Below are 56411 nucleotides of genomic sequence, written 5' to 3' on the forward strand. Positions count from 1 at the left end.
TTCGCCGCGAATCGCATGCCGCGGCACGGCTCGGGGAGCCCCACGTCATCCCGATTCACGACTGGGGTGAGATCGACGGGGTGCTGTTCATCGACATGCGCCTGGTCGCGGGCGAGGATCTGCGCGCGCTTCTGACGCAGAACACCCGGCTCGCCCCTGAACGCGCGGTGTCGATCGTCGAGCAGGTGGCCGCAGCGCTCGACGCCGCGCATTCCGAGGGGCTCGTGCACCGCGACATCAAGCCGGAGAACATCCTGGTCGGCGCCAACGACTTCGCCTACCTCGTCGATTTCGGTATCGCGCACGCTGCCGAGGACACCCACCTCACCCAGACCGGTACGGCGGTCGGGTCGATCGCCTACATGGCGCCGGAGCTCTTCGACGCCGCGCAGGTCAGCGCTGCCAGCGACATCTACGCCCTGGCATGTGTCCTCTTCGAGTGTCTGACCGGCCGCGTGCCGCACCCGGCGAAGACGGTGAGCGCGGCCATCAAGGCGGCGGTGCTGTCACCGCCGCCATCACCCAGTGCGGTCAACGCCGACGTACCGCCCGCGATGGACGAGGTGATCCGCACGGCCCTGGCCGCCGACCCCGCGGTGCGCCACGGCTCCGCGCTCGCGCTCGCCCGGGCGGCCCGCGCCGCTCTCGCCGGGGGCGTGGACGATGTCCGGTCGGGGCCGATCCTCGTCAAGCCGGCGCCCGCAGCGCCGGAGGCGCCGACCGGTGTCGTGCGTGCGCCGGACACGGTCATCGCGCCCACCGACCCGGTGTACGAACCGACCCTCGTACGGCACACGACGGGTCCTGAGGCGGGAGCCGGGACCACGCAGCTCTCCGGCCCGCAGCAGCTCTCCGGCCCGCAGCAGTTCTCGGGCCCGCACGGTTACGCGCCGCCGCAGCACTATTCGGATGCCCAGTACCTCGGGGGTCGGGATCAGGGGTATCCGCCAGGCTTCTCGGGTCCGCACGAGGGGGCCTCGGCGTACGGACCACCCGGGTATCCGCCCGCATACCCGCCGGCCCAGCGCCGCTCGGTCGCGATTCCGGTGCTGATCGCCTTGATCGCGGTGGCGCTCGTCGGGCTCGCCGTCCTCGGCGGCGTCCTGATCGCGGGCTCGGGCGACGACACCACCACGCGGGCCGACGACGAACCGACCACGCCGACGGTGACCGAGACGGTCGCACCTCCGCCGACCGTCCAGAACGCCCCGCCGGCACCCCCGGCCCCGGCAGCGCCGCCTCCTGGCTCGAGCCCGTGCGATGCGACGGTCGGGATCGGTACCTCGGTGACCAGTTGCCCGTTCGCGTTCGCAGTCCGCGACGCCTACGCGGTGTCGGGGGCTGCGCGGTCCCCGCGCGTCGTGGTTGCGATCAGCCCGGTCACCGGCCAGGCCTATGCGATGAACTGCGTGCCCGAGGGCGCGATCGTCGCCTGCCGCGGAGGCAACGACGCCGTGGTGCACATCTACTGATGGGGATCACCGAACAGCAGTCCCGGCGTACGTCGAGTCCGAAGCCCCGGATGACAGGTGCGATCGCACTGGGCATGGCCGCGCTCCTCGCGGGATGCGCGGGCGGACCCGAGCCGGAGCCCGTCGAACCGGTCACGGTCACGGTGACCGCGGACCCGTCCGCATCGACACCCGCGCCCGGTCCAAACGCGCCGACCGCGTCGTCGACCGTTCCTCCTGCCGCGTTCGGGGGCCTGGCAGCCAGTTTCCGCAAGGTCGCGGCGTCGACCGGCCTGACGGTCGGCATGGCGATCGCGCCCGTCGGCGGGTCGGCCGTCCCGGCGCTGACCCTCGGTGACGACGCGCCGAGGGTGGCGTGGTCGACGATCAAGGTGCCGCTGGCGGTCGCCGCGGAACGCGCCAACGGCCCGAGTCCTTCGGCGCGCGCCGCGATCGTCGATTCCGACAACGCCGCCGCGGAGAGTCTCTGGTCCTCGCTCGGCGGTGGACAATCGGCGGCCGGTGCGGTGACCGCGGTGCTGCGCGACGGTGGCGACACCACGACGGTCGTCCCGGCGACACAGCGTCGCGCCGGCTTCACGGTCTTCGGACAGACGGTGTGGTCGTTGCCCGACGCGGCGACGTTCACTGCCGGTTTGCCCTGCCTGGAAGGTGCGCGAAATGTGGTCGCGCTCATGGGGCAGGTGGGCGGCAACCAACAGTGGGGCATCGAGATCATGCCGGCACCGCGTGCCACCGCCGTCAAGGGTGGCTGGGGCCCGGGTGTCACGGATGGATACCTGGTCCGGCAGATCGGAATCCTCACCTTCCGCGACGGTCAACGGGCTGCGGTGGCGATGAGCGCGGTCGGGGGCTCGATGTCGGGTGGTGTCGCGGCATTGAACTCGGTGGCGAACTGGCTCAACAGCAACCTGGCCCGCTTGCCGCGTGGACGCTGTTCCGCCTGATCACTTCTCGGGCAGGTGTGACACCGGTCCCAGCTAGGTCCCGATTGGGTATACAGCCTGGTTCGAGAACTCGAACCGCCATAGTCTCATGTGTCTGGAGTGACTCAGGAGACAATTGTGAAAGTTGTGACAAGGATCGGCGTGGTGTTCTGCGCGGTCGTGATGTCGGTGGTGATCGGCACGGGCTCGGCGACGGCGATACCGCTCCCCGTGCTGCCGCCGCTGCCGGAGCCCTTCGCGACGTGGTTCAAACCACCCGAGCCGCTCGACAAGAAACTGGCGAAAAGCTATGCCGCACTGACGAAGTCGATGCGAAAGTCGTTGCCCGGCCAGCTCGGCATCGCGATCGTGCCGGTCGGCGGAGACGAGGTCATCTCACTCGGATCGCTCAAGTCCGGGCGTGCGTGGTCCACGATGAAGGTCCCGGTGTCACTTGCCGCGCAACGCGAGCGTGGGCCGGCGGTCGCCGCGATGGAGGACAAGGCGATCACGTTCTCCGACAACGACGCGGCCGGCGAACTGTGGGGAGTCCTCGGCGGTGGGCACGCCTCCGTCGATGCCGTCAGCGCGGTCTTGCGTGAGGGGCACGATGTCCGGACGCACGTGTCCTCCGAGGTCGACAACCCGCCGTCGTATCCCGGGTACACCGCGTGGGCGTTGCGCGATCAGGCGATCTTCGGCGCCCATCTGCCGTGTCTCCCCGACAGCGAGCACATCGTCCGGCTGATGAGTGCCGTTGCCCCGAACCAGCAGTGGGGAATCGCGAAGGTGGGACGCAATCAGGGTGCGGTGACCGCGGTCAAGGGCGGTTGGGGGCCGGCGACGTCGAGATCCTCGGCGCATCTCGTCCGGCAACTGGGCATCATCAGCACCACCGGTGGTCAGGTCGCGGTGTCGATGGCCGCCATACCGCGTAGCGGGTCGTTCACCGATGGCACCAAGATGCTGACGCGACTGGGCAACTGGCTCGGCAAGAACCTGGCCGATCTGCCGAAGGGACGGTGCTGAGCGCCGTCAGGCCGCGGAGTGCGCGGCGACCGTCTTCCCGGCGCCGGCCGGGGTGGTGAGCGCGGCGGCTATCGCCGTCGTGAGCGGAACCGAGAGCGCGATCGCGATACCGCCGACGAACGAGCGGGCCAGCTCAACCGCCACGACATCGGTCGTGAGCAGTCCGCCCAGCGGTTGCTGGGCCACCGAGAACAGCAACATCAGCGGCAGAGCGCTGCCCGCGTAGGCGAAGACGAGTGTGTAGACGGTGCTCGCGATGTGGTCGCGGCCGACACGCATCGCGGCGCGGAACGTGGCCAGCCGTGAGGGTTCGCCGGCCGCGGCGAGCTCGAAGGCCGCCGAGGCCTGGGTGATCGTGACGTCGTTCAGAACGCCGAGGGTGCCGATGATGAACCCGGCGAGCAGGAGACCACTGACCGAGATGTTGCCCTGGTATACCTGCAGATTGGTGGTCTGATCACCCGAGAGCCCGGTGAGGTTCATCGTCCGGATCGCGAGCCAGCTGAGGAATCCCGCGAGCAGCAGAGAGGTCAATGTCCCGAGGAGAGCCGAACTGGTCCGCAGGCTCACCCCGTGGGCGAGGTAGAGGACGACGAACAGGATCGCCGCCGACGAGACCACCGCCACCGCGACCGGGGACGCGCCGTCGAGGATGGCGGGAAGGGTGAACACGGTGAGAATCCCGAAGGCGATCGCCAGCCCGATGATCGAGCGGAAGCCGCGCCAGGCGGCGACCAGCACGATCGCGGCGATGAACAACACTGCCCAGAAGATGATCGCCGGCCCACGCTGGAAGTCGAAGAAGGTGTAGCGGTTGCCGTCGGGGCCGGGCACGGTCGAGAGGCGGATGCCATCCCCGACGTTCAACGTCGGCTGGCCTGCCTGCGGGTCGTCGAGGGTGCCGGCCGCCGGCGCCACGGTGTCGGGCCCCGACCCGGCCTGCGCCCGGTTGGTGGGGATCTCCAGGACGGTGTACTGGCCGGCCACGTCGCCGGACGAGAACCGGACCGCGTTGAGGATGCACGGGCCGCCGGGGACCGGGTTCACCGGGATGTCCGCGGTCTCGAGCACCGATCCCGCCACCGAGTTGAGGCAGTTCGCATGGAACTGGTCAACGATCTCGCCGTCGACCGTGGTGATCGGCCCGCCGTCGGCGGAACGGAACTGGGTGGGGATCGGGTGCTCGGAATCCGACGGCCACAGGACGACCATCCCGACGGCGACCGCGACCGCGGTGACGGCGAGCGTGCCGATGACGAACCATCGGGCGAACGGCGAGAGCGTGTGGCTGATGTCGGACAGCGAGTGCGCGTGACCGTGCCCGTGATGTGTGCGGCTCACGCGGTGAGCCTATGCGCCCCGCACCCGGGACGCGATGGGCGACCCGGGTGCGGTGACGAGGCGTGCGCCGGCGCTCCCGCTGCTCACAGCGGCAGCAGGATCCCCTTCACCCGAGGATCGGTACGCAGGAACTCCTGCACGGCAGGATCCTTGAACGCGGCAACCAGGTTCGTGATGTTCTCGGTGTCCTTCCACTGCGTCCCGATGGTCAGCTGCCCGGCGAACTCGTCGGGAGCGGGCGGGGCGTAGATCTGCTTGGCGATGTCGATGTTCGCGGCGAGGTAGTACTCGGTGTAGCCGACGGTCGCGTCGAGGTCGGCGAGTGAGCGCGACTGGGCGGCGAAATCGAGCAGCACGAACTGCAGATTGCGCGGGTTCGTGGCGATGTCCTTCTGCGTCGCCTTCCACTTGTCCACGCCCGGCTTGAGCGTGATGAGTCCGGCGCGTTCGAGCAGCCAGAGTCCCTGCGCCTCGTTCGCGGGATCGGAATACAGGGAGACGCGAGCGTTCTGCGGCAGGTCGGCGACGTCGCGATACTTGTCCGACCAGATGCCGAAGCCCCAGCGGAAGACCGGGGTCGCGGCTTCCTCCTGGAAGTCCGGGTTCGCCTCGAGGACCTGCGACAGCCACAGCTTGTGCTGATAGACGGTGCCGGCGACCTCACCGTCGCTGACCGCGCGGTTGAGCGTCGTGGAGTCGGACAGGCCCTTGAACGCGACCTTGATGTCGTACCGGGGTGCGACCTCGTCGGCGATGAACTCGACGAGTGCCTGCTCGGAGGCATTGCCCTCGGCGGTCACGACGGTCAGCGTCGCACCGGCGGTCTCATTGGGTGACGTCGAGTCGGAGCCGAGGAATCGCCAGCCGATCACCGCGGCGATGACGGCGACCACGACCAGCGCACCGACGATCAGCGGCCAGCGTCGCCGGGCCGAGATCTCGATGTCGGAATGTCCCGGCGGCGAGGGGGAATCGGGTGAGGTCTCGGTGGTCGAACCGGTGTCCTGTGTCATGAGTGGCCTTTCGGGGGTGGGTTGGTGGCTGCCGGGGACAGGGCGGCAGTGGGTCGGCGACTCCCCGAACGGGGAGCAGCAGACTTCGGGCTTGTGAGGTTCAGCGGTTGACCCGGCGGGACGTGACCGGGTTGAGACTGCGGGCGAGAGCGTCGCCGGCTACCTGGATGATCGCGACCGTCACGATGAGCACGATGATGGTCGCGACCATGACTCCCTGGTCGAATCGCTGATATCCGTAGGTGACCGCGACGTAGCCGAGTCCGCCGGCTCCGATGGTGCCGGCGATGGTGGAGTACTCGATCATCGCGATCGTGTTGATCGTCAGACCGCCGACGATGCTCGGCAGTGCCTCGGGAACCTGTGCTTTCCAGATGATCTGCCCGTTGGAACCCCCGGAGGCGCGTGCGACGTCGATGGTCGACGCCGGGACCGACCGCAGGGAGTTCTCGACGATCCGTGTGAAAAAGGCGATTCCGGCGATCGACATCGGGACCACCGCCGCGGCTATGCCGATGTTGGTGCCGGTGATCAGGCGGGTGAACGGGATGATCGCCGTCATCAGCACCAGGAAGGGCAGCGAACGACCGATACTGATCACCCACGACAGGGGAGTGTGCAGCGATCGTCTCGCGAAAAGACCACCGGGAGCGAGGTTGTGGATGAGCGCGCCCAGCGGGACACCCACCACCAGGACGACGACCATCACGATGCTCACCATCAGGACCGTGTCGATCGCCGCCGGGATGAGCAGGTCGGGGATCTCGTCGAGCGGCACCGTGATGTTCGCCGAATACGTGGTACTCACGCGGCCACCCCCGGGCTCTTGGTGGCGGAGCCATTGGTTGTGGTGGTGGCGGAGCCATTGGTTGTGGTGGTGGCGGAGTCACCTGGTGCCGTGGCGTCGGTGAGAAGGCGTGCGGCCAGCCCGAGTTCGCCTGCGGCCCCGATGAATGCCGACGCGTGCCCGGTCGGCACCGACACGGTGAGGTCGCCGAAGACGGTCCCGTCGATGGTCTGGACGTTGGCGCCGAGCACCGAGATGGGGAGATCGAGCCGTTTGCCCAGACGCGTCAGCCAGTCCGCGGGGACGGTCGAGGAGTTGTAGACGACGGAGACCGGAGTCTCGGCGGACGCCGCTTCGGCGCTCGGACCACGCGGTCGAAGTGCGCGCCCCAGAACCGAATCCGGGTCGAGGACGAGCCGATCCAGGCGGCCGTGTTCGACGATGCGGCCATGGTCGAGTCGGCCGACCGTGTCGGCGACCCGCACGATGGTGTCCATCTCGTGGGTGATGAACACCACCGCGAGACCCAGTTCGTCCCGCACGTCGGTGAGGAGTCGGAGAAATGTGTCCGTGGCAGCTGGATCCAGGCCCGACGTCGCCTCGTCGGACAGGAGGACCGACGGTTTGAGCGCCAGGGCCCGTGCGATCCCGACGCGCTGTCGCTGACCCCCGGACAGCTGATGCGGGTACCGGTCGGCCTTGTCGGCGAGACCGACCAGGTCGAGCAGTTCACCGACGCGCGACGCGGTCGATCGCTGTGTGGCACCGAGATATTCGAGTGGGAGAGCGACATTCTGCGCCGCGGTGCGGCGGGACAGCAGACTTGCCGACTGGAACACGGTCCCGATCCGGCGCCGGGCATCGCGCAGGCCCGAGGTGCCCAGCGCGGTGAGGTCCTCGCCGTTCACGACGACCTTCCCGGAGGTCGGACGTTCCAACAGGTTCAGACACCGGGCGAGCGTGCTCTTGCCGGCACCCGACGGCCCGACGACGGCGAAGATCTCACCGGCATCGACGGTGAAATCGACGTCGTCGAGGACCGTCGTCGGATTCGGTGACCCGACCCCGAAGACCTTGGTCAGCCCCGCCACCTCGATCATCGGAGGTCGCCTTTCACGCCGGCGAGCTGTGAGGTCTTCCTGATCGAATCGTCGATGGTCGAGTTGGCCCCACCGACCCGATACGTCGACCCCCGGTGGTTCTCGGGCAACTGGTCACCGCGGCCGAAGAGCTTGTGGCGCAGGGTACCCGGGACGTAGGCGCGGTCGTAGAGTCCGCGCCGTTCCAGGGCGGGCACCACGTGGGTGATGATGTCCTCGAAAGATCCGGGTGTCACCGCGTACGCGACGTTGAAACCGTCGACGTCGGTGTCGGTCACCCAGTCCTGCAGGGCTTCTGCCACCTCGTCGCCGGAGCCGATCAGGACCGGGCCCATTCCGCCGATGCCGCCCCACGCGGCGATGTCCCGCACACGCCATTCCTCGCCGGTGTCGCCGGCCTGCTGGAATGCCGCCACCGCGGACTGGATCGCGTTGCTGTGCACGTTGCCGATCGGTTCGTCGATCTCGTAGCTCGCGAGGTCGATGCCCATCCAGCCCGACATGAAGACCAGCGCGCCTTCGCTGCTGGCATAGGACTGGTACTCCGCGGCCTTCGCGCGGGCAGCCTCCGGAGTCGAATCGGTGATGATCGTCAGCAGCGTGTAGATCTTCGCGTCGTATGGGTCGCGCCCGGCGAGGACGAGCTCATCGCGCACCTTGCTCACGACATCGCGCAGAATGGCCTTGGTCGGTGCGGCGACGAAGATGGCCTCCGCGTTCTCCGCGGCGAAGCGGCGTCCCCGGGGCGAGGCGCCGGCCTGATAGATGACCGGCGATCCCTGCGGCGACGGCTCGGCCAGGTGGATTCCCGGCACGGTGAAGTGGGTGCCGTGATGGCCGATGTGATGGACCCGGGCCGGGTCGGCGAAGATGCCCGCCTCGCGATCACGAAGGACCGCGTCGCGTTCCCAGGAACCCTCCCACAGCTTGTACAGCACGGTCAGGTACTCGTCGGCCTGGTTGTAGCGCTCGTCGTGCTCGAGCTGGTCGTCGGCGCCCATGTTGCGGGCCGCGGCCGGGAGGTAGCCCGTGACCACGTTCCAGCCGATGCGGCCGCGGGTGAGGTGGTCGAGTGTCGACAGTCGCCGCGCAAACGGGTAGGGATGCTCGAAGCCGGTACCGGTGGTGACGCCGAAGCCGAGGTGCTCGGTGGCGTGCGCCATCGCGGAGACGAGTAGCAGGGGGTCGTTCACGGGGATCTGTGCACCCTGGCGGATGGCGGCTTCGTCGTTGCCGGCGAACACGTCATAGGTACCGAGGACATCGGCGATGAACAGGCCGTCGAATCCGCCGGTCTCCAGTAATCGTGCGAGGTCGACCCAGTAGTCGATGGTGTTGTAGTTCCACGACCGGTCGTCGGGGTGACGCCACAGTCCGGGCGATTGGTGTGCAACGCAATTCATGTCGAAGGCGTTGAAGCGGATCTTCCGCGGGGTGTTCGGTTCTGACACCGGAGGAATGATGCTGTCGGATCGGTGGAGTCGCCATCGTTGTGCCCACGGCGAACCTAAACTTGCACCATGCGATCTTCAGAGGTGTTGCTCGACGGTCTGGGGCGAGTGGCCGAGAACGTTCACGCTGTACTCGACGGGGCCACGCCGGAGCTCCTGAACACCGCGCCCGCGCCCGGTACCAACACCATCGCATGGCTCGTCTGGCATCTGACCCGCGTGCAGGATTCCCACATCGCCGATGTCGCCGGCATCGAGGAGGTCTGGGCGGCCGGTGGTTGGGCGGACCGCTTCGATCTCCCGTTCTCCCCGGGCGAGATCGGGTACGGGCAATCGGCCGACGAGGCCGCACGCGCGATCGTGGATGACGCCGGACTGCTTCGGGACTACTACGACGCCACTCACGCCGTCAGCGCCGACTACATCGGCGGGCTGACGGATTCAGATCTCGACCGTATCGTCGACCACAACTGGGATCCGCCGGTCACGCTGGGCGTGCGGCTGATCAGCGTGATCGACGACGACACCCAGCACATCGGCCAGGCGGCGTACGTGCGGGGTCTGTTGTCCTGACGCGCTGGTCCCCCCACCGGGATGTCGTAGCGAAAGGCGCTGTATCGGTGCGCATTTCGCCACCGGATCCCGGTGGGGTGCGGGGCGGTCAGGACAGGCAACCCTTGAAGGTCTGGAAGTCGCCCGCGAAAGCCGGTCCCTTGCAGGTCGGCCCGTTCTTGCCGTCGACGACGACCTCACCACCGGGCCCCGCGATGCCGATGGCCAGACCGGGGCGTACTCCGTCCATGGTGACCGTCGCGCCGGGGCCGAGTGCGATCGCCGCGGGCCCGGCGAAGTTGTCGGCGGTCGAGGTGGCGACACCGCCGTTGTCGGTGATGGCCAGCGCCAGTCCGGAGGGTCCGGATTCCGCACTGCACGAGGCCTGGGATGAGGACTGGCCGGGGAGTGCCGGGCATACTGCGGGGGCGGCGCCGGCGGACGGTGCGGCGGCGAGGGATACCGCGGTCGCACCTGCGGCCGCGACGACGAATCCGAGGGCTGTGCGCGTGACCGTCTTCATGGTGAACTCCTTTGTCGAGGAACGGTGTCGTGCGTGGAGCGATTCGGAATGGCCGTCGGGCCGGATGGGGTCCGATCGCACGCCGCCTCGCCGTCGGTGGGGTGCCCAGCGGGCGTAGGTTGAAAACGTGCAGCTGCGAATTTTCACCGAGCCCCAGCAGGGTGCGACCTACGATGACCTGCTCACCGTCGCCAAGGCGACCGAGGAACTGGGCTACGACGCCTTCTTCCGTTCCGATCACTTCACCGGCATGGGTGGCGACGGTCTGCCCGGACCCACCGATGCGTGGATCACGCTGGCCGGGCTGGCCCGCGAGACCTCACGCATCCGGTTGGGGACCCTGGTGTCATCGGCGACTTTCCGCCTTCCCGGGCCGTTCTCGATCGCAGTCGCCCAGGTCGACCAGATGAGCGGTGGCCGTGTCGAATTGGGTATCGGTACGGGCTGGCACGAGCGCGAGCACGAGGCGTACGGAATTCCCTTCCCGCCGCTGAAGGAGCGCTTCGAACGCCTCGAGGAGAACCTCGAGATCATCACCGGGCTGTGGCAGACCCCGCTCGGTGATGAATTCGACCACGAGGGCAAGCACTTTCGCCTCTCGAAGTCGCCGGCCCTGCCCAAACCCGTGCAGAGCCCGCGCCCGCCGATCATCATCGGCGGCAGTGGCAAGAGGCGGACGCCCGCGCTCGCGGCGCGTTTCGCCGACGAGTTCAACGTCGTCTTCCAACCGCTCGACGTCGCCGGCGATCTCATCGGACGCGTTCGCACGGCGTGCGTCGACGCCGGTCGCGATCCGGAGTCCCTCACCTACTCGGCCGCGCTCGTATTGTGTTGCGGCCGCGACGAAGCCGAGTTCCGGCGCCGGGCCGAGGCCATCGGCCGAGAGCCGGCGGAGTTGCGTGAGAACGGCGCGGCGGGAACGCCCGACGAGGTGGCCGCGAAGATCGCGACCTACGGTGAGCTGGGCGTCACGCGCATGTATCTGCAGACCCTGGACCTGTCGGATCTCGACCACCTCGAACTCGTCGCCTCGAAGGTCGCCCCGCAGCTGGCGTGAGCGGTGCGGGCGCCTGCGCTCCCCGAGCCTCGAAGGGTTCGCCCGACCCCGCACCCGGCCCGCCGGAATGGGTCATAATCCACCTCATGGCCGACAGGGGCGAGCACACATCATCGAGACCGCCGGAACGTCAGCGCATCAAGAAGCTGGCACAAGCCGCACTGAACGCCGACGTGACCGTCGAACAACTCGAGGGCATCCTCGCCGACATGGGGGAGACCCTCGACGGGCTCGGGCCCACGATGGACGGGCTGAACTCGACCATCGCGAAGCTCGACTCGACGCTCGTGCGCCTGTCGGGGACCCTGGACCAGGTCGACGCCACCGTCGACCGGATGTCCGACGTCGTGGGACGGCTCGAGCGGGTCGTCGGACGGGTCGAGACGCTCGTCGGCATCGGCGAGGCCGCGCTCCGGCCGCTGGGCGCCCTGGAGTCGGCGGGCAGGTCCGTGGTCGCGCGACTGGGCTGGCACTGAACACCGAAACGAGATCAGGGAATGACACCGGAAGAGCACAGTTTTCGCGGTCGGCACGGGCACACCATCGTCTATGACGTCTACCGTCCCCGAGAGAGTCCGCGCGGCGTCGTCGTGGTGGTGCACGGCCTCGCCGAGCACGGACGCCGGTACCTGCATGTGGCCGATCGTCTCGTCGCCGAGGGCTACCTCGTGGCGATCCCCGACCATGTCGGTCACGGCCGATCGGGCGGCAAGCGCCTCCGGTTGCGCCGGTTCGCCGACTTCACCGACGACCTCGACACCGTCCTCGCCCACGTCGCCGACGGGAGCATCCCGACGTTCCTCATCGGGCACAGCATGGGCGGGTGCATCGCCCTCGACTACGCGCTCGACCACCAGGACAGGCTCGACGGGCTGATCCTCTCGGGGGCGGCCGTGCTGCCCGGTGACGACCTGCCCGACCTGGCCGTCCGATTCGCGCCGCTGATCGGCCGGATCGCACCGGGGCTGCCCACCACCGAGCTGAGTTCGTCGAGCATCTCCCGGGACCCGGCCGTCGTCGCCGCCTACGACGCCGACCCGCTGGTGACACGCGGCAAGATTCCGGCCGGACTCGGCGGGGCGATGATCGGCACCATGCGGTCGTTCCCCGAACGCCTGCCGTCGCTGCAGTTGCCCATCCTGGTGATGCACGGCAGCGAGGACGCGCTCACCGACCCGCGCGGCAGCGAACTCGTGGAGAGGCTGGCCGGGTCCGCGGACAAGACGCTCGTCATCTACGACGACCTGTTTCACGAGATCTTCAACGAGCCCGAGCAAGGGGTGGTGCTCGACGCCGTCACGACCTGGCTGCGCGGTCACACCGGGGATCGGTGAGATTCCCGGTCGGCTCTCAGACCAACCGCACCAGCACCCCGGCCACCAGTACCAGTACGCCGCCGATCTCGCCCACGATGAGCGCGAGCATGAACAGGTACGTGCCGGGAGTCGGGTCGACGAACTGATTCGTGGTGTCCCGCAGGGCCCCGTGGATGCAGTACGCGGCGATCGCGGCGAGGAAGAAGACGATCGGGACCGCCGCTGCGATCACGTTGACGGTCGTCGGGAAGGCGCTCAGTTCGACCAGCGCCGCCAGCACGAGAGTGGCGAACGAGTACATCAGCGCCGCTCGGTGGGCGATGTCCACGTAGATGTGAGCCGTCCGGTCCGGCGAGGTGCGGATGCCGTGGTATTTCCAGACGCCCAGGGCGAGTCCCCAGACGAGGATCACTCCGGAGGCGACGACCACGAGGGTGGTGTCGAGGCCGACGAGATCGGCGAGATCAGGGTCGGCGGTCATGGCTGAACGCTAGCAGCAGGCGCGGCCGGCGGATTCGTTCGCTCGCGTGCTCCGCTCCCGCTCACACGATTCTGGGGAGCGGGAACGGAAACCGTGAGCGGGCGGGCCGTTCAGCGGGACGGAACCGGGGTGCTGCTCGAGGTCGCGGGCGTGGACGAGGCCGGACCCTTCGGGGCGAGCCGGGGCGCGCTCGGCGCGCTCGACTCCGCGCTGGTGGCCGACTCCGGGACGGAGGCATCCACCGATTCCGACCCCGACACCGCGGACGGTGCGAGTCCGGCCGAGGGGGATTCGGATGCCGACGACTCGGATGCCGACGACTCGGATGCCGACGATTCGGATGCCGACGATTCGGATGCCGAGGACGCCGACTCCGAAGCGGATTCGCTCGCCGACGAGCCGCGCGCCGACAGGCCCGAGAGGTCGAGGGCCGGCGATTCCTCGGCCGCTTTCTTGGCCGCGAGGGTCACCTTCGCGGGCCCCTCCGGATCAGGACTGCCCGAGGCGGAGACGACGGTGGTCTTGTCGGTCACCGGCGGGTTGTTGCGCAGCGTGGTCAGCACGTGCTCCTTGCCGTCGCCGAGGGCGCGTCCCCAGTTCTCCCAGGTGTGGCCGCCGTAGTTCGGCAGGGAGATCACCGAGACGCCGGCCTGCTTCGCCTGCAGCTGCATGAGCACGGTCGACACCGCGGACAAGATCTCCAGTGCCATCGCGCTGAGCTGATCCTGCGGCGACAGCTTGGCCATCTCCGACGGGGTCAGGAAGCCGTTGCCCGAGGAGATGATGAGAACCTGGCCGTTGTCCGCCAACTGCGTGAGGTTCTTCGACGGGTCGTTGTCGGTCCAGCGGGTGCTCCCCGGCGCACCCCACATGTTCACGACACCGTTGACGTAGTTCGACACCATCGTCTGAGTGGCCATGACGCCGAGGGCGCCGACCGGGTTGTCGGTCTGGTAGTAACCGGACATCGCCTGGACCACCTTGAACTGCTCCGGGTGGCGCTCGGCGAGGGTGACCGCCGGACCACCGGACATCGACAGTCCGATGATCGCGTTGTTGTTGCGCGCCACGCCGAACTCGCTCTCGAGATAGCCCGGCAGCTCCGAGGTCAGGAACGTCTCCTGCTTGATGACCGTGTTCTTGTCACCGGCGCCGCCATCCCAGTCGGTGTAGAACGACGACGCGCCGCCCACCGGCATGACCAGGGTGGTGTCGGCCTTGGCGTCGTAGACCTTGGCGGCCTGGACGTCGGTGGTCCACGCCGAGCGGGCCTCGCTGGCCCGCATGCCGTCGAGCAGGTAGACGCCACTGTCGCTGCCGCTGGACGCGCGGATCTGGACGATCACCTCGCGTTGCTGCGACTCCGACCACACCTTGCAGTTCTGGACGTAGTTGCCCGAGGAGTCCCAGGTACAGCCTTTGCGCAGGACCTCGGGATGTCCGCGCAGAGCGTTGGCGGTGTTCGACGTGTTGAGCAGGGTGCTCGCCCCGAACAGGCCGAGCGTGAGGATCGCGACCACCGAGATCCCGGTGAGGATGCGGCGTCGGGGTGAGAATCTGCGTGGCGACTCGGGCGTCTGGCCGGCGGGGGTGGAGGGGACGGGCGGTTCGCTGTGCGAGTGCGACATGGAGCTCCTGACATACGCGGCCACCCGATCACACGGTGCCGATGTCAGGGATGTCGTTCGGAGAGGGGACCGGCGTTACCGCCCGAGCGCATTTTTTCGGATGACCTCGGCGGTCTCCTCGGGACGTTCCCACCAGAACATGTGCCCGACGCCGGTCCATCGTTCCAGGGTCGCCTGCGGGATCAGGTCGGCGAGGCGCTCACCCTCGGCGACCGCGATCACCTCGTCGACGTCTCCGTGGATGACCGCGGTGGGCATGGTGAGTGTCCCTATCCGGTCGCGGGTGTCGTGTCCCGCGCAGGCACCCGCCTGCCACGCGACGACCGCCGAGGGCACGCGCCGCTGCGTCGACATCGACACGAAGTGGTCGAACGCGCCGGCGCCGGCGGTGTACGCGGCTGACAGGTTGACCTCGAATGCCGTGCGCGCGACGCGCGCCGCGTCGCGGGAGGAGATCGCCTCGACGAGGCGGACCGCGCCGGGTGCACCGATCGCCCCGGGGCCGCCCGCGGTCGTGCACCCGAGGACGAGACTGCGCACGCGGTCCGGTGCGGCGAGAGCGAGTTCCTGCGCGATCATGCCGCCCATGGAGGTGCCCAGAACATGGGCGGCGTCCCAGCCGAGGCCGTCCAGGATGCCGCGGGCGTCGGCGGCCAGGTCGGCGATGGTGAACGGACCGTCGGCGCGACTGCTCGTCCCGATGCCTCGGTGGTCGTAGACGGCCACCGAGAAATACGGCGTCAGCGCGTCGAGGAGTTCGTCGGTCCACATCCCGCGGTGTGCGGACATGCCGCCGATGAGCAGGAGCGGTTCGCCCTCGCCGACGACCTCGGCGTCGAGGACCGGGCCGGCGTCGGACGCGACGGGGATCTGCATGCGCCAGATCCTAACGGCGACCCGGTCGGAAGAAGTGAGGGATGCGTATCGGAGTCCGATACGCATCCCTCACCCGGGAAACCCGGTCGGTCAGGCGCCGAAGCCGAGCAGCGACTTCACCTCGAGGAACTCATCGAAGGCGTAGTCGCTCCACTCACGGCCGTTGCCACTCTTCTTGTAACCGCCGAACGGTGCGCTCGGGTCGAGCTGCGCGCCGTTGAGCGAGATCGAGCCGGCGCGGATCTGCGAGCCGATGCGGCGCACCTCGTCGACGTCCTGGCCCGACACGTAGCCGGCGAGGCCGTACTCGGTGTCGTTGGCGACCTTGATCGCTTCGTCGATCGAGTCGTAGCCGATCACGACGAGGACCGGGCCGAACACCTCGGTGCGGGCGATCTCCATGTCGTTGGTGACGTTGGTGAACACGGTCGGCTTCACGTAGTAACCGGTCTCGAGGCCCTCGGGACGGCCTGCGCCGCCGACGGCCGCGGTGGCACCGTCGGCGAGGGCGCGCTCGATGAGGCCCTGGATCTTGTCGAACTGCGCCTCGGAGACCACCGGGCCCAGCTTCACGTCGGTGGTCGGGTCGCCGACGGTGAGCTCGACGGCGACGCCCTTGGCGATCTCGGCGACCTCGTCGACGCGCGCCGCCGGGACGAGCATCCGGCTCGGGGCGTTGCAGGACTGGCCCGAGTTCATCATCATCGTCGCGATGCCGCCGGCGACGTTCTTCGCGAAGTCCTCGTCGTCGAGGATGATGTTCGGGCTCTTGCCGCCCAGTTCCTGTGCGACGCGCTTGACGGTCGGCGCCGCACTCTTGGCGACCTCGATGCCGGCCCGGGTGGAACCGGTGAACGAGATCATGTCGATGCCCTCATGGCTCGACAGCGCAGCACCGACGCCGGGGCCGTCACCGTTGACGAGGTTGAAGACACCGGCGGGAACGCCCGCGGCGTCGAAGATCTCGGCGACGATCGCGGCCGAGAACGGTGCGACCTCCGACGGCTTGAGGACCATGGTGCAGCCGGTGGCCAGAGCCGGGGCGACCTTGCACATCACCTGGTTGAGCGGCCAGTTCCACGGAGTGATGAAGCCGCACACGCCGATCGGCTCCTTGGCGATGCGCGAGCTGCCCCGGTCCTCGACGAACTTGAAGTCGGGGAGTTGCGCGGCGGCGGTCATCAGGTGGCCGAGTCCGATGGGCACCTGGGCGGCGTTGGTGAGACCGACGGGCGAACCCATCTCCTCGGTGACCGCGGCGGCGAGATCGCCCATGCGGTTCTGGTACTCGGCGATGATCCGGTTGAGGACCTCGAGGCGTTCTTCGACGGTGGTCTGACCCCAGGTGACGAATGCGCGACGAGCGGCGTCGACCGCTGCGTCGACGTCGGCGGCACTGCCGATCGCGACCTGACCGGCCGACTTCTCGGTGGCCGGGTTGATGACGTCGATGAGGTTGAGCTCGGCGGGCTCGACCCACTGGCCGTCGATGTAGAACTTGGTGATGTCCGGCATGGTGCCTCCATTGCAGCCTGAAGTGAGGACAATTGTTGTCTGTTTCACACTCTATGCCCTGCCGCGATCGTGGTCTCGTGAATCCCCGCCTTCCGGGTGGAACACTTCGTGACACATTCTGGGACAGCCGTCCCAGTCGCATTCTGCGACTCTTCGTCCTCACGCGGAGTACTAGGGTCGAGTCATGATCCTCATCGTCGTGAAGTTCCCGATCAAGCCCGAGTACGCCGACGAGTGGCCCGAGCTGTCACGCGAGTTCACCGAGGCGACGCGTGCGGAACCCGGCAACAAGTGGTTCGACTGGTCGCGGTCGCTGGCGGACCCGAACACCTACGTGCTGGTCGAGGCCTTCGACGACGACGCCGCCGAGGCGCACGTCACCGCTCCGCACTTCAAGCAGGCCCAGCAGGAACTCCCGAAGTACCTGCAGCGCACCCCCGATGTCATCAACACGACGATCGACGGGGACAGCTGGTCCGAACTCGGGGAGTTCGGGGTCGACTGATCTGCCTCAGCGGCCGGCGGGGACCTCGGCGTCCGCGTCGGCTCCCGTCGACGAGCCGGCGGGGGCGTTGCCGAGTCCCAGCTTCTCGCCCTCGATGTCAACCTTGGGCAGGATGTGATCCAGCCAGCGCGGCAACCACCAGGCCTTGTCACCCAGGACGGTGAGCACCGCGGGCATCAGCGTCATCCGGACGACGAAGGCGTCGAAGAACACCGCGGCCGCGAGCGCGAAGCCCATCACCATGATGAACGCCATGTCCTGCAGCATGAACGCGGCGAACACCGAGATCATGATGGCCGCGGCGGCCGCCACCACGCGGGCGCTGTGCCGGTACCCCTCGACCACCGCCGTCTTGGCGTCGGCGCCGTGCACGTACGCCTCCCGCATCCGGGTCACCAGGAACACCTGGTAGTCCATCGCGAGCCCGAACACGATGCCCACCAACATGATCGGCAGGAACGACACCAGCGGTTGCGGGTTGTCGACGATTCCCAGATCACCGTCGGTGAACAGGGCCACCGTCACACCGAAGGTCGCGGCGACGCTCAACAGGAAGCCGAGGGCCGCGGTCAGCGGGACGAGGATCGAGCGGAACACGATGATCAGCAGGATGAACGCGAGACCCACCACGACCAGGAGGTAGGGGATCAGTGAACTCGACAGGCGGTCGGAGATGTCGAGTTCGATCGCGGTCTGGCCGGTCACGCCGTACGAGATGCCCGTCGCGCCCTGCACCTGGGACTCCATCTCACGGAGCGCTTCGACCAGTGCGGGAGTCGCCTCGTCCGACGGCGCGGTCGACGGGATGATCGTGATCTTCGCGGTGTCCTGGGCCTCGTTGAGACCACCCGCGCCGATCTGGGCAACCGCGACGTCGTCGATACGACCGAGGTCGTCGACGAGGGTGTCGAAGGCGCGTAGACGCTCGCCGGTGTCCTCGATGGCCCGACCGTCCGCGACGACGACAAGCGGTCCGTTGAAGCCGGGGCCGTAGCCCTCGGCGACCATGTCGTAGGCGCGGCGCTGTGTTTCAGACGGATCCGCGGTCCCGTCGTTGGGCAGCGCGAGCTTGAGCCCGGCCATCGGGATCGCGAGGACGATCATGATGCCCACGATCGCGACCGTCACGGTGCGCGGCCGGGCCACGACGCGCTGGACCCAACGTTGGCCGTTGTGGACGCGGTCGGCGTCATGCGGTCCGACATCGGGTGCGTTGAGGCGCGGCACCCGTCCGGCGAAGGCCTTGCCGCCGAAGAGGCCGAGGATCGCCGGCAGGAGTGTGAGGGCGACCAGCACGGCTGCGACGACGGTGCCCGCGGCGGCGATACCCATTGCGGTCAGGAACGGGATGTTCACGATCGCGAGTGCGGCCAGCGCGATGACCACGGTGCTGCCGGCGAAGACGACCGCGGAACCGGCGGTGCCGACCGCTCTGCCCGCCGCGTCGGCCCGGCTCGTCGATCGATGGATCTCGTGGCGATAGCGGGAGACGATGAACAGTGCGTAGTCGATGCCGACCGCGAGGCCGATCATCGTCGCGAGGATGGGGGTCTCGTTGCTGAGATCGAAGAAGTGGGTGCCCATCTGGACGCCGAGCATCCCGATCGCGACGCCGACGATCGCGGTGATGATCGGCATGCCCCACGCGACGAGGGAGGCGAACGTGAGGATGAGGATCAGCGCGCCCACGCCGATGCCGATCAGCTCAGAGGTGATCCCGAGCTCGAATTGCTGGGTGGCCGAGCCCTTCATCTCGACGGTGAGCCCCGCAGCGCGCGCGTCGTCGGCGATCTTGTCCATCTGTTCGCGCATCGTCTCGGTGACGTCCGACGACGCCTCGACATTCAAGGAGGCGCCGAGCTGCGCGACGGTGCCCGCCGCGTTGATCGGTGACGTGGCCTGCGCGTCGGCGGCCGCCTCCTCGGCGTTCTTGCCGAAGGTCTTCTCCTGGAAGGCCGCCGACAGTTCGCGGAGCTGACCCGGTGACTGCTCGGTGCCGTAGGAGACGAACGGATTGGTGATCGAGTCGGGGTTCTTGACGTCCTCGACCGACTTCAGTCCGGCGACCATCGAGTCGATGGCCTCGGAGTATCGGGGCTCGGTCAGCGTCGAACCCTCTGGTGCGCGAACGACATACGTGACGCCGATGTCGGAACCGAAAGTCGCCTCACCGGGGAAGCGCTCGACCATCAGGTCCTGCGCCTTCTCCGACGGGATGCCCGGGATCGAGAACGATTCCGAGGTCGGTTTGGCGAGAAGGCTCGCGCCGATGCCCAGTCCGATGAGGACCAGAACCCAGATCGCGATGGTCTTGAGGCGGTTCTCGAACGCCCATCGCCCTAGTCGGTACAGGTGTGTTGCCACGTCAAAGCTCCTCGGGGGATGGGACGGCGAGATCGTTCATGGGTGGGATCGGTTGCGACAGGCCGGATGCCAGCTGATCGAAGGCGGACTCCAGGACCGAGGCCAGGTCAGCCGGCTCGTCTGCGGTGTCGTCGTGATGCGTCACCCAGAATTCGAGGGCGACACGGATGGTGGTGATCGCGTTGTGCAGGACGAGCCGCGGGTACAGGGTGTGTGCCGGCTGGCCGCGCTGTGCGCACAACTCGGCGAGTCGGGCCTCGACGGTGTCGCCCAACTCCATGTCCCGGGACCTGGCCGTCAACCCGGGATCGGTGTCGAGAAGGCGTAGCAGCGCGACGATCTCGGCGGGGTCGCCGACATCGGGCGAGGTGGCGGCATCGATGAGAGCCGTGCGGACCGAGCAGAAGAAACTCTCGTCCGTCGGCCGGGCCTCGATTCGTTCCACGATCGTGTCGAACAGCGACGACACGAAATACAGCAGCGCGTCCTCTTTGCCGCTGAAGTAGTTGTGGAACGTCCGGACCGAGACATTGGCCTCGGCCGCGACGGCGTCGATCGTCACATGGTCGATGCCGGCCCGGGTGGACAACCGGAGCACGGCGCGGGCGAGCGCCGAGCGGGTGGCCGCTTTCTTCGCTTCGCGGAGGCCGGTGGAGTGCACGACGTCCACCGTACGGAACTTGCAGAAGTCTGCAATGTTGCAGAGTCATGCACTATTTAGGAGAGTCCTCACACCGCGTCCCGGCGATGACGCGCATCACACCGGCGATCACCCCAGGGTCGACGCCCGAGCGACGAGTTCGGGCTGGAACACCAGGTTCGACGGCTCGCGGTGTTCCGCGGGATCGTTTGCCGCGCTGATCAGCAGGTCGACCGCGGTGACGCCGATCCGGGTGGTCGGCTGCCGGATCGACGACAACGGCACGACCGCCGATCTGGCGAAATCGATGTCGTCGTAGCCGACGATCGCGATGTCGTCCGGAACCGCGACGGCGCCACCCAGCATCGTGAAGGCCTGGAGCACGCCGATGGCAAGGAGGTCGTTGGCGCAGAAGACGGCGTCCGGACGCTCGCCGGGCGCCCTGCCCAGCAGCGCCGTGCCCGCCTCACGCCCGGCGAGCACGCTGAGAGTGGACGTGTGCACGACCTCCAGCGACGCACCGTCGACGCCGTCGACCGCGGCCTGGGCGCCGCGCCGGCGGTCGGCGACCTGCCGCAGTCCCGGTGGGCCGCCGACGAAGGCGATCCGGCGTCGCCCTGTCTCACACAGGTGCGACACCGCGAGCAGGCCGCCCGCGATGTCGTCCACGGCAACCGAATCGAACGGGGATCCCCCGGCATCCCGGTCGACCAGGATCACCGGGGTGCCGCGACGGCGCAGCGAGTCGAATCGCCGAAGGTCGTCGCCGATCGGCGAGACGAGAAGGCCGAAGACCCGCTGTTCGTCGAAGGTGTCGAGGTAGGCCTGTTCGCGCGATTCGTCGTCGTCGGACGTACCGAGCAGCACCGTCAGGTCATGGTCGGCGGCCCGCTGCTCGGCGGCGCGGGCGATGTCGGTGAAGAAGGGGTTGCCCACGTCGAGGACCACCATGCCGACACAGCGTGAGCGCCCGGCCCGCAGTTGCCGCGCGGCGTCGTTGCGAACGAAGCCCAGCTGATCGATCGCCGCCTGCACCCGCGCGACGGTCGAGGGGGAGACCTTGCCGGGCGCGTTGAGGACGTTCGAGACCGTTCCCACCGACACCGAGGCCGCTGCCGCGACGTCCCGCATGCTCACACCCATGTGTTCATCTCACCAGACGCCGTACCGCAACACGCGTCACGCAGAGTCGGGAGGGTCGCCCATCTCCCGGGCTGATTGACTACGAACAGCGCGGTACCCCCCGAATGAAAGGCGGCTCGATGTCGACTCCGGCCAGCCCGTTCTCCGCGGACTATCAACCAGACCCGCGACGCTGGAAGGCGCTCGCCGTGTGCCTGGTCGTCGGCTTCATGACGCTCCTCGACGTCTCGATCGTCAATGTCGCGCTGCCGTCGATCGAATCCGGTCTCGGGGCCGACTCGGCCGATCTCTCGTGGGTCGTCTCCGGCTACGCACTCGCCTTCGGACTCGTGCTGGTGCCGGCCGGTCGCGTCGGTGACGCCCGCGGCCGCAAGGTGACCTTCCTCGTCGGCTTGTCCCTGTTCGTGCTCTCCTCCGCGGCATGTGGTTTCGCGCAGGGGCCCACGCAGCTCGTCGTGTTCCGGCTGATCCAGGGAGTCGCGGGCGGCATTCTCGCGCCGCAGGTCTCCGGCCTCATTCAGCTGCTGTTCCGCGGGGCCGAGCGCGGCAAGGCCTTTGGCATGTTCGCCGCGACCATCGGCATCTCGACCGCGGTGGGGCCGCTCCTCGGCGGCGTCCTCATCCAGCTGGGTGGGTCTGCCGAGGGGTGGCGCTGGATCTTCTTCGTCAACGTGCCGATCGGCATCGCCGCCTTCGTCGCCGCCATCCGGCTCATCCCGGCCCGGCCGTCGGAGACCAAGCAGCCGCTGCGAGGGAGTTTCGACCCGCTGGGTGTGCTGCTGCTGGGTGCCGCTGTGTTCGCACTGATGTTGCCGATGGTGCAGGAGCAGGAGTGGCCCGGCGCGCAGAAGTGGCTGCTGCTGATCGTGGCCGCGGTGCTGCTGGGTGCCTTCGTGCTGTGGGAGCGGCGTCAGGGCCGGGTCGGGCATCAGCAACTCGTCGACCTCTCGCTCTTCTCGATGCGGTCGTACTCGCTCGGGTGCATCATCGCCATGGTCTACTTCGCCGGATTCACCACGGTCTTCTTCATCTACACCCTGTTCGTCCAGCAGGGTCTGGGCTACTCGGCGCTGCAGGCGGGGCTGGCGGTCACGCCGTTCGCCCTGGGGTCCGCGGTGTCGGCAGCCGTCGGCGGCAACATCGTCAACCGGGTGGGTCGGTCGCTGGTGCTGCTCGGCCTGGGGCTCGTCGTCGTCGGGATGATCACGACGATCCTCGCCGTCCAGTTCGTGCCGGGCCACAACGTCGGGTACGCCGCGGCGTTGCCGCTGCTCGTCGCCGGTGTCGGCTCGGGTCTGGTGATCTCGCCGAACCTCACGCTGAGTCTCGACCAGGTCCCGGTCACCAAGGCCGGCATCGCCGGAGGCGTCCTGCAGACCGGCCAGCGCATCGGGGCCGCAGCCGGTATCGCGCTCGTCGGTGCGGTGTTCTTCGCCCAGGTCGCCAACAGCGGCGGCGATTGGGCCCGTGCCTTCCAGATCGGGCTCGCCACTGCCGCCGGCCTGGTCCTCATCGCGCTGCTGGTGGGATTGGTGGACCACTTCGCGCATCGCCGGGAACAGTCTCCGGACGTCGGGGCGCGATCCGCCTGAGCAGACGCGGAAGGGCCCGATCGCACGAATCGGGCCCTTCCGCGACAGCGTGCGCGTCAGGAACGTGCCCGGGGCACCAGACGCTCGAGCTGGGTCACATGCGCGGGGGTCAGCTCCTCCAGGGATGCGACCCCGAGCAGGCGCATGGTGCGCGCGATCTGCTCGCCCAGGATCTCGATCATCCGGTCGACTCCGGCCTCGCCCCCGGCCATGAGGCCGTACAGGTAAGCGCGTCCGACGAGCGTGAACCGGGCGCCGAGTGCGACCGATGCCACGATGTCGGCGCCGCTCATGATGCCGGTGTCCAGCATGACCTCGGTGTCCGCCCCGACCTCCCGGGCGACGTCGGGCAGGAGGTGGAACGGGATGGGTGCCCGATCCAGCTGTCGGCCACCGTGATTCGACAGGACGATGCCATCGGCGCCGAGTCCGGTGACGGCCTTGGCGTCGTCGACGGTCTGGATACCCTTGACCACCAGCTTGCCCGGCCACTGCGACTTGATCCAGGCCAGGTCGTCGAAGGTGACGGTCGGGTCGAACATGGTGTCCAGCAGCTCGGCCACGGTTCCCGACCATCGGTCGAGGGAGGCGAAGGCGAGGGGTTCGGTGGTCAGGAAGTCGATCCACCACTGCGGCCGCGGGATCGCGTTGACCACCGTCTTGACGGTGAGGGCGGGCGGGATCGACATGCCGTTGCGCTTGTCACGCAGGCGTGCCCCGGCGACCGGGACGTCGACCGTCACGAGGAGCGTGTCGTAACCGGCCTTCGCGGCGCGGTCGACCAGGGCCATCGACCGCTCGCGGTCCTTCCACATGTACAGCTGGAACCAATTGCGCCCGTGGGGGTTCGCGTCCTTGACGTCTTCGATCGACGCGGTGCCCATCGTCGACAGCGAGAACGGGATGCCTGCGCGTCCGGCGGCACGCGCACCCGCGTACTCGCCCTCGGTCTGCATCATCCGGGTGAACCCGGTCGGCGCGATGCCGAACGGCAGTTCCGAGCGTCCGCCCAGGATGGTCGACGAGGTGTCGACCTTCGAGACGTCGCGCAGGATCGCCGGATGGAACTCGATGTCGGAGAACGCCTGACGAGCACGTTCGATGGACAGCTCCGCCTCGGCGGACCCGTCGGTGTAGTCGAAGGCCGCCTTGGGGGTGCGCCGCTTGGCGATCTTGCGGAGATCCTCGATGGTCAGCGCGGCGTCGAGGCGGCGCTTCTTGGCATCGAACTGCGGCTTCTTGAACTGCATCAGCGGCGCGAGGTCGCGCGGCTTGGGTACTCGGCGCTTCATAGCGGAACCGGTGTCCATGGTCATGCCTTTCCGGCCCCGACCGCGGCGCGCGCACGCGTGCCGCGACTGCGTCGGGGTGCATAGTGTTGCGGCGGGAACCTGTCGGCGACGATAGTCCGCATCGCCTCGAGATCGCCATCGATCAATTCATGGGCGCGTGCCGTCAGGAGGACGTTGCCGAGTGCGGTCGCCTCCACGGGCCCGGCCTGGACGGGCAGGCCCACGCGGTCGGCGGTGAGCTGGCACAGCAGCCGGTTCTGCGACCCGCCGCCGACGAGGTGCACGGTCTCCACCGGGATCCCCGACAGCGCGGCGGCCTTCTCGACGCCGTCGGCGAATGCGGATGCGAGACTCTCGACGATCGCGCGCACCATCTCGGCGCGGGTCATCGGCGGTCGCATGCCGCGCTCGTCGTACCACCCGCGGATGCGTGCCGGCATGTCACCCGGCGGGAGGAAGCGCGCGTCGTCGGTGTCGAAGACATCGACGGTCGGCGTCACCTCCGCGGCCTGGGCCAGCAGCTCGCCGAGGTCGGCCCGGTAGCCCTCGCGCTGGTACTGACGCACCGTCTCGCTGAGCAGCCATAGTCCCATCACGTTGTGCAGGTAGCGGATTCGGCCGTCGGCGCCGACCTCGTTGGTGAAGTTGGCCTTCCATCCGTCGCGGGACAGGACCGGTTCGGTCAGTTCCACACCGACGAGACCCCACGTGCCGCAGGAGATGTAGGCCGCCCGCGCGGGGTCCATCGGGATCGCCGCCACGGCCGAGGCCGTGTCGTGCGAGGCGACGGCGGTGACGCGGGTGGACGACGACAGGCCGAGTCGCTCGGCGACCTCGGCGAGGAGTGGTCCCTGGTCGGACCCGGTCTCGACGATCTCGGGGAAGAGTCCGACGGGCAGCCCGAGGCGTTCCATCATCGCGGTGTCCCACTGGCCGTTGACGGCGAGCAGGCCGGTGGTCGAGGCATTGGTCCGCTCGGTGCCCCGCCTGCCGGTCAGCCAGTAGGTGATCAGGTCGGGGATCAGCAGGGCGTTGTCGGCCTGATCGAGCAGACCGTCGGCCTTCTCCGCGGCCAGCTGGTACACCGTGGTGAACGGCAGGAACTGCAGGCCGTTGCGCAGGTACAGGTCCACCGGCCCGAGTTCGGCGTGCACGGCGTCGACGCCCGCGGCCGTGCGGTCGTCCCGGTAGTGGTGCGGCAGACCCAGCATCCGGCCGTCGCGGAGCAACGCGTAGTCCACCGCCCACGAGTCGACGCCGATGCCGACGAGGTCGTCGGACTGCCGGGCAGCCTCGGCCAGGCCCGCCGAGGCCGCCCGGAACAGGCCGGGCACGTCCCAGTGCAGCGCCGACCGTCGACCGTTCCACACGTGCACGGGATCGTTGGCGAACCGGGCGACCTGCTCGAGCTCGAGTCGTCCCTGCGACACGTCGGCGAGCATCACCCGGCCGCTGGTCGCGCCCAGGTCGATGGCGGCGACCTGGGCGGACCGAGTGGAGCGACTCATCGCAGGAACGCGGCGGCGACGCCGGCGTCCACCGGCACGTGCAGACCGGTGGTGTGCGAGAAGTCCGAGGTGCACAGGGCGAACGCGGCGTTGGCGATGTTCTCCGGCAGCACCTCGCGCTTGAGCAGGGTGCGCTGGGCGTAGAACTTGCCCAGGTCCTTCTCCTCGACGCCGTAGACCGCGGCGCGCTTGGCGCCCCAGCCGCCGGCGAAGATCCCCGAACCCCGCACCACACCATCGGGATTGATGCCGTTGACCTTGACCCCGTGCTCGCCGAGTTCGGCCGCGAGCAACCGGACCTGATGGGCCTGGTCGGCCTTGGTGGCGGAGTAGGCGATGTTGTTGGGGCCGGCGACGACCGAGTTCTTGGAAGAGATGTAGAGGATGTCGCCGCCCAGCTTCTGGTCGATCAGGGCCCGCGCCGCTGCCTTGCTGACGAGGAACGAGCCGCGGGCCATCACGTTGTGCTGCAGGTCCCAGTCGGCAGCGGTGGTGTCCAGCAACGACTTCGACAACGACAGGCCGGCATTGTTGACGACGAGGTCGATGCCGCCGAAGGCGAGCACGGTCGCGTCGATCGCCGCCTGCACGGCTGCCTCGTCGGTGACGTCGGCGGCCACGCCGATGGCGACGTCGGTCGAACCGATCTCCTCAGCCGCTGCCTGGGCCTTCTCGGCGTCGAGGTCGGCGATCACCACGCACGCACCTTCGGCGGCGAGGCGGGCCGCGATGGCCTTGCCGATGCCCGACGCCGCGCCGGTGACGAGTGCGATGCGGGTGGCGAGGGGCTTTGGCTTCGGCATCCGCGCGAGCTTGGCCTCCTCGAGCAGCCAGTACTCGATCCGGAACTTCTCCGATTCGTCGATCGGTGCGTAGGTGGAGATGGCCTCGGCACCCCGCATCACGTTGATCGCGTTCAGGTAGAACTCGCCGGCGACGCGTGCGGTCTGCTTGTCCTTGCCGAAGCTGAACATGCCGACGCCCGGGACGAGCACGATGGCCGGGTCCGCGCCGCGCATCGCCGGGCTGTCCGCGGTCGCGTGGCGGTCGTAGTAGGCGCGGTAGTCCTCGCGGTACGCCTCGTGCAGGGCGGACAGGCGTTCCTTGCACTCGTCGACCGATGCCGATGCCGGGAGATCGAGGACGAGCGGCTTGACCTTGGTGCGCAGGAAGTGGTCCGGGCAGCTGGTTCCGAGAGCGGCCAGTCGCGGGTGCTCCTGTGCGGCAAGGAAGTCGAGAACCGGATCGACGTCGGTGAAGTGGCCGACCTGCGGCTTGTCCATCGAGGCGAGGCCGCGGATGAACGGTGCGAGGGCCGCGGCCTTGGCACGACGTTCGGCGGCCGGGAGTGCGCCGTACCCGTCCAGCGGTGCGCCGAACGGCTGCGAGCGGCCGTTGGCGGCGATGTACTTCTCGGCGGTGTCGATGATCTCGAGCGAGTGGGCCTCGGCCTCGTCGGACGTGTCACCCCAGGCGGTGATTCCGTGTCCGCCCAAGATGCAACCGATCGCCTGCGGGTTGTTCTTCTTGATCTCGGAGATGTCCAGACCGAGCTGGAAGCCCGGGCGGCGCCAGGGCACCCACACGACGCGGTCGCCGAAGATCTTCTGGGTCAGCACCTCTCCGTCGGCGGAGGTCGCGATCGCGATGCCCGAGTCGGGGTGGAGATGATCGACATGCGCGGCGTCGACGAGGCCGTGCATGGCGGTGTCGATCGACGGCGCCGCCCCGCCCTTGCCGTGCAGGCAGTAGTCGAAGGCGGCGACCATCTCGTCTTCGCGGTCGAGGCCGGGGTAGACATCGACGAGCGCGCGCATGCGGTCGAGACGAAGGACGGCGAGGCCCTTCTCGGTCAGGGTGCCCAGGTCGCCGCCGGAACCCTTGACCCACAGCAGTTCGACGTCCTCGCCGGTGACGGGGTCGGTGTCGGTGCCCTTCGCGGAGGTGTTGCCGCCGGCGTAGTTGGTGTTCTTCGGATCGGAGCCGAGCCGGTTGGAGCGCGCGATGAGCGCGGCGACTGCGGGATTGGTCATGGCGAGAGATCTCCTGAAGATCGGGAAAGCGGGCAGTTCGAGAAAGCAGGGAGCAGGTGTGGGGAGCGCTCAGGCGCCCCAGGACGACTGGGTGCCACCGACGCGCTCGGCGACGATGCGCTCGCGGTGGCCGGAGTCGGCGTAGGCGGCCATCGGGTCGGCGGGGAGTCCGCGCCGGGTACGACGCTCGGCCAACATCGGACGCACGTCGGTGTAGAAGGCGTCCATCAGAATTCCGTTCGCGCCCAACACGTCTCCGGATTCCTGCGCCGCGGTCAACGCGTCGGTGTCGACGAGCAGCGCGCGGGCGGTCATCTCCTCGACGTTGAGGACCGAACGGATCTGTCCGGGGATCTTCTCCTCGACGTTGTGGCACTGGTCGAGCATCAGGGCGACCGGGGACCCGGCGTCGAGGCCTCCGCCGCGGATGACCTCGAAGAGGATGCGGAACAGCTGGAACGGGTCGGCCGCACCGACGATCAGGTCGTCGTCGGCGTAGAAGCGTGAGTTGAAGTCGAACGACCCGAGCTTCCCGAGGCGCAGCAGCTGCGCGACGATGAACTCGATGTTGGTGCCCGGCGCGTGATGGCCGGTGTCGAGGCAGACCATCGCCCGCTCGCCGAGCGCGGTCACGTGGGCGTAGGAGGTGCCCCAGTCGGGGACGTCGGTGACGTATGTCGCCGGCTCGAAGAACTTGTACTCCAACACGAGTCGCTGGTCGTCGCCGATGTGCTGGTAGATGGTCGCCAGCGATTCGGCGAGACGATCCTGGCGTCCGCGGATGTCTCCCTGACCCGGGTAGTTGGTGCCGTCGGCGAGCCAGATCTTGAGGTCCCGCGAGCCGGTCGCGTTCATCACGTCGATGCACGCGATGTGGTGGTCGATGGCCTTCTGGCGCACGGTCTTGTCGGTGTGGGTCAGGCTGCCGAACTTGTAGTCGTCGTCCTGGAAGGTGTTGGAGTTGACCGTCCCGAGGTCGACGCCGAGATCCTTCGCGTACGCGGCGAGCGCGCGGTAGTCGTCGACGGTGTCCCAGGGGATGTGCAGGGCGACCGTCGGAGCGAGTCCGGTCAGCTCGTTGACGGTGGCCGCGTCGGCGATCTTCTCGTGGATGGTGCGGGGGGTGCCCGGGGTGCCGAACACCTTGAACCGGGTGCCGGAGTTGCCGAACGCCCAGGAGGGGAGCTCGATCTCGAGATTGTCGAGGATCGTCTCGTCAAAGGTGGTCATCAGTGTTCTTTCGGTTGGGATTCCCCGCCGCCGGCGTCGGGGAACAGCCGGCGGCGGGGAAGTCGATGGACTGATACGTTTCAATCGAGCGGGACGGCCCGGTCGAGACGACTCAGACGGCGGTCTTGCTGGTGGATTCTGCGTTGGGTGCGTCACCCACGACCGGGCTGTTCGTCGACGCCGGGTGCTCGATGAGCTCGGGCGACAGCGGGGCGCCGTAACGCTCGACCTCGATCTCCTGCAGGGTCTTGCCCTGGGTGTCCGGAGCCGCGATGGCGCCGATGATCAGAGCGATCGTGAGCAGCGCGACCAGCAGGATGCCGACCGTCGTGAGCCCGGTGGCCGCGAGCATCGTGGGGAAGAAGTAGCTCAGGAGACCGGTTGCGGTGCGGACGGCGAAGAACATGACGCCCTGAGCGCTGGCACGGTAGGGCGTGGCGAACATCTCGCTGGCCCAGAGGCTGTAGAACGCCTGCGCGCCGATTCCCGAGGAGATGCCCCACAGGACCGCGAAGACGAGCATCGTGGCGACACCGCTGTCGGTGAACGCAACCAGCACGATCCAGGCGACGATGCCCAAGGCGGCGCCGAAGACGTACAGCGCGCGCTGCGAGACCCGATCTGCGTATCGCATGAAGCCGAAGTAGGTCGCGAGGACGGTGCAGCCCCAGACGAGCACCTGCAGCAGGTTCTGCTGAACGGCGCTCTCGACGCCCGCGGTCTCGTAGACGCGGGGCATGAAGATGCCGGCCTGGCCGGCGACGGTGTTCCAGAACAGGTAGATGCCACCGAGCAGGAGCAGGGCGGTGATGTTGACCTTCTTGGAGAACAGGCCCTTGATGCCGCGGGCGCCGACCGATGCGGTGAGCTCGCGCGTCTCGTTGACCGCCTCGTCGGACCAGATCTTCGACTCCGCGAGTCCCTGGCGAATCCACCAGACAACCGCCGCGACGACGAAGAGATGCAGGAAGATGATCCGCGAGCCGAGGAGGCCCATCGGGGCGAGTGCCGCGGCGAGCGCGAAGCCGATCAGGGGGCCGACCGACCAGGCGAGCTGCGCGGTGCCGACATGCTTGGCGCGTTCGACCGACGGGGCCTCTTCGGCGATGTATGTCCACGAGGCCGGTACGCCCGCGCCGACCGCGAGGCCGGTGATGATGAAGGCGGCCAGCAGCATGGTGAAGTTGAACGCGAAGGCCGCGATCAGCACGCCGACCATGTAGACGAGCAGGTCGTAGGTGTAGATCGCCTTGCGGCCGTAGCGGTCACACAGCGGGCCGCCGATCGCGGCGCCGACTGCGGCACCGAACGCGTTGGCGCTCAGCGCAGCCAGGAGGCCGACCGCGAAGTTGCTGATGCCGAACTCGTCCTGCCAGAAGGTGAGGCTGGTGGCGATCGCGATGATCGAGCCGGCCTCGATGTAGTTCGACATGGCGACCGAGATGGTCGCCCGCCAGCCGGTGGTGGAGCGCGCTCCTACTTTCATGGTGATTCCTTGCGTCGGAGATCAGTACAGAGGGTCGGGATCGGAGAGGTCAAACCGGAGTTCGTTGATGTCGGTGCGCCCGTCGGTACGTGTCGTGTGCTGCGTGGTGCGAGGTCAGTCGAGGTGGAAGTACTCGAGGAGTTCGGTGCGGATCGTGTCGGGGTTCGCGCCCCCGGCGCCGCCGCCCCCATCGCCGCCGCCCACAGCGGGGAGGAAGTACTCGGACATGTGCGCCTGCCAGCGGGTGTTGACGTCGGTCGCCTCCATGGCGGCGCTGGTCGTCGCGAAGTCGTCGGTCTCCAGGTAGCCGACGACCATGCCGTCGTCCTTCCGGAGGAACAGGGAGTAGTTGCGCCAGCCGGTCTCGCGCAGGGCGTCGAGCATCTCCGGCCAGACCTCGGTGTGTGCCTCGAGGTAGTCCTCGACGCGTTCAGGGCGGAGGTGGAGCACGAAGCAGGCGCGCTGGGGGTCGGACATGGCGGCTCCTGACAGACGACGGACGGGGAAACGCAGATCGTCGGGAGTGGACCGTCTCGGCGAATTAAAACGTTTCAATTTGTGATTGCAGCAACATTAAGAGCGGCCTGTGAGGATGTCAAGACCCGGTTCGCACAAAGCGCACCCCGCCGGAACGGGATCGGTCATGCTCTGTTCGTGCTGGGATTCGGGAAGACGCGCGGAGCAGACGTCGGGGGCAGGATCGCGATCGTGACCGGGGGCGGGTCCGGTATCGGGGCCGCGCTCACGCGCGCGCTGGTGACCCGGGGAGCCCACGTCACCTGCGCGGACATCGACCTACCCGCGGCGCAGCGGGTGACGGCCTCGTTGTCCGGTGGGCCGGGCACCGCACGGGCGGTGCAACTGGATGTGACGGATGCCGCCGCTGTGCAGCGGGTGGTCGACGAGGTCGTCGCCGAGTGGGGGCGCCTGGATCTGATATTCAACAACGCCGGGATCACCTGGGGTGGTCCGACCGAGATGCTGACGCCGGAGCAATGGGACGCGATCATCGACGTCAACATCCGGGGCGTCGTGCACGGGGTCGCGGCCGCGTACCCGGTGATGATCGAGCAGCGTCGCGGACACATCGTCAACACGGCGTCGATGGCCGGGCTCGTCGCCGCCGGACTGATCACGAGCTACGTGATGACCAAACATGCGGTCGTGGGGCTGTCGCTCGCACTACGTACCGAGGCCGCGGGCCGCGGGGTGAACGTGCTGGCGGTGTGTCCCTCGGCAGTGGAGACCCCGATCCTGGACAAAGGATCGGTCGGCGGATTCGTCGGTCGCTCTTATTATCTGGCGAGTCAGGGTTCGTCGACCGCGTACGACGCCGACCGCCTCGCCCGGGACACGCTCGCCGCCATCGAGCGGAATCAACCACTGCTGGTCGTCCCGCGTCGATCCCGGATCACCTGGCGCGTCCAGCGATTGGCGCCCGGCCTCACGAATCGGCTTGCCGCGCAATTCATCGATCGGCAACGCGCGGAGTTGCACCCGGAGGGTTAACCGCCGGCGGTGCTGCTCAGGATGGCGATGATGACACCTGCCACGGTCAGCACACCGACGACCCAGGCCATCGTGATCGCGACCCGTCTGCGTCCGAATCGGGCCGCGTTGATCGCTATCCCGAGGCACACCAGGACCGCGATCGAGTACACCGAGATACCGAGGGTGAGCAGGGCGACGGAGGAGTCGGCTAGCAGGACAACCCGAGTGGACATGACACCGAGTACATCATCAGCGGGCTCGGGGGATGCACGCGGATCGACTCGGAGAGGGGTGTGCGGGCGCCGAGGTCGTGACGAATGTCGTCGCGTTGGGTCACGCGGCCGCGGCACGCCGCGGCCGGTAGGCGACCACGAGCACGAGCAGGGCGACCGTCGCGAACGACGAACCGACCAGAATCGTTGTGCCGGTGGCAGTTCCGGACGGATCGCTACGTTGGAGTGGGCCGAACACGGTCATCAGCGTGGCGAGTCCGAGCGCGCCACCGACCTGCAACAACGCCTGCATCAGGCCCGAGGCGGCGCCGGCGTCGGCTGCGGGCGAGTTGTCCACGATCAGGACGTTCGCCGGGACCACGGACAGGCCGATTCCCGCACCCATGATCATCGAGGGCGCCAGAATCGCTGCAGCGAAGGTGGAGTCGGGCCCGACGAACGACAACCACACGAGCCCGGCGATCGCCAGGGACAATCCCGCCATCAACACCGGAGCCGCACCGAAGTGCGCGACGAGACGGGCGGTGATCCCGGTGACCGTCAATCCGATGTTGAGAACCATGAACGGCAGGAACGCGAACCCGGACGCGACGACGCTGTAACCCATCACGTCCTGTAGGTGCAGGGTCGTGAAGGTGAACATGCCCATCATCGCCCCGGGCAAGAGCAGCATCACCACGAACGGTGCGGCCCTGCGCGCCGAGTTCACCAATCGGGGCGGCAGCAGGGGATGGCTCGTACGACGCTGTCTGATCGCGAACGCGGTGAGTGTCGATGCGCCGACGGCGAGAGAAGCGATGGTCAGCGGGTCGGCCCAGGAGACCTCGGAGGCGCGGATGAAGCCGAAGACGACCGCCGCGACACCCGCCGCGGACAGCAGGGTGTCCCAGAGACCCAGGTGACCGGGCTGCCGGGGTGTCTCATCGACGGTGAACGGTGCGGCAATGAGGATCGCCACCCCGATCGGGACGTTGACCAGCATCACCCAGTGCCACGACAGCTGTTCGGTGAGTACGCCGCCCAGCAGCAGGCCGAGCGCTCCGCCCGAGGCGGCACCCAGGGAGAACCAGCTGATGGCCCGGGCGCGATCGGGACCGGGCGGAAAGTTGGCGACGATCAGTCCCAGGGCGGTGGGTGCGGCGAGCGCGGCTCCCACGCCCTGCAGGACGCGAGCGATGAGAAGCATCCACGCGCTGGTGGCGAGTCCGCCGAGGAGCGAGGCCGCGGTGAACAGGGCGATGCCGTAGAGCAGCGCGCGACGCCGTCCGATCAGGTCGCCCAAGCGGCCGCCGAGCAGCAGCAGGCCACCCACCGCCAGCACGTAGGCGTTCATCACCCAGGACTGAGACACCTCGCTGAAACCCAGGTCGTCGCGGATGCGGGGGAGCGCGACGGTGACGATCGTGCCGTCGAGGATCACCATCAGCTGGCTCGCCACCACGACGACCAGTCCGATCCAGGTGCGGCGGTCGATCGTCGACCCTCCGGTGTCAGAACCTGCCTCGGGAGCGACGCGATCGGTGGTCTGGGACATCAGGGCCTCCCGGGCGGGTAGGGTCGAACAGGAGAGTGTCTCCAATTGGAGACTGTCTCCGCTTATTGAAGCGGAGATACTCTCCGGTTACAAGTGTTTTCTTCGGGAGGTGTCATGACCAGCGCGTCCGCGCCGGCGAAACCGATGCGAGCCGATGCTCGGCGCAACTACGACAAGGTCGTCGCGACGGCGGCAGAGGCATTTCGTGAGTCGGGAATTGACACGTCGCTCGATGACATCGCCAAACGTGCCGGCGTCGGCGCCGGCACGTTGTACCGCCACTTCCCGTCTCGCGAGGCGCTCGTCGCGGCCGCGATGCGACAGGACACCGCCGCCCTCGTGGAGTCTGCGCGCGCCGACGACGAGCAGCGGGACCCCGGCGAGCGTCTCGTCGAGTGGGTCCGGGCGCTCGCGCGCCACGTCGGGGCGTATCAGGGTCTGCCCGAGATCATCATCGCGTCGGCGGGCGACCCCGAAAGTCCGCTCTACACCAGTTGCGCCGACCTCCGCGTGGCCGGTGCGGACGTCCTCGGCGCCGCCCAGCGGTCCGGTGGAATCCGCGCCGATCTCACCGTCGACGAACTCTTCACGCTCGCCAACATGATCGCGTTGGGCCGTAATTGCGTTGAGTCGCAGCGACTCCTGGAACTCGTGGTCGAGGGGATCAGCGGGCCCGGTATGTGAGCAGAGCCCGCGGGCCCGTCCGTTCATGCTCGGCGCGGACGGGTCCGCGTCCGCTCAGGAGTCGACGGTCACCTGCTCGAAGGTCAGCCGTTCCGGTGCTTCGCGGCCGGCGAAGACCTGACGATTCGAGAAGCCGCCGGTCCAGAAGTCGTACAGGTACGAGACCAGACCGCCGCGGTGGTAGTCGCAGACCATGACGCCGTCGGTGACCAGGACCGGCCACCCGTCGGGGTCGTCGCCCGTCCGGTGCCAGTAACCCGAGTCGCCGTCGGTGGAACGCCCCCATCCGAAGAAGGAGCCGCCGGCCAGATCGACGGCCGTGTCGGTGCCGTCGTCATGAGCCCAGGTCACGATGCTCAGGTCCTCGAGGAGCGGCTCGAGTTCGGCCACCGCGCGGCGGCCCTCCTCCTCGACCGGCGCGTCGGGCCAGGGGAGTCCGGTCCACACGAGGAAGTCGTCGCAGAAGACTCCGGGTCCGTAGGTGTCGGCGAGTGCCTTGTAGTCGGTCGGCAATCGGAATCCCAGTCGCCGTTCGGTGGGCCCCCAGTCGATCGTCGCCGGGCGTGCCGCCGGTGGCGGGATCAGCGCGATCAGATCATCGATGGTGTGCTTCGGCATGGTGGTCACCTCACGTTCGGGATGATCTCGAAATGAGCGATACCGCCCCGGACGCCGAATGCGCCGACGGCGATGTCGGTGGGCGGACGGCTGTACCCGTTCCCGTAGATCGGGGTCACACTGTAGTGGACGGCTTCGCCCCTTGCGACGACACGAGCGATGCGATTCTCGAGGACCCGCATGCGGGTGTTGGCCGCATTGCTCAGGGCCACGATGTTCCGGGCGTCGCCGCCGAGACCGCCGAGCCGGTTGGCGAGCAGGTGTCCGCGTTCCAGGCCCGGCCGGTAACCCGGCGGAGTGACGGAGCGCGTACTCGGAGTGCCGGTCCGCAGCATGTTCGGAGTGATGGCGGCGTTCATACCGGTCGCCGCGCGACCCTGCATCCGTGTCAGGTTGACTTCGCCGCCGTCTCGGAATCGGGTGGTCCGCGTGAGGGTCGTCCGGTCGGTGCGGTCGCTCGAGATCTTGTCGTTGTACGGGTAGCGCTGTGGCGCCGGGTAACCCGGCGTCGGATTGGTGACCGACGGCGCCGGGGTGCCCGGCCGCTGCGGCGGTGGGGGAGTGCTCGGCCGGTGCGGACCGCCGGAGCCGGGGCCCATTCCCCGCAGGTGTACGCGGCACCCGTTGGCCCAGGCGACGAGAGCCGCACGTTCGGTGTTCAGTCGATTGGCCTCGGCCTGGTAGGCGGTGGCCTGTAGTTGTTGCTCCGGAATCCGGAACTGTCTCGGCTTGGAGTTGTGCGCCGCGATGCGAGCGTTCAGTGACCGGGCCTCGGCATTTCCCTGCGCGATGTCGCGGTCACTGCATCCGGTCGGTACCGCATTCGCCGCATGGACCGGCGTGACAAGTGCGACGACGAGAAAGAGGGCGATCATCGCCCCACGCATCAATATCTTCATCTGTTCCCCCGACGGGTCGTCCTGATTGGTCTCGATGGGCCGCAACGGACTCGGAAGGTCCCGAGAGTCGTTCGGTACCACCGGCAGTCATGTAACCGTGGGGATCGGAGCGGTGTCCACGCACGTATTCGGCTGAACGGCCATGCGTTTGATCGACGCGGATCGGGTCGACGAACGTGGACGGCCGCCGGAAACGGCGACTCGAGACGGCGAGAACGCCCGGCCGTGAGTGCCCCCAGTCGGACTCGAACCGACACTGTGCCGATTTTAAGTCGGCTGCCTCTGCCAATTGGGCTATGGGGGCGCAGGGTCCGCGCGACGACGGTGCCCCTGGTGAGCATAGTCAGCCGGCGCCGTGGCGGCTGTCCTGTGGTCCGGCGTCGCCACCGCCAGACCTCAACTCGACCGCCAGACTTCGACCGACGTCTGCCGGTCGAGTCGAAGTCTGGGAGTCGAAGCATCCTTGACCGGCCTCGAAGCCGGGGCCATCATGGGGCATGGACGCGGCAGCGGTGACCGGGGCACGCAATTGGGAGGCCGTCCGAGAACGGCATCCCGTTATCGTCGAGCGTCTCGAGGCGGGTCTGATGCAGGGCGACCCGCTTGCCGACGCGGTGATCGCCGAGGCCCGGGAGCGGGGCATCTCGTTCTCCACCCTGGTCACGCTGCTGGAAGAGCGCGACGCCGACACGGCATCCGATCCCGACCATCTCGAGATGCCGGTTTCGATGGTGCATCTGCTGCAGGTCGCGAGCACCCCACCGCCGTGGTTCGATGCCGCCTGGGCCGAGGCCGGCGCCCGCGCGTGGTGGCGCTTCGGGACCCTGCAGTCGTCGACGCTGTACCAGTCGCTGATCTACGGGTTCAAGGCCCAGGGTTTCGTCCGTCCGCTCGTCGCCACGGGCCGACTGGGATCGGGGACTCGAGATCGGGTCGAGTCGACGGCGCGCTGGGTCGCCGACGCGACGGCTCCCGGTTCGATGCTCCCGGGTCGTCCCGGTTGGGTTGCGACACTGCGTATTCGGCTCCTGCACGCCTACATCCGCGACATTCTGCGACACCCACCCGGAGGAGGGGCGTCGGGACAGGACGGCCGGGGCTGGGACGAAGACGAGTGGGGCGCGCCGATCAACCAGACGTACTCGGTGATGACCATCTCGTGCGGCTTCCTGGCCCTACCCCTCGTCGTCGCACGAGATTTCGGCATCCACTACAGCAGCGCCGAGCGGGAGGCGATCACCCATCTCTGGCGCTGGATCGGCTGGGTCATCGGCGTCGATGACGACCTGCTGCCGCCGACGCATGACGCGGCCACTGAGTTGTTCGCTGTGGCAGGAGAATTCGAACTGCAACCCGACGACTCGGCCAAGGTCCTGATCAAGGCATTGCTCCGCGAGGGCTACGACCTCCCGCGCGTCGTGCACGGTGCCGCCCCGGTACCGGTACCCGGGCTGCTGGTCTCCGCGGTGGATGCGCTGACGCGGCCGCTGCTGATGTCGTCGTTCTCGGCCATCAGCACCCGGTGGGTGGAGCGGCCGGTCGCCCGGCGGATGGGTCTGCGCCGGACGCCGCTGCATCATCTCGTCGATGTCGCGCGTCCCGCCGTCCGGTTACGCGAGATCGTGCGGGCGACCGGACTGCTCGGATCGGAGTCGACGGTGATCGAACGCGAACTGCGCACCGTCCGACGCGGACTGGGGATGCCGCAACCGGCAGAAGCGACCTTGACCGCCTAAATTACTGCTGATAACTTAACGCCGTAAAGTCGATCGACCGACGCGACGAGGGGTCCGCATGCTGGTCAGAGTGACACGGCTGGTCATATCCATGCCCAAACGCGTGCTGCTGGGTGCGCTCATCCTGCTGGTGGTGTGCGGTGCGTACGGCGCCACCGCGGCCGAACACCTGCTCGCGGGTGGCTACAGCGACCCGAACTCGGGGTCGGCCCGAGCCGAGAAGGTCCTCGACGAGACGTTCAACCGGGGCGGGGTCCAGGTCGTCCTCAAGCTCGACGGGCCGGACGGCGTCGACATCTTGCGCGACCCGACGGCCCGAGCGGTCGGCGACGACATCGTCGCGGACCTGAACCGCAACCAGTACGTGCAGGACCAGATCCTGTCGGTGTGGGCCAATCCGGCGCTCGACTCCGCGCTGGTCAGTCGCGACCGGACGTCGACATTGATCATCGCGTCGCTCGACGGGGGCGAGGACTCGGCACCGGCCCACGCCGAGGAGATCGAAGACGCCTTGGCCGGTGTCCGGGACGGGATCACCGTGCAGGTCGGTGGCCAGGGACTCGTCTTCGCGCAGGTCAACGAGCAGACCGCCGCGGACCTGCTCATCGCCGAGGCGATCGCGATCCCGATCACGTTCATCGTGTTGATCTTCATCTTCGGCGGGGTGCTCGCCGCGGCTGTCCCCGTCGGCATCGGCATCGTCTCGATCATCCTGACCTTCGCGCTCCTCCGGGTGATCGGATCGGTCACCGACGTCTCCGTGTTCGCACTGAACCTCACCACCGCACTGGGTCTCGCGCTCGCGATCGACTACACGCTGCTGATCCTCACGCGATACCGGGAAGAGGTCGAGCACGGCCTGAGCCGGCCCGACGCGATCGTCCGGACCCTGGCCACGGCCGGGCGGACCGTCGCCTTCTCCGCGGTGACCGTCGCCCTGTCGCTGAGCGCGCTCGTGCTGTTCCCGCAGTACTTCCTGCGGAGCTTCGCGTTCGCGGGCCTCGGCGTCGTGGTCGTGGCCGCGGTGTCGGCGCTCGTCCTGACGCCGGCCGTGCTCATGCTCCTCGGTGATCGCATCGACGCCCTCGACGCTCGGAAGCCACTCCGACGCCTGCTGCGACTGCCGCCGGCTCGGCCCGTCGAACCCGAGGACACCTGGTGGTACCGGCTCGTGCAGTGGGTGCTGCGCCACGCACTGCCGGTCGCCGCGGTCGTGACGGTCTTCCTGCTGGTACTCGGCGCGCCGTTCCTGTCGATGAAGCTGGGGTTCCCCGACGACCGGGTGTTGCCCGAGTCGGCGAGCGCACACGCGATCCAGCAGGAGATCCGCGACGACTACGAGGACGATCTGTCCGCAGCGGTCACCGTCGTCGTGCGCGGGCCCGTGGACGACGCGACCCTGGCCGCCTACACCCGCGCGCTGTCGACGGTCGGCGACGTGAACTCCGCAGGGTCGTCGGCCGGCACCTTCGTCCGGGGTGCACCGGCCGCCCCCGGCAGTCCGGACGACAGCCGCGGCGACGTCCACGTCCTGCAGGTCTCGACCGACCGCGACCCGATGAGTGAGTCGGGGATCGCCCAGCTCGACGAGCTGCGGGCGGTGCCGCAGCCGACGGGGACGGAGACCTTGTTCAGCGGGCTCGCCGCCGCCACCGACGACACCGTCGGGTCGATCTACGCGCATCTGCCGTGGGTGCTCGGCCTGATCGCGATCGCGACGTTCGTGCTGCTGTTCCTGTTCACCGGAAGCGTCGTTCTTCCCCTGAAGGCGCTCGTCCTCAACATCCTGTCGCTGTCGGCGACGTTCGGCGCGATGGTCTGGTTCTTCCAGGAGGGGCACCTCGGCGGACTGGGGACCACCGCCACCGGCACCCTCAGTGCGACCATGCCGGTGCTGCTGTTCTGCGTCGCGTTCGGCTTGTCGATGGATTACGAGGTGTTCCTCCTGGGACGGATTCGCGAGGAGTGGTTGCGATCGGACCGGACCCGCGCGGCCAGCGACCACGCGGTGGCCCTGGGCTTGGCGCGCACCGGGCGGGTCATCACGGCCGCGGCTCTGCTGATGAGCATCGTCTTCGCCGCCATCGCGGCGTCGGAGGTGTCGTTCATGCGGATGTTCGGGGTCGGCCTCACCCTTGCCGTCCTGATGGACGCGACGATCATCCGGATGTTCCTCGTCCCCGCGTTCATGCGCCTGGCCGGGCGGGCGAACTGGTGGGCGCCCGGTCCGCTGAGACGGCTGCACGATCGGATCGGACTGTCCGAGGAAGCCCCGGAGGTCGGGCATCCCGCCGAGAAACCGGCGCCCGACACCGCGCCGACGAGGGTCTGACACCGAATACCCCACAGAGGCGGATGAACGGCGGCAGGACAGGTTCAGGAGTGCAGTGACGACACGCAGACGAGCGAGATCACCACGCGGATCGGGGGAGATCCTCGCCGAGGAGATCATCGAGGCCGCCGGTGAGTTGCTGGTGGAGAACGGCGACGACACCGCGATGTCGATCCGCGCGGTCGCCAACCGTGTGGGGGTCACGCCGCCGTCGATCTATCTGCACTTCGCCGACAAGGAGGCGCTCCTCGACGCGGTGTGCGCTCGGTATTTCGAGCGCCTCGACGACGAGATGGCCGCCGCGTCGGAGGGCATCGACGACGCCTTCGAACGAGCGCTGAACCAGGGGATGGCGTACGTCCGATTCGCCGTCGCCACGCCGGTTCTCTATCGCGTGGCGTTCGGCAAACCCACTCCCGAAGGGCATCCGTCGAAGGTCGACGAGGTGCTCGCCGCCAGTGCGTACTCCAGGTTCGTCGCCACGGTGACCGAGCTGGCCGACCTCGGCGTGTTCGACCCCGCGGAGATCGCGGACATCGTCCTCGAGTTCTGGGCCGCGGCCCACGGCATCGCCTCGTTGATGCTCGCCAAACCGGGCCTCGCATGGGGCGACGACTTCGCGCGGGCGGAGTCCATGCTGACCGCGATGTTCCTCGGCCGGGCCGCGCTCGGGACCGGGGACGGCTCGGATCCGACCGCCGTCCACGGCCGGTTACGGGCGCTGCGCGAGGGCGTGAACTGACTCCGCGGCGGGTGTTCGACGACAGAAGAGTCAAGAGTCGGTAAAGTCGACGTCGACTCGGTCGTTCCGCGTTCTCGTCAGGGAACTCACAGGAAAGGCCCGACGTTGAGACGGTATACATCCGTACCGATTAAGGAGCGCTTCGTGCGAGAAAGCAGCAATCCGGTGATGCGCGGCGTGGTCCGCGACAATCAGTCCGGGTACGCGGGTTTCGGGGCCGGCATGGCCGGCGCCGGCGCCGCGGTCAATCAATACGGTCAGGCCACTGACCCCTACACCCAGCCGGCACCGCCGGCCACCCGTCAGCTCACGATCGACGACGTCGTCACGAAGACCGCCATCACCCTCGGGGTGCTGACGGTGGCTGCCGTGGCCACCTACTTCGCGATCAGCAGCCGCGCCACCGAGGCCGCCCAGGCAGCTCTCGCCACGCCGCTCATGCTGGTCGGTGCCATCGCCGGTCTCGTCCTCGTCCTGGTGGCGAGCTTCGGGCGCAAGCAGGACAACCCGGCCATCGTGCTGGCCTATGCCGCGTTCGAGGGCCTGTTCGTCGGCGCCATCTCGTTCGTCTTCGCGAACTGGGCCGTCGCCGGTGACACCTCGGCCGGAGCCCTGATCGGACAGGCTGTCCTCGGCACCTTCGGCGTGTTCTTCGGCATGCTGTTCGTGTACAAGGTCGGCGCGATCCGCGTGACGCCGCGTTTCACCCGCATGTTGTTCGCCGGCATGATCGGTGTCCTGGTCCTGATGCTCGGCAACCTGGTCATCGGCCTGTTCACCGGCGAGGCCGGGGTGCTCCGCGACGGCGGCCCGATCGCGATCATCTTCTCGCTGGTCTGCATCGCTCTCGCCGCGTTCAGCTTCCTGCTGGACTTCGACGCCGCCGATCGTCTGATCCGCGCCGGCGCACCCGACCGCGCCGCCTGGGGCGTCGCTCTCGGCCTGACCGTCACCCTGGTCTGGCTCTACGTCGAGATCCTGCGCCTGCTGACCTACTTCAACTCCGACTAGTCGTCCGTCGCCCGCGGCCCCGCACCTCCGAGGTGCGGGGCCGCCGGCGTGTCCGGGCCGGATGGCGACAAACTGTGCCGCCCGATCGCGTTTGCGGGGGCCAACCCGCCGCAGCGGTTCTACCGTGCGGACATGGTGTTCTTTCTGATTCAGCTGGCGCTGATGATCATCGGCGCCGTGGTGCACATACTGGTGGACCGATCGGTGCGGCGACGCACTCTCGGCCGCGCAGCCGAACTCGTGCTGCTCTGGATTCTCGTACCCGGAGGTGCGTTCGGCATCCTCGCCGGCATCGGGCACGTCGGACCGAACGCGCCCGAGATCGCCGAAGGCATCGGACCGGATTTCATTCCGTCGATGTTCCAGTGGGAACTCGGGTGGAACGACATCGCCGTGGGCGTCCTCGGCGTGCTCTGCTTCCGCGTGGCCAACCGTGGCGGATGGCTCGACGCCGCTGTCTGGGCGCTGGCGATCAGCTACGGCGGAGACCTCGCCGGGCACATCTCGCAGTACTACATCCACGACAACACCGCGACGAACAACGTCTGGGCGATTCCCGCCGAGATCTACATCGTCGGCGCGGTCGTCATCGCATGGTTCGTCTACCGACGAACAACCCCCCGCAGCGTCGCGGTCCGAGGACCTGACGCGGCGAGGGGTGTCGACGAGACGGAGACGACCTCGATCAGCTGAGGCGCTCCAGCACCATGGCCATACCCTGACCGCCGCCCACGCACATCGACTCGATGCCGAAGGTTTTGTCGCGGGTACGAAGGTTGTTGAGCAGAGTGGTCGTGATGCGGGCGCCGGTCATTCCGAACGGGTGCCCGAGCGCGATCGCACCGCCGGAGACGTTCAGCTTGTCGTGGTCGATACCGAGTTCGGCGGCCGACCCGAGGACCTGAACGGCGAACGCCTCGTTGATCTCGACGAGGTCGATGTCCGACAGCGACATCCCGGAGACCTTGAGCACCTTGCGAATCGCCTCGATCGGGCCGAGGCCCATGATCTCCGGTGACAGGCCGGTCGCCGCGGTGGCGACCACGCGGGCGAGCGGCGTCAGGCCCAGTTCCTTCGCCTTGGTGTCGCTCATGATGACCAGCGCCGCGGCGCCGTCGTTCAGCGGGCACGCATTTCCCGCGGTGATGGTGCCGTCGGGGCGGAAGACCGGCTTGAGCTGTGAGATCTTCTCGTAGGTCGTGCCGGCGCGGGGGCCGTCGTCGGTGGTGACGAGGGAGCCGTCGGGAAGCGTGACCGGATCGATCTCGCGCTCGAAGAAGCCGGACTTGATGGCGTCCTCGGCGCGGTTCTGGCTCAGCACGCCCCAGCGGTCCTGGTCTTCGCGCGAGATGCCGGTGAACGACGCGACGTTCTCCGCGGTCTGGCCCATCGCGATGTACACGTCGGGGATGACGCCGTCCTTACGCGGATCGTGCCAGATCCCCGCATCGCCGGCAGCCGCCTTCTCGGTCCGGGCAATGGCGTCGTCGAAGAGCGGGTTCTTCGAGTTCGGCGCGCCGTCGGCGCCACCGGAGATCCCGAAGCTCGACACGCTCTCGACGCCGCCGGAGATGAGGACGTCGGCCTCGCCGGCCTTGATCGCGTGCAGTGCCATCCGGGTGGTCTGCAACGACGACGAGCAGTAGCGGTTCACCGTGACACCGGGGATGTGGTCGTGACCGAGCTCGACCGCGATGACCCGGGCGATGTTGTAGCCGCCCTGTCCGCCCGGCTGACCGATGCCCCAGTGGATGTCCTCGATCAGGGCGGGGTCGAGCTCGGGCACCTTGGCGAGAGCGGCTTCGACCATCTGGCGCGACAGTTCGTCGGGCCGGACGTCTTTGAGGGATCCCTTGGCGGCGCGGCCGATCGGGGAACGGGCATGGGCGACGATGACAGCTTCAGGCATACCTCAAAACTACCGCACCAAGCATCTGCTTGGTCGCATGGTCGACGTGCGCAGAAAGGTGCTGGTCAGGAGCTCGTGAACAGCTTCCTGACACGTGTGACGAGCCGTGTTTCTTCGACGGCCTCGGACACCTTGGGCGGTTCGGGCAGCGGCGTCGGTCCCCATTCGCCGATCGCGGCGAGGACCTCGGGCACGAGGATGTCGGCGGCCAACTCGTACCCCGCCGCCGATGGATGGAAGCGGTCGGGCGACAGCATGTGTTCGGGGCGCGCGAGGAATTCCTCGGTCAGCAGGTCGGCGAGTGGCACGGGACGGCCCCCGGCGGCACGGACCGCCGACCGCTGCGCCGCGGCCAGCGTGAGTCCCCAGCGTCGCAACACCATTCGCAGCGGCTGAGGGATCGCGGTGACCACCCCGAAGTCCGGGCAGGTACCCACGACCACCTTCGCGCCCTCGTCGACGAGGGCGTGGACCGCCTCACCGAGCCTGCGTGCCGACGGAAGCGGACTGTTGCGGGCGGTGACATCGTTTGCGCCGACGAGGATGACGGCGACGTCGGGTCGCTCGTGGTGGACGAACATGGCCTCGATCTGGGCGGCGAGCCCTTTCGACGTCGCTCCCACGATCGCCTTGTTGGCGTAGCGGACCACCTGATCGGTCTCTGCGGCGACCCGGCGGGCGATCTGTACCCCCGGCGTCTCCTCGGCCGTCTCGGCACCCAGCCCGGCGGCGGTCGAATCGCCGAACACCACGAGGTACAGGTCGTAGACGGTGTCGCGGGTGAAGCGCTCGCTGGTGCCGTCCGGCCGGTACACGCCGTCACCGTCCGGGGCGTTGTCGGTGCGGTGCGGGATCACCACTCGGGCCTCGGCCGCCTGACTGTTCAGCAGGTTGTAGGCCGCCCATCCGGCACCCGCAGCGCCGGCGGTCGCAGCAGCCGTGGCTCCCACGTCCCGGATGATTCTCTCGGCGGTCATCTTGCGGCTCGAACCGGACACGGGTGCCAGTTTAGAGGCTCGGGCGCGGCCGCCCGGTCCGCTTGTCAGCCGGGTGTCGGGGTCCGCGGCGACTCCGGGACCGACTCTGGGACCATGGACACATGCGCATCGCCAATCACGTCGTCGACCTGGTGGGCAACACCCCGCTGGTCAAACTGAACTCGGTGACCTCACCCGGATCGGGCCTGGTCGCCGCCAAGGTCGAGTACCTCAATCCCGGTGGTAGCAGCAAGGACCGCATCGCCGTGCGGATGATCGACGCCGCCGAGGCGTCGGGTGAGCTGAAGCCGGGTGGGACCATCGTGGAACCGACGTCGGGCAACACCGGCGTCGGTCTGGCACTCGTCGCCCAGCAGCGCGGATACAAGTGCGTGTTCGTCTGCCCGGACAAGGTGGGCGAGGACAAGCGCAACGTCCTGCGCGCCTACGGCGCCGAGGTCGTGGTCTGCCCGACCGCGGTCGAGCCGTCCCACCCGGACAGCTACTACAGCGTCTCCGACCGCCTGGTCACCGAGATCGACGGCGCGTGGAAGCCCAATCAGTACGCCAACCCGGCCGGCCCGCAGAGTCACTACGAGACCACCGGTCCCGAGATCTGGGCCGACACCGACGGCAAGGTCACGCACTTCGTGGCGGGCGTCGGCACGGGCGGCACGATCACCGGGACCGGCCGGTACCTCAAGGAGATCTCCGACGGCGCGGTGAAGGTCGTCGGCGTCGATCCCGAGGGGTCGGTGTACTCCGGCGGGACCGGTCGGCCGTACCTGGTCGAGGGCGTCGGTGAGGACTTCTGGCCCTCGGCCTACGACCCGGCCATCCCCGACGAGATCATCGCCGTCTCCGACGCCGACTCGTTCGACATGACGCGGCGACTGGCACGCGAAGAGGGACTGCTGGTCGGCGGTTCGTGCGGGATGGCGGTCGTCGCGGCCCTTCGGGTCGCCGAGCGTGAGGGTCCCGACGCCGTGGTCGTCGTCCTGCTTCCCGACGGCGGTCGCGGCTACATGGCGAAGATCTTCAACGATCAGTGGATGAGCAGCTACGGGTTCCTGCGCACCCCGCTCGACTCCAACACCAAGGAATCACTCGTCGGGGATGTGTTGCGCGGCAAGACGGGCGCGTTGCCCGACCTCGTGCACACCCACCCGCAGGAAACGCTGCGCGATGCGATCGAGATCCTCCGCGAGTACGGCGTGTCCCAGATGCCGGTCGTCGGTGCCGAGCCGCCCGTGATGGCCGGCGAGGTCGCGGGCGCGGTCACCGAACGTGACCTGCTCAGCGCGGTCTTCGAAGGTCGCGCCAGCCTCGCCGACCCCGTGTCGGCACACATGGGGGAGCCGTTCCCGCTCATCGGTTCCGGCGAACCGGTGTCGGCGGCCACCAAGGCGCTCGGCGACTGCGACGCGCTCATGGTCGTCGAAGACGGCAAGCCCATCGGCGTGATCACGCGCCACGACCTGCTCGCCTTCGTGTCGAGCCACCCGATCGTCGGATAGGAGCACCACCGTGAGTGAACGACGCAGCGCAGCGGACTCGGTTCGCTGGCAAGGCTTCTCGACCCGCGCCATCCACGCCGGTTACGACCCGGATCCCCAGACGGGCGCGGTGAACGTCCCGATCTACGCGAGTTCGACGTTCGCCCAGGACGGTGTCGGCGGATTGCGCGACGGGTTCGAGTACGCACGCACCGGCAACCCGACCCGACGCGCCCTCGAGGCCAACCTCGCCGCCCTCGAGAGCGGCACCTACGGACGGGCTTTCGCGTCCGGTATGGCGGCCACCGACTGCCTGCTGCGGTCGACGCTGCGGCCGGGTGACCATCTGGTGATCCCCAACGACGCCTACGGCGGTACCTTCCGTCTCATCGACAAGGTCTTCAGCCAGTGGGGCATCACCTACTCGGTGGCCCCGGTGTCCGACGTGGCCGCGGTGCGCGACGCCATCCGGCCGGAGACCAAGCTGGTCTGGACCGAGACGCCGACCAACCCGCTGCTCAACGTCGGCGACATCGAGACTCTCGCCGCCGTCGCGCACGAGGCGGGCGCGAAGCTCGTCGTCGACAACACCTTCGCCTCGCCGTACCTGCAGCAGCCACTCGTCCTGGGCGCCGACGTCGTCCTGCATTCGACGACCAAGTACCTGGGCGGGCACTCGGATGTCGTCGGTGGCGCCCTGGTCACCGACAGCGAGGAGCTCGACGAGGCGTTCGCGTTCCTGCAGAACGGCGCCGGCGCGGTTCCCGGACCGTTCGACGGATTCCTGACCCTGCGCGGCATCAAGACCCTCGGGGTGCGGATGGATCGGCACTGCGACAACGCCGAGAAGGTCGTCGAGTTCCTGAACGGGCACGACAAGATCGACGCCGTGTTGTACCCAGGTCTGGAGAACCATCCGGGACACGAGGTCGCGGGTAAGCAGATGAAGCGCTATGGCGGCATGGTCTCGGTCCTGGTGAAGGGCGGCCTCGACGACGCCAAGGAGTTCTGCGCCCGCACCGAGGTGTTCACGCTCGCCGAGTCGCTCGGCGGCATCGAGTCGCTGATCGAACACCCCGGCGCGATGACACACGCCTCGACCGCTGGGTCGCTGCTCGAGGTGCCGGCCAACCTGGTCCGCCTCTCGGTGGGTATCGAGGACATCGACGACATCCTCGGCGATCTGGAGAACGCGCTGCGCTGAGCCGGACGGATACTGGTTCGCATGTTGCTGACTGCCGCCGACGTCGACCGGGCCGCCGACGAACTGTCGGGGGTGATCCGGCGGACGCCGACGATCGCCTCGCGGGTGGTGTCCGAGCGCAGCGGGGCTCAGGTGTGGCTCAAGTGTGAGAACCTCCAGCGCACCGGGTCGTTCAAGCCGCGCGGAGCGTACCTGCGGATCTCCCGGTTGTCGGCGGAGGAACGTGGGCGCGGGGTCGTCGCGGCCAGCGCGGGCAATCACGCGCAGGGAGTCGCCTGGGCGGCATCGGATCTGGGGATCGCGTCGCGGGTCTACATGCCAACCGGGGCCGCGCTGCCGAAGATCGCCGCCACGAAAGCCTATGGCGCCGAAGTCGTCCTGGCAGGTGGGACGGTGGATGACGCCCTTGTCGAGGCGCAGCGGTACGCCGATGCCACGGGCGCGGCCCTGATCCACCCGTTCGACCATCTCGACATCGTGGCCGGGCAGTCGACGGTCGGGGTGGAGATCCTGGAGCAGATCCCGGATGTCACCACGATCGTCGTGCCGCTCGGCGGTGGTGGACTGCTCGCGGGCGTCGCCGCCGCGGTGCGTCTGCGTCGTCCCGAGGTCGAGGTGATCGGCGTGCAGGCCGCTCAGGCAGCCGCCTGGCCGACATCGCTCGCCGAGGAACGGCCGATGCCGGTCGCGGCGATGAACACGATGGCCGACGGCATCGCCGTCGCGACCCCGGGGGCGGTCCCGTTCGCGCATGTCAGCGAGTTCGTGGACCGGGTCGTCACGGTCAGCGAGGAGGAGTTGAGCACCGCGCTGCTGCTGATGCTCGAGCGGGCCAAGCTGGTGGTCGAGCCGGCCGGGGCCGCGGCGGTGGCGGCGGCCGTGAGCGGACGGCTCGCCCTGTCGGGGACCGTGTGCGTCGTGCTGTCCGGCGGCAACATCGATCCGCTGCTGCTGCGCCATGTCACGACGCACGGCCTGACCGCCGCCGGACGTTTTCTCACCGTCACGGCGACCGTCTCCGACCGCCCGGGTGGTCTCGTCACGCTCCTCGAACTGCTCCGCGATCTGGGGGCGAGCGTGCTCGACGTCGTGCACTCGCGCGTCGCCGACGATCTCTATCTCGGCGAGGTGCAGGTGACGGTGAGCGTCGAGACCCGCGGACACGATCATCAGCACGACGTCCGGCGGGCCCTCGCCGACGCCGGGTTCCTGCGCGACTGAGCACGGACGGCGGCGCTAACCTTTCCTGGTGTCTGCCGACGGACCCGCCCTGATCGGTCTACTGGGCCCGATCGCCGTCGGATCGTGCCCGGTGGGGGCCGAGCGGCCCGACCGGCTCGTCGGAGTGCCGGGGCTGCGTGCCCGACGCCTGCTCGTGGCCCTCGCCCTCGCCGAGGGGCACCTGCGTTCGGCGGACCGCCTAATCGACGACGTGTGGGCCGACGATCCGCCCCGTTCGCCGCACAGCGCGCTGCACACCCAGGTGTCCCGGCTGCGCAAGCTCCTGCCCGAGGGGGTTCTGGAGGGCACCGAGAACGGGTATCGGCTGCGCAACACCCGCACCGACCTCGACGTGGTCGACAAGCTGCTCACCGAGGGCGACCGGGAGGCCAACGACCGGGCGCGGCAGTGGTGGCGCGGCGTGCCGGGAGACGACCTCGGGGACGGCTCCCCGGTGACGGCGATGCTGTCCACCCGGATTCGACGCACCGAAGACGCGCTCGACGCCGCGCAGCTGACGGCCGCGCTCGCCGAGGGCGATTTCGCGACCGCCCGATTCATCGCCGAACAACGCTGCGCGCGAGACCCGTTCGACGAGGCGGCACACTCCGCGTTGATGCGGGCCCTGGCCGGCGAAGGCCGCGCCACCGACGCGCTCGCCGTGTTCGACCGGCTCAGACGCCGACTGTCGGCCGAGCTGGGGATGGACCCGGGCGCCGAGGTGGCCCGGGTCCACGCCGACATCCTGGCCGCGACACCACGACCGGCGAGCAGCGCGCCGCGACCCACGCGTGCCGTCGGATTACGCTCGCCCACCACCGAACTCATCGGACGCGGTGCCGACCTCGACACCATGGCGGGCATGCTCGACACCGGGCGCGTGGTGACCGTGCTCGGTCCCGGCGGCGTCGGCAAGACCCGGGTCGCGACCGAGATGGGCCATCGCCTGCATGCCACGGGAGTCCCGGTCTACTTCGTGTCCCTCGCCTCGGTGCGATCCGACGACGACGTGATCCCGGCGATCGCCGCCACGCTCGGGGTCGGCGAATCGGACCTCTCCGCCACCGGCCGCCCGCGCATGACCCCGGGAGACCTGACCGCACGTCTCGAGGACGTGCTGCGGGAGCAGCCATCGGTGGTGATCCTCGACAACTGCGAACAGATCGTCGACGCATGCGCCCGGATCGTCGCCGAACTCACCGCCGCGGTACCCGGCCTCCGGGTCCTGTCCACCAGTCGCACTCCGCTGGCCATCGCCGGTGAGCAGGTGCACCAGCTGCCTGTGCTGGCGGCGGTGGACGCGGATTCACCTGCGGTGCAACTGTTCCGGGCCCGCGCGCGGGCCGTGCGTCCCGACGCGGATCTACCCCCGGAGCGCGTCGTCGAGCTGTGCCGCCACCTCGACGGACTCCCGCTGGCCATCGAGCTGGCAGCGGCCCGCATCCGGACGATGACGGTCGAGGAGATCGCCGACCGCCTGGGAGAGAAGTTCGCGCTCCTGCGGTCCGCCGACCGCACCACGCCGGACCGCCACCGCACCCTCTACGCGGTGATCGAGTGGAGCTGGGAACTGCTCGACGACGCCGGCCGGGCCGCGCTGGTACGACTGTGCCGCTTTCCCGGGGGTTTCGATCGATCGGCTGCCCGCGCGGTGACCGGGGCCGCCGGGGCGATTCTCGACGACACCCTCGAGAGCCTGACCAACCAGTCGCTGCTGTCGGTGGTGGAGACCGACGGTTCGGCGCGCTTCCGCATGCTGGAGATGGTTCGGGAGTTCGGCGAGACGCGGATGGACGCGGACCTGGCCACGCGCGTCGAGTCACTGATGAGACGCTGGGCCATCGAATTCGTCTCCGAGATGCGCGACCTGGCAGAGAACGGCGACCACACCGCGGGCGCCGGCGGACTGGCGCGCGAAGCCGACAACTTGACGTGGATTCTCCGGTCGGCCTGCGAGTCCGCGGCCACGTCGCCGACCGACGATGTCGTCGCGGTGCTCACCACGCTGTACCCGGCGCTGGCTTACCACTGGACGGTTCGCGGTCTGCACGGGGAGACCCGAGCGTGGGGCGCCCGCGTGCTGATGGCGCTACCGCGCCCACCCGAGGCACCCGACGACGCCGTGCGCGAGAACTGGCAGGTGACCGCGATCGTCGGTGCGGTGCACGGGACGATGACCGGCGAACTCCGGGTGATCGCCACCGCGAGGTTCATCCTGCGGGGGTTGCATCGCCCCGGTCTCACCTACGATCGTGCCAGCGAGTTCGTGTCCGCTGTCGCCCTGGCGTCCAACGCGATCCGGGGCTACCGCATGGTCTGTCGGGCCGCCGAGACCGCGTCCGACGACGAGGTGCGGGCGCTGGCGCTGACGATGCGGTCCCATCTGCGGGAGAACCGCGGACTGCTGGGTCCCGCGCTCCGGGACTCGATCGCGTCGGGCGATTGGCTCACCCGCAGTCGCTATGCGTCCTGGTTCCAGGGGATGTGGCAGTCGAGCACCGGCAGCCTGTACGCCCAGCAGGGCCGGTACGCCGCGGCGGCGTCGAGGTACCGGGACGGTATCGACCTGTTGGGTCGCCTGCACGCCGTCGAGGACGTCCGCCAGCTCCAGACCTTTCTGGCGCTCACCCTGCTCTCCGACGGCCGGGTCGCCGACGCCCGGCGCGAACTCGCGGTCATCGTCGACGACTGGGATCTCGACGTCGAGGATCCCCAGGGGAATCCGGAGGTGACCGGACCGGCGTTGCTCGGTGTCGCCGAACTCGCTCTCGTCGACGGTCTGCCCGAGGACGAGGTCGCGGCGATGTACGCGCGGGCCGCACGGATCATGCTGCGGGATCATCCCTTCGGTGTCGCCGACCCCGCGGTGCTGATGGTGGTCAGCGGGTGTGTGGCCGGGCTGGTGCGGTGCGGGGACATCGAGGCGGCGCGGGAACTGGTCCCGCAGATGGTGAAGGGGCTCGACGACATGATGTTCGGGCCCGGGTGGCAGGACCTCCCGCAGGCCGGCACCGTGGCCGCGGCGTTCACCGTGCTGTACGGCGCGGACCGCGAGTCGGAGCCCCTCAGCCGACGCCTCGTCGAGCTGACGCTGAGTCTGCCTGGGCGCCAGGACTATCCGTCGTTGCGGTGGGCTCGTCAGTGGTCCGAGAGGCGCATTCGCGAACACGGCGGTGCGGCCCGGCGGGTGCCGCGCCGCATCGCCGTGGACGAACTCGCCGACGTGATCCGAGATCAGGCGTTGCGCATGTAGGCCCGCACCGCGAGCGGGGCGAACACGGCAGTGATCACTGCGGCGCCGATCAGGGCCCACACGACGTGGATGCCGGCGTGGCCGGAGTTCGTCAGTTCGCGGACCGCCGTGACGAGGTGACTGACCGGGTTGACGTTCACGAAACCCTGCAGCCAACCGGGCATGGTGTCGACCGGGACGAAGGCATTCGACATGAAGGTCAACGGGAACATGATCATCATCGAGATGCCCTGCACGGCCGACGCTTTGCTCATGAGACAACCCATGAGTGCGAAGATCCACGAGACCGCGAAGCTGCACACGATGATGAGTGCCGCCGAGGCGATCACGCCGAGAACGTCGGGGCGCCAGCCCATCAGCACACCCATCACGACGGTCAGGACGGTCGCGATGGAGTAGCGGATGACGTCGGCGAGCAGGGCGCCGGCGAGCGGGCTGATCCGGGCGATCGGTAGCGAACGGAACCGGTCGAAGACGCCCTTGTCCATGTCCTCCCGCAGCTGGGTGCCGGTGACGATCGAGGTCATGATGACCGTCTGCACGAGGATGCCCGGGATGATCACCGGGAGATAGGCTTCCACGTTCCCGCTGATCGCGCCACCGAAGATGTAGGTGAACATCAGCGTGAAGATGATCGGCTGGAACGTGACGTCGAAGAGCTGTTCGGGGTTGTGCCGGATCTTGAGCACACCGCGGTAGGCCATGCTGAAGGACTGCCGGAACGACTCGACCAGGCTGATGGAGGTCTTCACCTGCGCGCGTGCGGCGCGGGTCGTGACGGAGGTCGACGGGGGACTGTCGAGGGTGGTGGTCATGAACGGGCCTCCTGGGTGGGGTCGGACGAATGTGTGTCGGACGACGGGCGCCCGGACATGTCGGTGTCGGCGTCCGGCTCCGCCGGCCTGCCGGTGATGGTGAGGAACACCTCGTCCAGACTCGGCTTCTGCACGGTGATCTCCTCGATGCCGATCCCGCTCTCGCGCAGGGCGATCAGCACATCGGGTACGAGCTCGGCCGAACTCAGCGGTACGGTCGTCCGCGCGGCTTCGGGGCTCAGGGTGGCCTTCTGCCCGAGGATCGTCTCGGCGATCTCACACACGCGGGGTGCGTCCGCGCGATCGGCTGCGACGAGCTGGAGCGTGCTGGCGCCGATCGAGTGCTTGAGTTCGTCGGCCGTACCGTCGGCGATGACGCGGCCGTGGTCGATGACCGCGATGCGGTCGGCCAGCTGATCGGCCTCGTCGAGATACTGGGTGGTGAGCAGGACCGTCGATCCGCCGGCGACGAGCCGGCGGATGGTATCCCACATCTGGGCGCGGGTTCGCGGGTCGAGGCCGGTCGTCGGTTCGTCGAGGAACAGCAGCGGCGGGGTGTCGATGAGGCTGGCCGCGAGATCGAGGCGCCGGCGCATTCCGCCGGAGAAGTTCTTCAGCGGTCGGGCCGCCGCGTCGGTGAGGGCGAACTCCTGGAGCAGCTCGTCGGCACGCGATCGAGCCGCGGTCCGCGAGAAGCCGAGCAGGCGGGCGAACAGCACCAGGTTCTGGGTGGCGGTGAGGTCCTCGTCGACGGAGGCGTACTGCCCCGTGACGCCGACGAGTGAACGTACCGCGACCGCATCGTCGACGACGTCGTAGCCGAAGACGCGTGCGTCGCCGGCGTCGGGACGTAGCAGGGTGGCCAGCATGCTGACGGTGGTCGTCTTCCCCGCGCCGTTGGGCCCGAGGACGCCGTACACCGATCCGGTCGGGACGGTCAGATCGACACCGTTGACCGCACGGGTGGAACCGAAGTGCTTGACGAGGCCGCGCGCCTCGATCGCGAGGCCGGTGTGGGGGGACGAAGCCGGCCCGACGTCGGGCCGGGGAGTGGTTGTCGTTGTCATGGCGACAACTGTGGCGCCGTCGCCTGTCGTCGGGCTTGCGTCGGCTTACGTGGTGCTGTCGCGCGGCGTCACCACGTAAGCAGCAGGACCCTAGGTGGCAGGTTCGAGATTCGCGAAATGCTTGAGGGTGTCGGCCTCGATGGTCTTGTAGACCGTCGACGACGCCGGACCGGAGAAGGCGGTGACCACGCGCGAGGACGTGGGGAGTTCCAGTGCGAAGGTCCACTTGAGCCGGCATCCCACGTCGGCGGGCAGGATCTCGGTTGCCTCGCCGAACCGCCGAATGCCCGGGACGTTCGCCCGCAGAACCCGAAAACCGTTGCGGTAGTACCCGTTCTCCGCATCTTCGGTCCAGTCGAAGAAGTCTTCCTCGAGGGTCACGTAGCCGGGGCCGAGGACCGCCCGGCGCTGGGTACCCACCCCGTATGGCGGCGGAGACACGAACTCGATCTTCTTGATCGCGCGGCACCAGTCCAGCGTGTGCTGACGGGTGAACTCGGCCCACGCGCGTTCCGGCGTGACCGGCAGACGCACGTCGATGACGTGCCGGACCGGCGCATCGTCGAAGAAGTCGAGATCAAAGGACTCCAGCTCATGGGAACGTGCCATGGGTCACATTGAAGCACGTGGCCCTGACCGATGCCTCGGTCGTTCGGTTGCGACGAGCCCGCCGGGTCGGTCGAGCGTACCGACTGCAAAGATTCGTCTGTTCGGATGACACTGTGCGGCAACGGTTTTGTCGGACCCCGGTGCGACAGTGCGTGCAGATGCGGGACCGCTTCCCAGGTGCCGCACAGCAGAGAAGGACGATCGATGACCGACCCCCAGAATCCGAACCCCGCTCCCGGACCCGACCCGGGCCAGCAGCCGCCTTACGGCCAGCCGTACCAAGGGCAGCAGTACGGACAGCCGCCGCAGCCCGGGGCGCCGCAATACGGCGCTCCCCAATACGGCGCTCCCCAATACGGCACTCCTCAGTACGGCGCTCCGCAGTACGGTGCTCCACCGAAGCCGTACCCGAATCCACCTGCGAAGAAGAAGAAAAAGTGGCCCTGGATCCTGGGATCCATCGTGGTCTTGTTGATCATCATCCTCGCGGCGACCTCCGGCGGAGGGTCGGATGACACGGACAGCACCGCTGGTTCGGGTGCTTCCACCGCGACCGAGGCGGGTGAGCAGCGTGATTCGGGTGACGCGAACGGCGAGGACGCGGCGCCGGGCCTGAACACACCGGTACGCGACGGCAAGTTCGAGTTCGTGGTGACCGGCGTCGAACCCGGCTTGACGTCGGTGGGTGACAATCCGTACCTCACCGAGGAAGCCCAGGGGCAGTTCGTGATCGTCACCATGACTGTGAAGAACACGTCCGACCAGCCGCAGAGCTTCTCACCGACGGGACAGAAACTGCTCGACGCCGAGGATCGCAGCTTCGAGCCGGACACCTCGGCCCAGATCGCGCTCGGCGGGTCGGACATCCCCGTGTGGGACAACATCAATCCCGGAAATGCCGTGACCGTCAAGCTGGTCTACGACATGCCGGCAGGGGCGACACCGGCCTCCATCGAGCTCCATGACTCGATGTTCTCCGGTGGCGTGACGGTGGCTCTGTCCTAGTTGCGGGCGACGCGACCGGCGAACCTCAACTCGACTCCTGGACTTCGATCGAAGTCCATCAGTCGAGTTGAGGTCTGCCGGTCGACTACCGCGGATCAATAAGGCCTGCCGAGAAACTCATCCGAACGGATGACACTGTCTGGCAACGGTTTTGTCAGACCTCGATGTCAGTCTGTCTTCAGATGAGGTACCGCTTCCCAGGACCCGCACATCACGAAGGATCAGGACGATGACCGAAGCCGATAATGCCCGACCCCACCGTTCCTCCGGCGCAGCGCCGGCCGGAGCACGACCGCAAGTCCCAGACCGTGTGTGGCCGTTGTTCATCGCCGGCCTGGTCGCGGTGTGCGGAATTGCGTTGGCGCTCTTCCCGGGCGTTGTGCACAACGACACCGACACCGCGACTTTCGGTGATACGGCGGCGCAGGTGTACGGCGAACCCTCGACACCCGCGACGACGACAGATGCAGAATCGCTCGCGACGTGGGAGCAGTCGAGCGCAGTGGCGAAAGCCAAGGACTACCTGTCGCTCATGGCGTTCTCGAAGTCGGGTCTGATCGATCAGCTGGAGTACGAGGGGTTCTCGACGACCGACGCGACCTACGCGGTGACCGAGATCGAAGCCACGGGCGCCGTCGACTGGAACGCGCAGGCGGTGAAAAAGGCCCGCGACTATCGGTCGATGATGGCGTTCTCGCGGCAGGGCCTGATCGAG

50 protein-coding genes and 1 tRNA gene (2 of these 51 running past the window's edge) are annotated in these 56411 nt (G+C 68.4%); 22 read left to right on the forward strand and 29 right to left on the reverse strand.

The genetic code is table 11. The features are described from left to right. The 3 genes from BCM27_RS08320 to BCM27_RS08330 form a co-directional block, all read left to right on the forward strand. Window positions 1–1472 carry the 3' portion of a serine/threonine-protein kinase gene (locus tag BCM27_RS08320; RefSeq protein WP_033203778.1) on the forward strand. Its footprint begins 172 nt before the window's first position, so the window shows 1472 of its 1644 coding nt (coding positions 173–1644); its start codon lies beyond the left edge, outside the window; the stop codon is at window positions 1470–1472. Continuing rightward, complete coding sequence (locus BCM27_RS08325) at window positions 1472–2419, forward strand: serine hydrolase (protein WP_004020266.1); 948 nt, start codon at window positions 1472–1474, stop codon at window positions 2417–2419. The genes BCM27_RS08320 and BCM27_RS08325 overlap by 1 nt, the downstream gene beginning before the upstream one ends. A 162-nt stretch (window positions 2420–2581) precedes the next feature. After that, window positions 2582–3427 carry a hypothetical protein gene (locus tag BCM27_RS08330; RefSeq protein ID WP_172622087.1) on the forward strand — a complete coding sequence of 282 codons (846 nt, stop codon included), beginning with the start codon at window positions 2582–2584 and terminating at the stop codon, window positions 3425–3427. A 6-nt stretch (window positions 3428–3433) separates the two neighbouring features. Here BCM27_RS08330 and BCM27_RS08335 read toward each other — a convergent pair whose 3' ends face one another. The 5 genes from BCM27_RS08335 to BCM27_RS08355 all read right to left on the reverse strand — a co-directional run bounded on the left by BCM27_RS08335 (window position 3434) and on the right by BCM27_RS08355 (window position 9119). Next, the gene (locus BCM27_RS08335; protein ID WP_004020269.1) at window positions 3434–4768 is read right to left on the reverse strand and encodes a YibE/F family protein; all 1335 of its coding nucleotides are present in this window, start codon (window positions 4766–4768) and stop codon (window positions 3434–3436) included. Between the two features lie 83 nt (window positions 4769–4851). After that, the gene (locus tag BCM27_RS08340; RefSeq protein WP_004020270.1) at window positions 4852–5781 is read right to left on the reverse strand and encodes a MetQ/NlpA family ABC transporter substrate-binding protein; all 930 of its coding nucleotides are present in this window, start codon (window positions 5779–5781) and stop codon (window positions 4852–4854) included. A gap of 100 nt (window positions 5782–5881) precedes the next feature. Then, on the reverse strand, window positions 5882–6589 hold the full coding sequence (locus tag BCM27_RS08345; RefSeq protein ID WP_004020271.1) for a methionine ABC transporter permease: 708 nt from the start codon (window positions 6587–6589) through the stop codon (window positions 5882–5884). Beyond that, window positions 6586–7668 carry a methionine ABC transporter ATP-binding protein gene (locus BCM27_RS08350; RefSeq protein ID WP_004020272.1) on the reverse strand — a complete coding sequence of 361 codons (1083 nt, stop codon included), beginning with the start codon at window positions 7666–7668 and terminating at the stop codon, window positions 6586–6588. Before BCM27_RS08350 ends, BCM27_RS08345 begins: the two co-directional genes overlap by 4 nt. Then, window positions 7665–9119: an LLM class flavin-dependent oxidoreductase gene (locus tag BCM27_RS08355; protein WP_004020273.1), complete on the reverse strand. Its 1455-nt coding sequence runs from the start codon at window positions 9117–9119 to the stop codon at window positions 7665–7667. Before BCM27_RS08355 ends, BCM27_RS08350 begins: the two co-directional genes overlap by 4 nt. 69 nt (window positions 9120–9188) lie before the next feature. Between BCM27_RS08355 and BCM27_RS08360 the strand changes: the two genes are divergently transcribed. Then, on the forward strand, window positions 9189–9692 hold the full coding sequence (locus BCM27_RS08360) for a mycothiol transferase (RefSeq protein WP_033203635.1): 504 nt from the start codon (window positions 9189–9191) through the stop codon (window positions 9690–9692). Window positions 9693–9780: 88 nt separating this feature from the next. Here BCM27_RS08360 and BCM27_RS08365 read toward each other — a convergent pair whose 3' ends face one another. Beyond that, window positions 9781–10194, reverse strand: coding sequence for a DUF6764 family protein (locus BCM27_RS08365; RefSeq protein ID WP_004020276.1), 414 nt, complete (start codon window positions 10192–10194; stop codon window positions 9781–9783). A gap of 127 nt (window positions 10195–10321) precedes the next feature. Between BCM27_RS08365 and BCM27_RS08370 the strand changes: the two genes are divergently transcribed. The 3 genes from BCM27_RS08370 to BCM27_RS08380 all read left to right on the forward strand — a co-directional run bounded on the left by BCM27_RS08370 (window position 10322) and on the right by BCM27_RS08380 (window position 12585). Further along, window positions 10322–11251, forward strand: coding sequence for an LLM class F420-dependent oxidoreductase (locus tag BCM27_RS08370; protein ID WP_004020277.1), 930 nt, complete (start codon window positions 10322–10324; stop codon window positions 11249–11251). Between the two features lie 86 nt (window positions 11252–11337). After that, the gene (locus BCM27_RS08375; RefSeq protein WP_033203633.1) at window positions 11338–11727 is read left to right on the forward strand and encodes a hypothetical protein; all 390 of its coding nucleotides are present in this window, start codon (window positions 11338–11340) and stop codon (window positions 11725–11727) included. 21 nt (window positions 11728–11748) lie between these two features. After that, the gene (locus BCM27_RS08380) at window positions 11749–12585 is read left to right on the forward strand and encodes an alpha/beta hydrolase (RefSeq protein WP_004020280.1); all 837 of its coding nucleotides are present in this window, start codon (window positions 11749–11751) and stop codon (window positions 12583–12585) included. A 16-nt stretch (window positions 12586–12601) separates the two neighbouring features. Here the strand turns inward: BCM27_RS08380 and BCM27_RS08385 are convergent, their stop codons facing one another. The 4 genes from BCM27_RS08385 to BCM27_RS08400 all read right to left on the reverse strand — a co-directional run bounded on the left by BCM27_RS08385 (window position 12602) and on the right by BCM27_RS08400 (window position 17067). Continuing rightward, window positions 12602–13048, reverse strand: coding sequence for a hypothetical protein (locus tag BCM27_RS08385; protein WP_004020282.1), 447 nt, complete (start codon window positions 13046–13048; stop codon window positions 12602–12604). Between the two features lie 110 nt (window positions 13049–13158). After that, complete coding sequence (locus BCM27_RS08390; protein ID WP_004020283.1) at window positions 13159–14676, reverse strand: alpha/beta hydrolase; 1518 nt, start codon at window positions 14674–14676, stop codon at window positions 13159–13161. Window positions 14677–14751: 75 nt separating this feature from the next. Then, complete coding sequence (locus BCM27_RS08395; RefSeq protein WP_004020285.1) at window positions 14752–15552, reverse strand: alpha/beta fold hydrolase; 801 nt, start codon at window positions 15550–15552, stop codon at window positions 14752–14754. 90 nt (window positions 15553–15642) lie between these two features. Continuing rightward, a complete protein-coding gene (locus tag BCM27_RS08400) occupies window positions 15643–17067 on the reverse strand; it encodes an aldehyde dehydrogenase family protein (protein WP_004020286.1) in 1425 nt (474 codons plus the stop codon). Between the two features lie 184 nt (window positions 17068–17251). On the opposite strand from BCM27_RS08400, the gene BCM27_RS08405 reads away from it, so the two are divergent. After that, window positions 17252–17572: a putative quinol monooxygenase gene (locus tag BCM27_RS08405; RefSeq protein WP_004020287.1), complete on the forward strand. Its 321-nt coding sequence runs from the start codon at window positions 17252–17254 to the stop codon at window positions 17570–17572. 6 nt (window positions 17573–17578) lie between these two features. On the opposite strand, the gene BCM27_RS08410 is transcribed toward BCM27_RS08405, so the two are convergent. The 3 genes from BCM27_RS08410 to BCM27_RS08420 form a co-directional block, all read right to left on the reverse strand. Continuing rightward, entirely contained in the window at window positions 17579–19936 is a 2358-nt protein-coding gene (locus BCM27_RS08410) for an MMPL family transporter (protein ID WP_004020288.1), read from the reverse strand. A 1-nt stretch (window position 19937) separates the two neighbouring features. After that, window positions 19938–20597 carry a TetR/AcrR family transcriptional regulator gene (locus BCM27_RS08415; RefSeq protein ID WP_033203774.1) on the reverse strand — a complete coding sequence of 220 codons (660 nt, stop codon included), beginning with the start codon at window positions 20595–20597 and terminating at the stop codon, window positions 19938–19940. Between the two features lie 108 nt (window positions 20598–20705). Beyond that, window positions 20706–21719 carry a LacI family DNA-binding transcriptional regulator gene (locus BCM27_RS08420; RefSeq protein ID WP_004020290.1) on the reverse strand — a complete coding sequence of 338 codons (1014 nt, stop codon included), beginning with the start codon at window positions 21717–21719 and terminating at the stop codon, window positions 20706–20708. Between the two features lie 119 nt (window positions 21720–21838). Between BCM27_RS08420 and BCM27_RS08425 the strand changes: the two genes are divergently transcribed. Next, window positions 21839–23311 carry an MFS transporter gene (locus BCM27_RS08425; RefSeq protein WP_004020291.1) on the forward strand — a complete coding sequence of 491 codons (1473 nt, stop codon included), beginning with the start codon at window positions 21839–21841 and terminating at the stop codon, window positions 23309–23311. A 56-nt stretch (window positions 23312–23367) separates the two neighbouring features. On the opposite strand, the gene BCM27_RS08430 is transcribed toward BCM27_RS08425, so the two are convergent. The 6 genes from BCM27_RS08430 to BCM27_RS08455 form a co-directional block, all read right to left on the reverse strand. Continuing rightward, entirely contained in the window at window positions 23368–24603 is a 1236-nt protein-coding gene (locus BCM27_RS08430) for an alpha-hydroxy acid oxidase (protein ID WP_033203772.1), read from the reverse strand. Between the two features lie 20 nt (window positions 24604–24623). Continuing rightward, window positions 24624–26111: a rhamnulokinase gene (locus BCM27_RS08435; protein WP_004020293.1), complete on the reverse strand. Its 1488-nt coding sequence runs from the start codon at window positions 26109–26111 to the stop codon at window positions 24624–24626. After that, window positions 26108–28144, reverse strand: coding sequence for a bifunctional rhamnulose-1-phosphate aldolase/short-chain dehydrogenase (locus tag BCM27_RS08440; RefSeq protein ID WP_004020294.1), 2037 nt, complete (start codon window positions 28142–28144; stop codon window positions 26108–26110). The genes BCM27_RS08435 and BCM27_RS08440 overlap by 4 nt, the downstream gene beginning before the upstream one ends. Before the next feature lie 69 nt (window positions 28145–28213). Further along, on the reverse strand, window positions 28214–29374 hold the full coding sequence (gene rhaI, locus BCM27_RS08445) for an L-rhamnose isomerase (RefSeq protein WP_004020295.1): 1161 nt from the start codon (window positions 29372–29374) through the stop codon (window positions 28214–28216). 112 nt (window positions 29375–29486) lie between these two features. Further along, window positions 29487–30860 carry an MFS transporter gene (locus tag BCM27_RS08450; RefSeq protein ID WP_004020296.1) on the reverse strand — a complete coding sequence of 458 codons (1374 nt, stop codon included), beginning with the start codon at window positions 30858–30860 and terminating at the stop codon, window positions 29487–29489. A 114-nt stretch (window positions 30861–30974) separates the two neighbouring features. Next, window positions 30975–31337, reverse strand: coding sequence for an L-rhamnose mutarotase (locus BCM27_RS08455; RefSeq protein ID WP_004020297.1), 363 nt, complete (start codon window positions 31335–31337; stop codon window positions 30975–30977). 177 nt (window positions 31338–31514) lie between these two features. Between BCM27_RS08455 and BCM27_RS08460 the strand changes: the two genes are divergently transcribed. Continuing rightward, entirely contained in the window at window positions 31515–32369 is an 855-nt protein-coding gene (locus BCM27_RS08460) for an SDR family NAD(P)-dependent oxidoreductase (protein WP_051987053.1), read from the forward strand. Here BCM27_RS08460 and BCM27_RS08465 read toward each other — a convergent pair. Both BCM27_RS08465 and BCM27_RS08470 read right to left on the reverse strand, forming a co-directional pair. Further along, window positions 32366–32584, reverse strand: a complete 219-nt coding sequence (locus tag BCM27_RS08465) for a hypothetical protein (RefSeq protein ID WP_004020299.1) — start codon at window positions 32582–32584, stop codon at window positions 32366–32368. The two genes, BCM27_RS08460 and BCM27_RS08465, sit on opposite strands and share 4 nt — an antisense overlap. A 100-nt stretch (window positions 32585–32684) precedes the next feature. Beyond that, window positions 32685–34118, reverse strand: a complete 1434-nt coding sequence (locus tag BCM27_RS08470) for an MFS transporter (protein WP_110117409.1) — start codon at window positions 34116–34118, stop codon at window positions 32685–32687. A gap of 114 nt (window positions 34119–34232) precedes the next feature. On the opposite strand from BCM27_RS08470, the gene BCM27_RS08475 reads away from it, so the two are divergent. After that, the gene (locus BCM27_RS08475) at window positions 34233–34802 is read left to right on the forward strand and encodes a TetR/AcrR family transcriptional regulator (protein WP_004020301.1); all 570 of its coding nucleotides are present in this window, start codon (window positions 34233–34235) and stop codon (window positions 34800–34802) included. 54 nt (window positions 34803–34856) lie between these two features. Here BCM27_RS08475 and BCM27_RS08480 read toward each other — a convergent pair whose 3' ends face one another. The 3 genes from BCM27_RS08480 to BCM27_RS08490 all read right to left on the reverse strand — a co-directional run bounded on the left by BCM27_RS08480 (window position 34857) and on the right by BCM27_RS08490 (window position 36623). Beyond that, the gene (locus tag BCM27_RS08480) at window positions 34857–35420 is read right to left on the reverse strand and encodes an SMI1/KNR4 family protein (protein ID WP_004020302.1); all 564 of its coding nucleotides are present in this window, start codon (window positions 35418–35420) and stop codon (window positions 34857–34859) included. Between the two features lie 5 nt (window positions 35421–35425). Continuing rightward, entirely contained in the window at window positions 35426–36319 is an 894-nt protein-coding gene (locus tag BCM27_RS08485) for a DNA/RNA non-specific endonuclease (protein WP_141638821.1), read from the reverse strand. Between the two features lie 230 nt (window positions 36320–36549). Further along, window positions 36550–36623 (reverse strand) — tRNA-Leu (locus BCM27_RS08490). Window positions 36624–36816: 193 nt separating this feature from the next. Here BCM27_RS08490 and BCM27_RS08495 point away from each other — a divergent pair. From BCM27_RS08495 to BCM27_RS08515, 5 genes are all read left to right on the forward strand, one after another. Continuing rightward, entirely contained in the window at window positions 36817–38055 is a 1239-nt protein-coding gene (locus BCM27_RS08495) for an oxygenase MpaB family protein (protein ID WP_004020304.1), read from the forward strand. A gap of 58 nt (window positions 38056–38113) precedes the next feature. After that, entirely contained in the window at window positions 38114–40387 is a 2274-nt protein-coding gene (locus BCM27_RS08500) for an MMPL family transporter (RefSeq protein WP_033203631.1), read from the forward strand. 55 nt (window positions 40388–40442) lie between these two features. Beyond that, window positions 40443–41129: a TetR/AcrR family transcriptional regulator gene (locus tag BCM27_RS08505; RefSeq protein ID WP_004020931.1), complete on the forward strand. Its 687-nt coding sequence runs from the start codon at window positions 40443–40445 to the stop codon at window positions 41127–41129. Between the two features lie 144 nt (window positions 41130–41273). After that, window positions 41274–42140 (forward strand): Bax inhibitor-1/YccA family protein, encoded by an 867-nt coding sequence (locus tag BCM27_RS08510; RefSeq protein ID WP_004020932.1) that lies wholly within the window; start codon window positions 41274–41276, stop codon window positions 42138–42140. 132 nt (window positions 42141–42272) lie between these two features. Further along, window positions 42273–42833 (forward strand): DUF6790 family protein, encoded by a 561-nt coding sequence (locus BCM27_RS08515; protein WP_033203765.1) that lies wholly within the window; start codon window positions 42273–42275, stop codon window positions 42831–42833. On the opposite strand, the gene BCM27_RS08520 is transcribed toward BCM27_RS08515, so the two are convergent. Together BCM27_RS08520 and BCM27_RS08525 are read right to left on the reverse strand one after the other, a co-directional pair. Beyond that, the gene (locus BCM27_RS08520; RefSeq protein ID WP_004020934.1) at window positions 42826–44049 is read right to left on the reverse strand and encodes an acetyl-CoA C-acetyltransferase; all 1224 of its coding nucleotides are present in this window, start codon (window positions 44047–44049) and stop codon (window positions 42826–42828) included. The two genes, BCM27_RS08515 and BCM27_RS08520, sit on opposite strands and share 8 nt — an antisense overlap. 65 nt (window positions 44050–44114) lie before the next feature. Next, on the reverse strand, window positions 44115–45026 hold the full coding sequence (locus BCM27_RS08525; protein ID WP_004020935.1) for an SGNH/GDSL hydrolase family protein: 912 nt from the start codon (window positions 45024–45026) through the stop codon (window positions 44115–44117). 122 nt (window positions 45027–45148) lie between these two features. On the opposite strand from BCM27_RS08525, the gene BCM27_RS08530 reads away from it, so the two are divergent. The 4 genes from BCM27_RS08530 to BCM27_RS08545 are packed head-to-tail and all read left to right on the forward strand — an operon-like array spanning window position 45149 to window position 52200. Further along, complete coding sequence (locus BCM27_RS08530) at window positions 45149–46543, forward strand: cystathionine beta-synthase (RefSeq protein WP_004020936.1); 1395 nt, start codon at window positions 45149–45151, stop codon at window positions 46541–46543. Window positions 46544–46553: 10 nt separating this feature from the next. Beyond that, a complete protein-coding gene (locus BCM27_RS08535; protein WP_004020937.1) occupies window positions 46554–47726 on the forward strand; it encodes a cystathionine gamma-synthase in 1173 nt (390 codons plus the stop codon). 21 nt (window positions 47727–47747) lie between these two features. Next, a complete protein-coding gene (gene ilvA / locus BCM27_RS08540) occupies window positions 47748–48947 on the forward strand; it encodes a threonine ammonia-lyase (protein ID WP_004020938.1) in 1200 nt (399 codons plus the stop codon). A gap of 28 nt (window positions 48948–48975) precedes the next feature. Then, window positions 48976–52200, forward strand: coding sequence for an AfsR/SARP family transcriptional regulator (locus BCM27_RS08545; RefSeq protein WP_004020939.1), 3225 nt, complete (start codon window positions 48976–48978; stop codon window positions 52198–52200). Here BCM27_RS08545 and BCM27_RS08550 read toward each other — a convergent pair. From BCM27_RS08550 to BCM27_RS08560, 3 genes are all read right to left on the reverse strand, one after another. Further along, window positions 52182–53015, reverse strand: a complete 834-nt coding sequence (locus BCM27_RS08550) for an ABC transporter permease (RefSeq protein ID WP_004020940.1) — start codon at window positions 53013–53015, stop codon at window positions 52182–52184. The genes BCM27_RS08545 and BCM27_RS08550 overlap by 19 nt on opposite strands. Continuing rightward, window positions 53012–54082 (reverse strand): daunorubicin resistance protein DrrA family ABC transporter ATP-binding protein, encoded by a 1071-nt coding sequence (locus BCM27_RS08555; protein ID WP_004020941.1) that lies wholly within the window; start codon window positions 54080–54082, stop codon window positions 53012–53014. Before BCM27_RS08555 ends, BCM27_RS08550 begins: the two co-directional genes overlap by 4 nt. 90 nt (window positions 54083–54172) lie before the next feature. Further along, window positions 54173–54691 carry an SRPBCC family protein gene (locus tag BCM27_RS08560; protein ID WP_004020942.1) on the reverse strand — a complete coding sequence of 173 codons (519 nt, stop codon included), beginning with the start codon at window positions 54689–54691 and terminating at the stop codon, window positions 54173–54175. A 204-nt stretch (window positions 54692–54895) separates the two neighbouring features. Between BCM27_RS08560 and BCM27_RS08565 the strand changes: the two genes are divergently transcribed. Continuing rightward, window positions 54896–55696 carry a DUF4352 domain-containing protein gene (locus BCM27_RS08565; protein ID WP_004020943.1) on the forward strand — a complete coding sequence of 267 codons (801 nt, stop codon included), beginning with the start codon at window positions 54896–54898 and terminating at the stop codon, window positions 55694–55696. Window positions 55697–55925: 229 nt separating this feature from the next. Beyond that, window positions 55926–56411: the 5' portion of an Ltp family lipoprotein gene (locus tag BCM27_RS08570; RefSeq protein ID WP_004020944.1), read on the forward strand. 60 nt of this gene lie beyond the right edge of the window; 486 of the gene's 546 nt are visible here — the first part of the coding sequence; the start codon lies at window positions 55926–55928; the stop codon falls past the right edge of the window.

Source organism: Gordonia terrae (genome assembly GCF_001698225.1).
Classification (GTDB): domain Bacteria; phylum Actinomycetota; class Actinomycetes; order Mycobacteriales; family Mycobacteriaceae; genus Gordonia; species Gordonia terrae.

What these genes read in the sequence shown, in the direction of transcription:
- BCM27_RS08325 (WP_004020266.1), top strand. Translation starts at nt 1,472, where the DNA reads ATGGGGATCACCGAACAGCAGTCCCGGCGTACGTCGAGTCCGAAGCCC.
- BCM27_RS08330 (WP_172622087.1), top strand. Translation starts at nt 2,582, where the DNA reads ATGTCGGTGGTGATCGGCACGGGCTCGGCGACGGCGATACCGCTCCCC.
- BCM27_RS08340 (WP_004020270.1), bottom strand. Translation starts at nt 5,781, where the DNA reads ATGACACAGGACACCGGTTCGACCACCGAGACCTCACCCGATTCCCCC.
- BCM27_RS08350 (WP_004020272.1), bottom strand. Translation starts at nt 7,668, where the DNA reads ATGATCGAGGTGGCGGGGCTGACCAAGGTCTTCGGGGTCGGGTCACCG.
- BCM27_RS08360 (WP_033203635.1), top strand. Translation starts at nt 9,189, where the DNA reads ATGCGATCTTCAGAGGTGTTGCTCGACGGTCTGGGGCGAGTGGCCGAG.
- BCM27_RS08365 (WP_004020276.1), bottom strand. Translation starts at nt 10,194, where the DNA reads ATGAAGACGGTCACGCGCACAGCCCTCGGATTCGTCGTCGCGGCCGCA.
- BCM27_RS08375 (WP_033203633.1), top strand. Translation starts at nt 11,338, where the DNA reads ATGGCCGACAGGGGCGAGCACACATCATCGAGACCGCCGGAACGTCAG.
- BCM27_RS08380 (WP_004020280.1), top strand. Translation starts at nt 11,749, where the DNA reads ATGACACCGGAAGAGCACAGTTTTCGCGGTCGGCACGGGCACACCATC.
- BCM27_RS08385 (WP_004020282.1), bottom strand. Translation starts at nt 13,048, where the DNA reads ATGACCGCCGACCCTGATCTCGCCGATCTCGTCGGCCTCGACACCACC.
- BCM27_RS08390 (WP_004020283.1), bottom strand. Translation starts at nt 14,676, where the DNA reads ATGTCGCACTCGCACAGCGAACCGCCCGTCCCCTCCACCCCCGCCGGC.
- BCM27_RS08395 (WP_004020285.1), bottom strand. Translation starts at nt 15,552, where the DNA reads ATGCAGATCCCCGTCGCGTCCGACGCCGGCCCGGTCCTCGACGCCGAG.
- BCM27_RS08400 (WP_004020286.1), bottom strand. Translation starts at nt 17,067, where the DNA reads ATGCCGGACATCACCAAGTTCTACATCGACGGCCAGTGGGTCGAGCCC.
- BCM27_RS08405 (WP_004020287.1), top strand. Translation starts at nt 17,252, where the DNA reads ATGATCCTCATCGTCGTGAAGTTCCCGATCAAGCCCGAGTACGCCGAC.
- BCM27_RS08420 (WP_004020290.1), bottom strand. Translation starts at nt 21,719, where the DNA reads ATGGGTGTGAGCATGCGGGACGTCGCGGCAGCGGCCTCGGTGTCGGTG.
- BCM27_RS08425 (WP_004020291.1), top strand. Translation starts at nt 21,839, where the DNA reads ATGTCGACTCCGGCCAGCCCGTTCTCCGCGGACTATCAACCAGACCCG.
- BCM27_RS08430 (WP_033203772.1), bottom strand. Translation starts at nt 24,603, where the DNA reads ATGAAGCGCCGAGTACCCAAGCCGCGCGACCTCGCGCCGCTGATGCAG.
- BCM27_RS08435 (WP_004020293.1), bottom strand. Translation starts at nt 26,111, where the DNA reads ATGAGTCGCTCCACTCGGTCCGCCCAGGTCGCCGCCATCGACCTGGGC.
- BCM27_RS08440 (WP_004020294.1), bottom strand. Translation starts at nt 28,144, where the DNA reads ATGACCAATCCCGCAGTCGCCGCGCTCATCGCGCGCTCCAACCGGCTC.
- rhaI (WP_004020295.1), bottom strand. Translation starts at nt 29,374, where the DNA reads ATGACCACCTTTGACGAGACGATCCTCGACAATCTCGAGATCGAGCTC.
- BCM27_RS08450 (WP_004020296.1), bottom strand. Translation starts at nt 30,860, where the DNA reads ATGAAAGTAGGAGCGCGCTCCACCACCGGCTGGCGGGCGACCATCTCG.
- BCM27_RS08455 (WP_004020297.1), bottom strand. Translation starts at nt 31,337, where the DNA reads ATGTCCGACCCCCAGCGCGCCTGCTTCGTGCTCCACCTCCGCCCTGAA.
- BCM27_RS08465 (WP_004020299.1), bottom strand. Translation starts at nt 32,584, where the DNA reads ATGTCCACTCGGGTTGTCCTGCTAGCCGACTCCTCCGTCGCCCTGCTC.
- BCM27_RS08470 (WP_110117409.1), bottom strand. Translation starts at nt 34,118, where the DNA reads ATGTCCCAGACCACCGATCGCGTCGCTCCCGAGGCAGGTTCTGACACC.
- BCM27_RS08475 (WP_004020301.1), top strand. Translation starts at nt 34,233, where the DNA reads ATGACCAGCGCGTCCGCGCCGGCGAAACCGATGCGAGCCGATGCTCGG.
- BCM27_RS08480 (WP_004020302.1), bottom strand. Translation starts at nt 35,420, where the DNA reads ATGCCGAAGCACACCATCGATGATCTGATCGCGCTGATCCCGCCACCG.
- BCM27_RS08485 (WP_141638821.1), bottom strand. Translation starts at nt 36,319, where the DNA reads ATGAAGATATTGATGCGTGGGGCGATGATCGCCCTCTTTCTCGTCGTC.
- BCM27_RS08495 (WP_004020304.1), top strand. Translation starts at nt 36,817, where the DNA reads ATGGACGCGGCAGCGGTGACCGGGGCACGCAATTGGGAGGCCGTCCGA.
- BCM27_RS08500 (WP_033203631.1), top strand. Translation starts at nt 38,114, where the DNA reads ATGCTGGTCAGAGTGACACGGCTGGTCATATCCATGCCCAAACGCGTG.
- BCM27_RS08515 (WP_033203765.1), top strand. Translation starts at nt 42,273, where the DNA reads ATGGTGTTCTTTCTGATTCAGCTGGCGCTGATGATCATCGGCGCCGTG.
- BCM27_RS08520 (WP_004020934.1), bottom strand. Translation starts at nt 44,049, where the DNA reads ATGCCTGAAGCTGTCATCGTCGCCCATGCCCGTTCCCCGATCGGCCGC.
- BCM27_RS08525 (WP_004020935.1), bottom strand. Translation starts at nt 45,026, where the DNA reads ATGACCGCCGAGAGAATCATCCGGGACGTGGGAGCCACGGCTGCTGCG.
- BCM27_RS08530 (WP_004020936.1), top strand. Translation starts at nt 45,149, where the DNA reads ATGCGCATCGCCAATCACGTCGTCGACCTGGTGGGCAACACCCCGCTG.
- ilvA (WP_004020938.1), top strand. Translation starts at nt 47,748, where the DNA reads ATGTTGCTGACTGCCGCCGACGTCGACCGGGCCGCCGACGAACTGTCG.
- BCM27_RS08550 (WP_004020940.1), bottom strand. Translation starts at nt 53,015, where the DNA reads ATGACCACCACCCTCGACAGTCCCCCGTCGACCTCCGTCACGACCCGC.
- BCM27_RS08555 (WP_004020941.1), bottom strand. Translation starts at nt 54,082, where the DNA reads ATGACAACGACAACCACTCCCCGGCCCGACGTCGGGCCGGCTTCGTCC.
- BCM27_RS08560 (WP_004020942.1), bottom strand. Translation starts at nt 54,691, where the DNA reads ATGGCACGTTCCCATGAGCTGGAGTCCTTTGATCTCGACTTCTTCGAC.
- BCM27_RS08565 (WP_004020943.1), top strand. Translation starts at nt 54,896, where the DNA reads ATGACCGACCCCCAGAATCCGAACCCCGCTCCCGGACCCGACCCGGGC.